Below are 57,671 nucleotides of genomic sequence, written 5' to 3' on the forward strand. Positions count from 1 at the left end.
CCTCTGCCCCTCTGCCCCCCTGCCCCCATCCCACCTTTTGCATATTGACCGATTTAAGGCAAAATCGAAAATGCTAAATCTAAAACCTAAAATCTAAAATCTAAAATTCGAGTTGAGGAGTGTCTCAAAGTGTTGGAATTATTTAGTTCTGGGTTAATGTCAGTGTGGTTAGACATGGCAGGGATTCACCGTTCTGGGTTGAATTCTACACAAGATAGCCAAGAAATGGTTTGGCCTGGGAATGCGGGATTCGTGCTCGCAGCTGCACCGGAACCGCAGACGGCAAGTATTGTTGAGGAATATTTACAGGAGTTAGGCAAACAAAATCCGATCGCCCAACAAGGAATTTGGATGCAGTCGGGCCCAGTAGTCTTAGCAAATAATCAAGGTTCTATTCCCTTGCCAGCCGCCTCTTTAACCAAGATTGCTACCTCTTTGGCTGCCCTATCTACTTGGGATCATTCCCACCAGTTTGAGACGCTGGTAAGCGCCACTGGGCCAATAAAAAATGGAGTATTAGAGGGAGATTTAATTATTACGGGAAATGGCGATCCGTTATTTATTTGGCAAGAGGGCATTGCACTGGCTAATTCTTTAAATCGATTGGGAGTGAAAAAAGTAGCGGGAAAATTGGTGATTCGGGGAAGATTTGCGATGAATGGCAACCGGGATGCTTTGCGATCGGGTCAAATGCTCATGCAGACTTTTAATTCCCGCACTTGGTCTAGACCAATGATTTTTAGATATTCTCGCATGGCTCCAGGTACTCCCAAACCCCAATTACAAATTGTTGGTGGGGTAAAATTGGAAAATCCACTAATGGGCCCGCAACAAACTAAAGCAAATTTATTATTACGTCACCGTTCTTTAACTCTGACGCAACTTTTGAAACAAATGAATATTTTCAGCAGTAATGACATGGCAGAAATTATTGCTGACTCTTTAGGCGGGGCGCAAGTAGTACGGAAACTAGCGGCGAATGCTGCGGGTGTGCCTTTAGGAGAAATTCAATTAATTAATGGTTCTGGTTTAGGTGTGGACAATCGGATTTCGGCACGGGCAACTTGTGGAATGTTAATGGCACTACAACGGAAATTGCAACCTTTAGGCTTGACTATTGGCGATTTTTTCCCGGTTTCGGGTCGCGATCGCAATGGTACAATGTCTCGTCGCCAACTTCCCCAAGCAACAGTGATTAAAACCGGAACTCTGCGAAATGTTAGTGCTTTGGCGGGAGTGATGCCCACTCGCGATCGGGGTTTGGTGTGGTTTGCCATCATCAACCGCGGTAATGATGTTATGGGTTTACGTACTAAACAAGACCACTTACTCCAAAGTTTAATTCAGCAATGGGGTTCCCCAACTTCTCCGCCTCTGGTAGTCCTTCCCACTCCCGCTAGCATCGACTACGTAAAACGGATTGGGGCAAGCGATCGCAACCAAGTTTTCCGCCGCGGTTGAGATTAATTTCCCCTCTGCCCCTCTGCCCCTCTGTCCCCCGGCTTTGACTGTGGAACAATTTGAGTAATCACAGGGGAGTTATCACCATTTCCGGTAATGACAATTTTTTGCTCTTTCAATTTTCCGAAAGCTTTGGGGCCATTTAAAGTTAATGGTGGGTCAGTTTGCTGATAGAAAACATTGCCAATGGCTTCAAATTGTTGAGTTTCTAAATACCAAGTCATTTTATCAGTTCGCAGGTTGGAAGGTGGTTTTTCCCCTCTACCTTGAACTCCTCCTACTAAGTAAGCAATTTGTGGTTTTAAGTCCACGCTGCCTTGACTAGCGATTAAGGTAATTTGTTGTTCTCTTTGGTAAATAGTTACTGGTTGATTTGAGGAGACTAATTTAGTATTTAAATTCCAGACAATAGCGTTACTAACTATTTGCATTGGGGGTTCGGAAAAGGTGATTTGTCCATTTTTTCCCAGTTTGGCAATTTTATTTTTTAAGTCTACTTCTCCTTGATTTCCTGTGGCGCGTTCGGTAATTTTTTCTTTATTGTATCGCTCGATTTGCACAAAGCGATCGCTAAACATTTTCTGTTCTTCTACTTGCCAAAATAACTTTTCGGTTTTCATGATTAATGGAGGATCGATCGCTTTTGCCACCACTTGACCGATAAATTCGATTCTTTTCGCCCGACTAAAAGCCCTGGCTTCTTGCGCTGATGCTTGCGCTTGTTTATGAGTTCCGGTCAAATTATTCCGAACAATTAAAAGGTCTTCATCTGGTCGCCATTCCATTTCATTACCGCGCAATACTACGCCATTTTGGGTATCTGTAGCGACAATTTGACCTTTAAGAAAAATTTGTTTACCATCTTGTTTAATTTCTCCGGTTTGACCGCTAACTCGATATACTATTTTGCCATCTTGAAACAAATCTCCGATCGGACTTTGAATTTTCGCATCTTTTTTATCATTACTATAAACCGCTTGTTTGGCTTTAATTTTCCACAAAGGACGACCTGAATCGTCAACTTTATCGAGAGTAACATCATTAAATGTGAGGTTACTATCTGATTCTTTAGCTAATGCTCTTTCTTGGGCAAGTCTACTATCTTCAGCTAACTTTTTCGCTGTTCTCCCTTCAGAATCACAAGCTACAATGCCGAAGAATAAACAAATCAAGAATACTTTTAGAAATATGGATTTATCCAGATTAATTCTCATCAAATTCACCGTTTTGTTTATAGATCCCCGACTTCTTGAAGAAGTCGGGGATCTGTTAAGGGGGATCTGAAATTTAAATTGTTGTTGTTATTGAGTTTTTAATCGTCGTCTTTTTCGTCATCTAATAAACCAATCCCCGACAAAGGGCGATAAATATAACCTCCTTGACGTGGGGTTTTTTGGATATCTTCTTTGATGTTTTCTAGGTCGATATAGCGATCGGCAACATTAATTAAACTATCGCTAGTCATGGAACGCAAACTCACAACTTCTACGCGGACACCGCGATAACTAACTGCATCAACCGCATAAGCTAAATCGCCATCGCCACTAACTAAAACTGCTGTATCATAAGAGCCAACTAAAGCCATCATATCCACGGCAATTTCCACATCTAAATTGGCTTTTTTAGAACCATCTGGTAATTGTACTAAGTCTTTGGCAATGACGCGATAACCGTTGCGGCGCATCCACAACAAAAAACCTTGTTGTTTTTCATTGGTGCGATCGACACCAGTATAAAAGAACGATCGCAACAACCGAGAACCAGCCGTTAGCCTACACAATAACTTGGTATAGTCTATTTCAATTCCCAATTGCAAAGCCGCATAAAACAGATTTGAACCATCAATAAAGATGGCGACTCGACCGCGATTTTCCAGAACTTGTTCTGGTGTGAACAGCGAGTCTTTTTCCAGATTGTTTAACATGATTATTATGCCTCATTTTTTATCAAATCAATCAATGTACTCCTAATCTCTCCACATTTATATAGCCGGAGATGGCTAAGGGATTTTATTAAGAACTAGTTTCCGAAAATTCCAATTTTTGAAACACCGGATGAGGTTCGCCTAACTTTTGTTTCCCAGGTAAAGTTCCCCAACTAGCAGATGTGGAAAAGTTTGCTGTATTAGATAATTGAGTTTTGTCATCAAAGTTTGTCCTAAAGCCTAATTGTTGATAAATGTTATTGCTGATACCTGGGATAATTGGCGACAATAAATAAGCAGCCAATCGCACAGATTCTAGAACAGAATACAACACTTCTTCAACTGCTGGCTGATTTCCTTGTTTATACAATGTCCAAGGTGCCTGTTCGTCGATATACTTGTTACCAGTGCGAATCAAGTTAAGAACGGCTTCACAAGCATTACTAAAAGCTAAATTTTCGTAAGCTTGAGCAACTTGTGTACCCAATGGCAAACCAATTGTTTTTAATGGGTTTTCTGGAGAAATATCTGCGCCAGTTAAGTTAGGAACTTCGCCACCGCAGTATTTATAAGCCATTTTCAAAGTACGATTGAGCAAGTTACCCAAATCGTTGGCTAGGTCAGCGTTGAGAATGGGAATAAAACGGTTTTTTTCGTTAAAGTCGCCGTCTTTACCGAATTCGATTTCTTTCATAAAATAGTAACGAACTGCGTCGGCTCCATAGCGATCGACTAAATCGATCGGATCGATCGTATTACCGAGAGTTTTACTAATTTTCTGCCCGTCTTTGGTCAAGAAACCATGTCCAAACACTTTTTCTGGTAAAGAAATCTTTGCTGACATTAACATTGCAGGCCAGTAAACCGCATGAAATCTCAGAATGTCTTTACCAATCAAATGTAAATTGATGGGCCACCATTTAGCTAAAGCATTTTCTAAAGTTGGTTCGTCCTCTGGTTCCAGAAGGGCAGTAACATAACCTAATAGGGCATCAAACCAGACATAAATGGTATGTTTGGGATCTGTGGGAATGGGAAAACCCCAATCTAAGTTCACTCGCGAAATAGAAAAGTCTTGCAAACCTTGACCAACAAAGTTGAGGACTTCATTGCGGCGAGTTTCTGGTTGAATAAAATCTGGTCGTTCTTGGTAGAGTTTTTCCAGTTGAGTTTGGTATTTGGAAAGACGGAAGAAATAGTTTTCTTCGTCGCGCCATTCAACTTCTTTGTTTGGGTGGAGAGGACAACGCTTTCCTTCGAGGAGTTCGCGTTCTTCTTTAAACTCTTCACAACCTACACAATATAAACCTTTTTGTTGACTCAGGTAGATGTCACCAGCATCCCAAACGCGGTGAAAAAACTCTTTAACGATCGCATGATGACGATTGGCTGTAGTTCGACTAAAGCGATCGTACTGAATATTCAGCTTTTGCCAAAGTTTCTCAAACCCAGCAACTATTTCATCACAGTGTACCTGGGGTGGTAGTCCTCTAGCTTCCGCAGCACGTTGAATTTTCTGTCCGTGTTCGTCGTTTCCGGTAATTAGCAACACCGAATTGCCTCGCATTCTTTGGTATCTAGCTACTACGTCAGCTGCGATCGTCGTATAAGCACTACCTATGTGAGGTATATCGTTTACGTAATATAGCGGTGTTGTCAGAGCAAAGGTTTTTTTATTATCGATATAATTCATGGAAAGAAATGGCAACAAACCCTCATAAACTGTTTTTAATCATACCTTGAGGGTTTGAAATAAAGGTTTTATGGGTATTTTTTACATTTATTATAATCTAATCCAATCTTGTAACAATAGTATAAAAATTTACTAAAATGGCCTAAATAAGATAGCTCAGCAGTGCCTAAAGCCTCTCTATCTGAGGATAATTGTCAACTTAGCCTCAAGAAAGTTAACAATTATTAAAGAGTAGGGTTACACTTAGACAAAAATATTAGTCAAACTATCGAAAATTTATTTATTGAACAACTCTCTACCATTTGGTTGTAGTTATTTCGGACAACTCATGTATTCAGAACCATTGTTAGTTTCGCAACTATTGCTAGCAGTTAGCAAAACCAAGCTATTTCTCCATCACCAGGAGCGAATTCCTCCATCAGGACCGATGTTAGTGGTGAGTAATCATCGCAGTTTTATGGATGCGCCATTGCTGATGTCAGCGGTAGGTCGTCCAATCCGGTTTGCTTGTCATCATTATATGGGGCAAGTTCCGGGAATGCGGGAGTTGGTAACTAAATTAGGTTGTTTCCCTTTGGAGGAAACGGGAAAACCGCAAAAGAAATTTTTCCAACAGGCAATTCGCTTGTTTGAGACACAGCAAGTGGTGGGTTTATTCCCGGAAGGCGCACAACCGATGGTAGAGTTTACCAAACCGGAAACGATGGGCCAATTTCACAAGGGTTTTGCTCACTTGGCGTTACGAACTCCCGTGGAACGATTGTGTATTTTACCAGTTGCGATCGCTTCTGTGGAAGAATCTGTTAGTTCAGCCGTACCATTAAAACTGTTAAGCTGGTTCGATCCTTCGGAACCATTGTTTAATAGTTCTGGTTGGCATCCTTTCGTAGTTTACCAACGAGTCAATGTTTTAATCGGTCGTCCTTATTGGATTACCTCTGTTCAGAGAGAAGAATTGCGAGGTAAACGGATGAAAACCGTGGTTGCTGAATTAATAGATTATTGTCAAACTGAAATTAGCGAGTTATTGCGGAAAGGCTGTAATTAAGTTGTCAGTTTTACGCTTGGTTTTAGGTAAACTTAGTTGAGAATAGCTGTTGAATATCGATTGAAAAATGCCACAGATTAAAAGTCGTCCCTGTTTCTTAACTCCCACACAGATTAAGCCAGATTTTCCTTTATTCATATTTTTACCGGGAATGGATGGTACAGGTCAGTTATTGCGTTGTCAAACTGCTGGTTTAGAACAAGGTTTTGATATTCGTTGCTTAGCTATTCCGCCAGATGATTTAACGAATTGGGATGAACTTACAGAACAGGTAATTAATTTAATTGAAGCTGAACTGAGAAAAAATTCCCATCGTTCTGTTTATTTGTGTGGGGAATCTTTTGGTGGTTGTTTGGCGATGAAAGTCGCTGTAAAAGCGCCTTGGTTGTTTGAAAAAATAATTTTAGTTAATCCCGCTTCTTCGATGAGTCGTCGTCCTTGGATGTATGCGGCAATCCCTTTAACACAATGGGTTCCCGGTTATTTTTATAACTTAGGTTCTTTGATTGGTTTACCTGTTTTAGCTGCTATGGGTAGGATAGCACCTAGCGATCGACAAGCCTTAGTCCAAGCAGTCCAAATTGTCCCGCAAAAAACCTCAATTTGGCGACTTTCTCTCCTCCGAGATTTCCAAATTCATCCTAATCAATTAGGTCGCATTACTCAACCAGTATTGTTAATTGGTAGTGTTGCCGATCGACTTTTACCATCAGTTTCCGAAATAGAATATTTGTTAGAACATTTCCCCAATGCCAGAATGACAGTTTTACCCGAAAGCGGTCATGCTTGCTTGTTAGAAACTGACGTGAATCTGTATGAAATTTTAAGAGAAAATGACTTTTTACCAGAGAGCAAAAAGCAAAGTAAAATGGTTTCCTCCGCAGCAAAGTAGCTGTACTGAAGAAACTTGAAAAGTTGTGAGTTAGCCAAAACCTCAAAGTTTTGTGAAAAAACTTTAACGACTACTTCCAAAATCCAGCTAAATTTGCTAAGATAATAAATCTGAACGGGCGACTAGCTCAATGGTAGAGCAGTAGACTCTTAATCTATTGGTTGCGGGTTCGAGTCCCTCGTCGCCCATTTTTTCGATTTTAGATTTTCAATCCTCCCTCAAGATAGGTTTGGGGGCTGTATTGATTTTTGAGGTAGGGACAGGGGAAAGGGGTGGCGATCGTTTTATTGCTGAGTTCGTTAAAAAATCCTAAAAAGTTATGTAACAATGCAGTAAACCGAACTCTGCTAGTACGGGAAACTCTCAACCAACTTTTGTAAGCAGGCGCTACATTTAATAAGTCCCCTAATAAATTCAAGACAATCAATATACCCTTATGAGAGCAAATGGCTCTAATTAAATATATTTTTGCTATGTTTATTTAGCAAATTAATTTTCTCCGTCCTTGGATAAATTATGGCGTTATAAGTATAAACAAATCGTTAGTTTCCATGAAAACAGTTGAATTCAAGTTAAATTTGAATAAATCTTAGCAATCAACAATAGATGATTGGTTGAAAACTTTAACTTGGGTATGGAACAACGGATTAGCATTACTAGAATGGCGTGAATATTGGTTACGCTGTCAGGAAATAAATTACTATCCTATTGAATTAAAAAATACTCAGAGAATTCTATTACCTCAGTCTACTTTAGATGAATGGGGTTTTTTTAGTCCTGAATCTTGCCCAGTTTTTAAATTAGATTGGAAATTTAATCAAATAGAATGTTTTCATGTTACCAAAAAAGGAAAGAAAGAATTAAAAAAATCAGATGTTTTTGGGCTATGTAGTCCATGTACATTAGTAAAAAAAATAAGTTTAAATGATTATCCAGAAATCAAAGAAGAAGCAAAGTATTTGACTGTTGAGCAATTTGATAGTAGTGCTATTTATTCTGGATTAAAAAAATTAACGTTAGGTCAATTTATTGAAAAGCGAGAAAGTAAAAAAGGTATTAGCTTCTATCTCCATACTCCCGGTATCCCAGAAAATAAACCACATTGGAAAGGGGAACCACCAATTAGAGGTTTTTCTGATAAAGATTTGATTGATTATTTTGGGAAGAAAAAACTTGCTAATTATTCAACGATACCAGATGGAGTTAAAGTCGGTATTGCTGACTTAGACAGTAAATTTATTGCAGGTCAATGCCAAAATTTGGCTAATGCCTGGAAGCAGTACAAGGACAGAAAGCGAGGTGAACCCCGGTTCAAAAAATATACTCGTTCCGAAATGATGGCGGCTATTATACATAACAATGCTGCTATCCGAGAAAGAATACCTGATGAAGAAAAAGCCAAAGAAAAAGAGTCTAAACAGTTAAGAGAGGAAGCAAAAGCAGCCGGGGTAAAAAAAGAAGAATTACCCCCAGTATATATACCTCCTAAAATGCCTGTAATAGGGTCAACTCTGAAGGTAGATTCTACTCGTAATAGAATCCGTCTACCTTTTATTGGGTGGGTGAAGATTAAGGGTAAATCTACTCAGTTGCTTAATAGGTGGGGTGATGCTTTTGGTGTTAGCTATCGAATATGTAAGGAAGCCTCTGGGTATTATATAAAGCTAACTGGGGAGATTAACTCTAAGCCTAAACAAATTAGCTTGAATCGTCAAGATAGCGATCTTAAGGCGATCGGTATTGATGTAGGTGTTGCTTGTCTTTATGCTGATGATGCAGGTAGGTTAGCTGAAGCAAGAAAATATAAAATTAAAATTGAGAGAAAAATTGCACGTCTCCAGCGACAAGTTGCCAAGAAAAAATCAGGTTCTAAAAATTGGGAAAAATTGCAATTAAGAATCTCTAGGTTGCATGAAAAAGATCGTAGACGTTCTATAGCTGCTGACCACAAAATTACAACTAAGTTGTTAAGAGAGTATGATGGCATTGCTGTTGAAAATTTGAAGCTGGCAAATATGACCGCAGCTGCTAAAACAAAGTTAGATGGTAAAGAATACGCAAAAAATGGGAGAAAACGTAAGTCTGGTCTCAACAAAGCTATACTAAGAAATAGCCCAGGCAGGCGTAATCAGTTTTTGGAAACTAAAGTTAAAGCTATTAATGAGTATTTTGGTTATACTGTTAGAGAGTTTGTAAAAGTTGACCCAAAGAACACTTCAAAAGAATGTAATGAATGCGGTCATATCGACACCGAGAACCGTAAAACACAAAAAAATTTTAAGTGTGTCAAATGTGGACACATCGACCACGCTGATGTTAACGCTGCAAAAAACATCTTTGATCGTGGCTTATTAGACTTCGAGAGAAGCTACCGTACTTGGAGACGGGAAGTTAAGCCTGTATCAGTTGGAGACGGGCCAACTGGAGAGAACGAAACCTTGAGGAGTAGTTCTGTGAGACAGGAAGCTGCCACCACAGCAGTTTCGGTTGTTGAATCAGCAGAATTGACTGCTGAATATTATGCAGCCCAACCAACCCCGAAAGGGGGAAAACCACCTCGACAAAAGAAGAAAAAATGCGCGAATCGGAGGGTGTCAAAATCTAGTAGCGATCAAAAACAACCTCAAACTCTTACTCCGAATAGCTTTGAAGGTAACAGGCAGTCAAAAGCGATTCTCGTAATTGATGGAAACCCTGTAATACCTGGATTAGAGGCGTTTTTTGATGATCCTGCACCTAAGAAAAAATCTAATTCCCGAAAAAAGGAAAATAGATTCACGAATCCGATGCCTGAAACGTAGTTCCAGCCTATCCTCTGGGATAAAACCGACGAAATCAACTTTTGAGGGTGTGGATGGTTGCAAGTCATTAGGGATTTAATCGCCACCTTCCGATCGAAAGACGAAATCAACTTTTGAGGGTGTGGATGGTTGCAAGCCTCATCCCTTGAGGAGGGGATGAGACTAATCCAAGACGAAATCAACTTTTGAGGGTGTGGATGGTTGCAAGCCAGTTGGGAATCCTCCAGTTTGCCGAAACAGCGTCCTCGACGAAATCAACTTTTGAGGGTGTGGATGGTTGCAAGTAGATGATGTGCTGGCGATTCAAGTGGGGAACCTGGACGAAATCAACTTTTGAGGGTGTGGATGGTTGCAAGTCCCTAAGAACAATGCCGGAACTGCCCAAGGTTCCCGACGAAATCAACTTTTGAGGGTGTGGATGGTTGCAAGGCGAATACCGCAAACCAACAAGTTGTGATTACTGGACGAAATCAACTTTTGAGGGTGTGGATGGTTGCAAGGTGTACCTGCTACCGCGCCTATTGGTACACCATCAAGGACGAAATCAACTTTTGAGGGTGTGGATGGTTGCAAGCAGGGTTCGAGTCCCTGGTCAGCTATGAAAACAAACTAATAAAGGCTAAACCTGTACAATTTTACTTGTTCTTAAACTTTCTCGAACTTCCCAATCAATATTTTATTATGCTTCAATATATTCACAAATAGACACAGGTTCGGGAATTGGAAAGCCATCTTCTTGTAAACCTTCTAGATGAAATGCGATCGCCTCTTTAATTAAACTCCTCACCTCTGTTAAACTTTCAGCTACAGCTACACATCCAGGTAGATCGGGAACATAAGCACCGTAGCTAGTTTCACCTTTTTCAATTACAACCGCATAACGCATTAATCTTACTAACTAATATTACCAGCCGCCAACACTTGTTCAACCGTTAACACTAACTCTGGAAAAGTCCGAGAAACAATATTTTGATTAGCTGTAAAAACTGTTTCTTCATATAAGCCTTATTCCCATAATAAAACTGTAACTTTTGATTTCATTGGATCGACAATCCAATATTCGGGAATCTCTAATGCTGCATATTCAGAACGCTTAAAACGATAATCTCGACTTACAGATTCAGGACTAACAACTTCAACAGCTAACAATGGTGGTATTTCAGTAACAGCCGATCGATCCAAAAATTCCTGCACTTGTTCAACAGGTACAATATAAAGATCGGATAATCTCGACTTTCGCCATCCCGTTCTAATTCCCGCTTCTCTAAAACATACCCAAGGTAAACCTAGACGGCTGATTTCTGCCTTAAAATTGTCCTGAAGAAAATCAGCAATTAATAAATCCCTAAAAGTTCGAGGATTCATGAGTTCTAACCTTCCATCAACCAATTCATAGCGGTTATCTGTGCGATCGTCATAAGCTAAATATTCGTCAAAGGTAAACAGTTTTTCTGCAACTTTGCTTTTCATGATCTGCCACTAAAGCTTTAGTTTATTATACCTAGAAATTTTCACAGATAGGAGTTAGAAAATGGGAAGACTATTTTTGGGGAAAGCTTTTAGGTAAAATGCGATCGCGTAACCTATGCGTTAGCACGTATCAGATCTTTAATTAAACCTTTCACCTCTTAAAAATTACCCAACTTAGCCTTAATTATGGAATCGAGATTCTGCCATTCTTCAGAATTAGATTGTGATAAAGTTAAATATTTTTGCTGACCTAATCTTAGTTGATTCTCCAAGTCATCAAACAAGTTAGGCTGATTTTTACAAAGTGAGGAATGAAAACTAAAGGCTAATTCTACAGCAATCCAAAGAGTAAAGATTAAATCTATATTCTTGCCTTCTCTTAAACTACCTAAAAAATTTATGATTTTAGTAGCAATTTTGGCATACTCTTGTTCAGCCTTGGAATGAATCCCGCCAATTTCGGCAACTAGATCGTAATGTAAATCAGAATATTGTTCTTTACCGTAAGTCAAGAATCTCTTAAAAAGTGCATCGCCATCGATCTTTTCTTTGTTGTTGGGAATGTTGCAAATAGAGGTTATGGTATCTACTAAAACAAAGTATAGCGTGTAAATTTTGGCTGTATTGTCCATAGCGAATAATTTGAGTTGATGGTTAATACTAAGCTGTTACGCATTTAAAAGTCATATTGTAGGGTGCGTCAGATTTAGATATTTTCCTTTCTACATAAGCTTTACCGTCTGACGCACCCTACTCGTTAATAAGTGATTTAAATGCGTAACAGCTTAACTATATGGGAAAAGGGAGAAGAGCGATCGCACCACACCCCACAAATTTACTCCTTGTAAGCATAGTAATAATAGTTAATGCCTTTAGTTTATTGGTAAGTTAGACTAAGTATGATAAGTTGCTTTCATAAAAGGAATTATGACAGAGTTATTGAGGCGTGTAATTGCAGAAATTGAAAAATTACCAGAAGCGGAACAAGATGCGACGTATCGCAACTCGCCTGTTAGCGGAATTAAAAGATGAACAAGCATGGCAAGTTCGCTTTGAGTCTACAACTGATGAACAATGCGATCGTTTAGCTGTAAAGGTACGTCAGGAAATTACAGAAGAAGCGTTTGAAACAATGGTCGATCGATTAACTGATGAATTTGCCAAAAGTGTTGGGGAAAATGTGCCTTTGTTGTCAGACTACGCTATTAACTGTGAAGGTATTTATGAGGAGCATTCATAAGTGTGATATATCTGCTCGATACTAATGTAATACTGCGTTTTGCCGATCGCTCTCACCCACTTCTTGTAAACATACTGAGCATTTATAAGTTGTGATATATCTACTCGATTTGGAGTCGGAAGAACAGGAAGCGATCGCAAATGAAAGCATAATAGAAGAATGAATCGCACTTCACCCCACAAACGCCACCCACAACTAGCACTCAGTTCTTGTAGGCATAGCAGCTGATTCATCAGTATCAACTTCTGATAAGCTAAATTTGTCATATATTATATTTAGGAGCTACAACTTGCCGACACAAAGCCAGTGCTATATGGCAATATTTGTTTGTCAGTTACTTTCTAATTTGTATCAACCAATTCAAGTTTTTCGTTATGACCAAAAGTTAAAAACAATCTACATTCAAGCTGGGGTAAGGGATGAAATTGCGATCATAATAGATGAAATGAAGATGGAATTTGGGAGTTTGTTCAATGACACAAAACTTAAAAGAAATGACAATTACTGAACTAAAGCAGTATATCTCTGAAAATAGAAATGATGAGGACGTTTTCCACGCAGCATTGCAAGAGTTAATGAGTCGTCGCGATCCTAATGCTATACGGTATCCTAATCCTCTCACTCTTGCCGATCCTATAGCCGAAATGGAAGCTATTTTTAAGGAAAAGCTTGAGCAAATTGAACGAGCAAAAAAAACTGAGTAAGTATTACCAATAGTTAATCCGCAAGTTAAACTTATATCATAAGTTGCTCAAGAAAGGGAACTATGACTGAATTATTGAGGCGTGTAATTGCAGAAATTGAAAAATTGCCGGAAGCGGAACAAGATGCGATCGCTACTCGCCTGTTAGCAGAATTAACAGATGAACAAGCATGGCAAGTTCGCTTTGAGTCTACAACAGATAAACAATGGGATAGTTTAGCAGCAAAGGTACGTCAGGAAATTACAGAAGCAGAGTTTGAAACAATGGTCGATCGATTAACTGATGAATTTGCCAAAAGTCTTGGCGAAAATGCGTCTTTGTTGTCAGACTATGCTGTTAGCCGTGAAGGTATTTATGAGGAGTATCCCTAAGTGTGATATATCTGCTCGATACTAATGTAATACTGCGTTTTGCCGATCGCTCTCACCCACTTCATCAAACAATTAGAAATGCTATCCGAAAACTCCGACAAGATGGTTATAAATTACAAGTAACATTTCAGAACTGTGTTGAATTTTGGAATGTTGCTACCCGTCCAGCAGATAAAAATGGATTCGGAATGACTGGTGCTGATGCCGATCGATTATTACGTCTACTTTGCTTATTTCAGATTAGCTGAAATTAAGCTACTACTTGGCAGAAATATTGTACTTTTCCCAAGCAAAGTTAAAACTCCTAGTGGAGATATTTTAGGAGTAACATTCAATGTACCAATCACTTTCTACAACTGGAGTCCTCAAGGTGGGACAGTTTATCGAATGCGCCTTATTATAGGAAGACAGCAGCAAAATGAATACTACGATATGACATGGACTACCTTTGTAAAAATTGGTAGTGGAGGGAATTTTGAGGACGAAGAATTAGCACAACCTATCCCAATGGGGGGACGCTCATCTGTAAACAAAATTATTCGATTTGACTGGAATCCAGAATTTACAGGAGAAAAATTGGATATCCGAGTTGAAAAGTATGAATTAATGATCTTTGCTTGGACAAAAAATACAGAGAAGCCTGATTTGAAGTATGTTACTTCTTTCCTATTAAGAGATGAGCAGTATGCAAAATATCAAAATAACATATCATCTGGTAACTTTGGACCGATATGGCTGTCTCTAGATGATGCTGAAAGACCAAACACTGTCATAACAAAAAATCGTGTTGACAGCTTCTATTTAGACAAAAGGTGAACTTAATTTTTAGAAAACCTTGATCAGGAGATGTGAGTTATGTCTGAAAACTACCAAATCTATGGCGCTCAAAATTTAGGAAATATAGCGGGGAATATAATCATTCGCTCCAACAATGTCAGTTATACACAAGAACTGACTGAGGCGGCTGCCGAAATTAAACAGTTACTTAAACATTTAGACTCGCTATATCCAATTAGTACAACTAGTGAAAAAATGAATTTAGCTGTCGAAGTTATACGTCAAATCGAGGCTACTCCTTCATTACATCGAAGGATATTTAGCTTAATAAAATCTGGTGGAACTGAGGCTCTAAAACAAGAGCTTAACCATCCAGCTGCTAGTATTTTGATTAATGCTTTGGAAGATTGGCAAAAAAGTGAAGTAACTGATTCCTAACACTGATTGTATCTGTATTTCCATTTGTGTTCATCTGTGGTTTTTTTATTAAACCGCAAAGAACGCAAAGAACGCAAAGGAAAGAGAGCAAAAAAACAGGGTGAGCATTGCCCACCCCTACGGAGTTGATAGACTAGCAAGGGAAACTTAGATTATTCTGCCCCTTCGATTGGTGCGAAACCTTGACGTTGGATATTTTCCGTCACCACGCGGGGTTCAAGGAATTGTAGCAGATAATCGGGCCCTCCGGCTTTAGATCCGACACCAGAAAGTTTAAATCCGCCGAAAGGTTGACGAGAGACGATCGCACCTGTAATTCCTCGGTTAATATAAAGATTACCCACCTCAAACTCTGCGGTTGCTTGTTCGATGTGCGAAGGTGTGCGCGAGTACAAACCGCCAGTTAAGGCGAAGTTCGTACCATTGGCAATTTGCAAAGCTTCTGGGAAATCTTTGGCGCGAATGCAGGCGAGCACAGGGCCGAAAATTTCCTCTTGGGCAATTGTAGCAGTTGGGGAGACTTCGCTGAAGATTACCGGGCCGATGAAATATCCCCCTTCCGAAGATGGCATTTCTAAAGCTAGTTTCGCTTCCTCTTTGCCTTTGGCGATGTATTCCCGAATGCGATCGCGTGCCTTAGAATCAACTACAGGGCCGACTTTTGTACTAGGATCTTCAGCATTACCGACGTTTAAACTGCGGGTAACTTCCACCAAGCGATTCACAAAGGTATCGTACACTGAATCGACGGCAATTACACGCGAACAAGCGGAACATTTTTGCCCACTGTAACCGAAAGCGGAATGCACAACCCCGGCAACGGCTTGATCTAAATCCGCACTTTCATCGATAATAATCGCATTCTTGCCACCCATTTCGGCAATCACCCGTTTGAGATGTTTCTGACCGGGTTGTAAAATGGCAGCATTGGCGTAAATGCGACATCCGACTTCTTGAGAACCTGTGAAAGCTATCATGTTCACATCGGGATGCTTCACCATGTACTCGCCAACTATTGAACCTCTTCCGGGTACGAATTGGAAAACACCGGGAGGCATTCCCGCATCGACGAGGATTTCTGCTAGTTTAGCAGCAATTACGGAAGAAACTTCCGCAGGTTTCAAAAGCGTGCAATTTCCCGCAACTAACGCCGCTACAGTCATTCCCGTTGCAATTGCAAAGGGGAAATTCCAAGGAGAAATTACCAATGCAATACCCAAAGGTTGATAAATGTAACGGTTAGTTTCGCCAGCGAGGTCGTAGTTGTATCCTTTATCTAAGCGTTCGATTTCGTTGGCATTGTAGCGACAAAAATCGATCGCTTCTGAAACTTCTCCATCTGCTTCTGGTAAAGGTTTGCCAACTTCTAATACAATCCAAGCACAAAGTTCAGCGCGACGTTGTTCCATTAAATCCCCTGCTTTTCGCAGAATGTCGGCGCGTTCTTTGGCAGATTTTTTGCGCCATTGGGGAAATGCTGCTTTTGCAGCTTTGAGTGCTTGTTCTGCTTGTTCAACAGATAGTAAACCGATTTTACCAACAATTTCTTTGGGATTGGAAGGGTTAACTGAATCAAAACTTTCGGAGGTATTTTCGTACTTACCATTAACTAAAGGTAAGTAAGTTTTACCCAATTGTCCTCTCACAATGCGGAATGCTTCTTGTGCTTTCTCCCGCTTATTTTTGTCAGCGTAATCTGTATCTGCCACATTGGGAAATGCGCGTTTTGCCGCCAAATCTGATACAGTATTCTTAGGAGAAGGCGCAGCTAAGAGTTCTTCAATTGGACGGTCTTCTAAGTTTTGTCTGAGGAAGGAACTGTTAGCAGTATTTTCCAACAAACGGCGAATCAAATACGCCATTCCCGGAAGTAATTCCCCATAAGGACAATATACTCTAACGCGATAACCTTTATCCGCCAAAGCTTTAGCTAATTTATCTCCCATTCCGTACAAAACTTGCATTTCAAAGCAACGCTTGGGAACATTGAGAGTTTCCGCGATAGCAATTGCGCGTGCTTGAGTTCTGACGTTATGACTACCAATTGCTGTATATATATATTGATAGTTTTCCAACAGCAGTTGAGTAAGTTTTTCATAATTAGCATCAGTCGCCGCTTTATCATTATAAACAGGTTGTTGCCAATCTCTTTGAGCAGCTTTGATGGTTTCTTGATCCCAATATGCGCCTTTTACTAAACGAACTGTTACCGGATATCCTCTTAGTTTCGCCCATTCAATTAAATCTTTCAAGTCTTTTTCACTATCGCGCAAGTAACCTTGAATGGTAACACCAATATCGGTACGCGAACGAAACTCTTCTTCTAACAAAACTCGTTTTAAAATGGCGAGTGTTAAATCTTTGTAAGCATACTGTTCCATATCAAAATGAACAGCCGCTCCCAACTCTTGAGCGCGACGTAGTAAAATACGAATGCGATCGCTAACTTTCTCCTCACTTCCCTTGTCATCCAAAGGATCAAACTGAGAGTAAAATGCAGTTAACTTCACCGAAACTTGTACTTTGGGAATTGGTTGTCCGTCAGCTTCATCAATTTGAGGAATAGTTTTCCAACTCTGAGAAGCTTCCGTCAACTGCTGCATCAATTCCAAATACTTTTTCAGATACAGCTGTGCTTCCGACTCAGCAATTACCGCCTCACCAAGAAGGTCGATGGTAAAAGCCATTTTATCCTTTCTGAGACGTTCGATCGTCTTAATTACCTGCTGAACATTTTCCCCAGCAATATACTTATGCGCCAACGCCTCCACAGCAGTCGATACGGTTGTCGCCGCCACCTGTCCCGGCATAGAATCAGCAGAAGCAAAATTTAACATTCCCTTCAATGCGCTGGGAAGTTCCACCGACTCATCGCTGAGGTATTCTTGTAAATGACGAGCAACCTCAGACTTGCTACGCAACGCCGGAAGACAGTCAATGAAGCGAAACAGCTGCACGCGCAAACCGGGGTTACTCATCGCCCATGCCAGCATTTTATCATCCCAGCGCATTTGGTCGCGCATTTGAGCCAAAAACGATCGATTTTCCTTAGTTGCTGCTAAAAGTTGTTTAGCAATCTCTTGGGTTTTAGGTTCGTAAGTGTTATTATTTTGTGCAACCACAATTGTGGACTCCTATTATCGGCAAAAATAGGGATAAAAATCCCGTATCCTCTATTCTTACGTTTTGGGGTGACATTTGCGATCGCCACAATCCAACCATCAACAAATCTAGTCAACGCTTGACCTACTAAAATTAATTAAGCATTCATCTGCCTTCATCTGCTTACCCTTCGGAAACAAATCTGGTTTATAGGCAAAACCGGGGATTTGGTAACTACACTTCTATGCAACTTTAATAGTCAATCCCATTTGATCGATCAAAGCAGGTAAATTAGATGCTTCCAGCGTATTCAAATCGATTTTTTTTGAGGCGTTATCAATATCCATGCCCACGATATTACCATCGGCATCTAAGTCTACCACCACTCCATCGGCAATTTCCATTGAATCTGTGCTAGAGCTAGCCTTCAGGTCGATGTAGAGTGAGTCTGTTTCTGGATAGTAAAGCAGTTTCATCGCTGGTATACTCCTTTATAAAAATCCCATCCTTATTAAGAGGATGGGGAATTCTTTATAGCCTTTAAGCCATATCCTCTATCTTAAAGCCACGATCTCGTAAGGCATTATGAATAGTTTCACCATCTTTCTCTGTCACCACTCTAATGTATTTACCCTCCCTTTCTGGATCGTTTCCCCAGAAGCGAATACGACCATCAGGCTGCACCTCCCTTTTTACGGGATTAGCTATAATACTCGCACATAGCTCAATAGTAAGATATGGGCGCTTCTGCAACACTTGTCTGACGAAGTAATCAGTGGTTTTCAATTCATTACCTCTTTTTTATTTTGGAGTGCATTATGTCTACTAGTTGTGGACACTCTGCGTATAAGAATGAAAAAAATAGGTGTTGCAGAATAAAGTATACAAATAAAATTATACACACTTTAATGCTGAAGCGCAACAAGGTACGCTTCTTGAAGTTAACAGTTTGTAGTCGTTCTGACTTTTTCGCAATCTTTTATTTCAAAAATCTAATAAATTTATTAGCTGTGACTAATTCAATCTCAAAAATCAGTTTCCCCTGTTCCTCAAACGGATCTGAAATCATATTAACCCACAATAACCATCTTCATTCAGGCGAAAAGTGGTTAATCGTACTTTCCCATTATACGGATAATTAGCTTTTACTTTTTGCATTAAACCATCAAACTTTTCATCAAGCAAATAGTTCCCCGTTTCTGCATCAATAGCGATAAACCAATTGTAATGAGTTAGCATTAATTGTGGGCGAATTTGCTCGAAAATTTGGCGACAATGCTTGCCTAATTCTTCCCTTTGCGCGATGCGTTTGGCGCGAATTTCTGGACTACTCTGGTGTTCGGGAAAAATGCGACCTCTGCGAACTTGACGTTTCTGGGTTGATTCTGTCATTGGAGGAAAAGGGAGCGTAGATTTGAGATATTCTGATTGTATGACTTTTCAATGGTGTTTTGTAGTTTTTTGGGAAATGCGATCGCTCTTCATCGCTCAATGTGATAGTTTTAAATTGCACCTCTAGATCGAATCGTCTGTTGTGGCTAAAGATCGTTTTCATCAAGTTGTTAAGACGGCTCTTAATAAGGATGGGTGGAATGTTACTCATGATCCACTTAAGATTAAAGTAGGCGGTGTAGAGATGGAAATTGACTTGGGGGCAGAAAGATTACTAGCAGCAGAGCGAGGAGATGAGAAAATTGCGGTAGAAGTCAAAAGTTTTTTGGCTAGTGCATCGGCAATTTCAGAGTTTCATACAGCACTGGGGCAATTTATTAATTATCGCGCTGCATTACGTCGTGAAGAACCCGATCGCACTCTCTATCTAGCCATCCCCGATCTAATCTATAATGGCTTCTTTCAACTTGATTTTCCAGCATCAATGCTGCAAGAAAATTCCGTAAAATTGATTATTTACGATATTGAATTGGAGCAAATTTTACAATGGAAGGACTAACGGATAAATTAACCAACTATCAGCAAATTGTCCAGCAATTATTGATAGATTATGCAGAAGTTAAGCCAGCTTATGGTGATATTGAAGTTGAAACTATCTTTGATACACTGCGAAATCACTATCAAATTGTGCATTTGGGTTGGCAACATAAACGCTGGGTGCATCATTGTATAATACATCTTGATATTCGGAATGATAAAATCTGGATTTTTTACAATTCAACAGAGCATGATATTGCAGCAGATTTAGTTAATTTAGGCGTACCAAAACAAGATATTGTGTTAGGTTTTTATCCTCCTTTCATGCGGGAAATGAGTGATTATGCAGTGGGCTAAAAGCAGAAGGATTACAGAACAGAGGCTAAATTAAAGTTTAGATCGACCTTTTCATCATCTCTGAAATAACAGATGAATTTTCAATCGTATTTTGTAGTTTTTGGGAAATGCGATCGCTAAAAATCCCCTCAATGTATGAGATGTTAATATATAACTTTATCTGAGTTTTGGAGAATTATCAGGAGCGATCGCCCTAAATCGGCACTTGTACCAATTGAGCTACATCATCACCTAATCGAGTAAAATCATGAGGATTTAAAGTTAATAATACATCAACTTCTGCTTTAAGCGCAGCCTGAGCAATTAAACCATCAAAAATACCTCCTCCTGGTAAATTTAAACTCACCATTTTCGCCACCGTTACTTCATAATCTTCAACAGTTAAAGCAACTTTCTCAAATCTATTCAAATTTTCCCTAATTAATTGTTGTGCTAACTCAGGATTAATTCGAGGAGTGCGAGGAAAGCGAGTAAGTACAAAATAAAGTTCAGCTACACTATGAGTTGAAATAAATCCTTTTATTTCTTCTATTCTGACTCGCTGTAACCAAGCAAAACATTTAGAGTGATGGGGATGTTCTTCCAGCATCGTTGCTACCAGCACAGATGTATCAAACAAAACTCTCATCACGGCATAAATTTCCTAATTCTTTCTTCTCGCATTTCTGGGACAAGACTTTCCCATTTAACTTCTTCTCCCGCCTCTCTTGATGCAGCTTTCACTACTAAAACTCCTTCTACATAATGTACGATCGAATCATCAATAGGTGAAGATTCCGAAGGAGAATTTTTCTCAGGTAATATAGTTTCCTTTTGTTTGCTGTTTCGCCATACCAAAAAATCAACAAAATCCAGAACTTCCTGAAGTTCACCTTTTGGTAGTAGTTCTAAATTTTCGGCAATCTTTTGTTTCAAATTAGATTCTGTCATCGGAGGAAAAGGGAAGCGTAGATTTGAGATATTCTAATTGTATGACTTTTCAATGGGGTTTTGTAGTTTTTTGGGAAATGCGATCGCTAAAATTCCCTGAAGTTATGACTGCGACATTATTGTAGACCTATCCCGCTAGGAGAAAATTATATACCAAAAATAACTTGCATTTGCGGTGATGCCTTGTGGCTAGTTTAACATTTCAATGCTGGGATATTATGTTGATTTGAAAGTGCGATCGCATCTCCTCCAAAAATACCTCTACATCTGCGTTCATCTGCGTTCATCTGCATTCATCTGCGTACTAAAAAAAGAACTAAAGGAAAAACAGATAACCTACATATACCATCTGTGTTCATCTGCGTTAAAAAAAGCTAAATCTCCCTTATACTAAAAAAATCCCATCTATCCACAGCGAAAAATGAGTCTGTGCATTAATCCAAATTGCCCAAAACCAGATCATCCGCAGAACATTAACAACCGCTATTGTCAAAGTTGCGGTTCCGAATTACTTTTAGAAGGACGCTATCGAGTGACGCAACTCCTCAGCGATAAAAGTGGTTTTGGTAAAATTTATATTGCAGAAGAACAAGGAAACCCCAAAATACTAAAAGTCCTCAAAGAGCATCTAAACAACAACGCTAAAGCAGTCGAACTATTTCAAAAAGAAGCAAAAGTATTAGCACAATTAAAACATCCTGGTATTCCCCAAGTGGATAGTTATTTTCAATATCAAACCAAAAACGGATTGATGTTGCATTGTATTGTGATGGAAAAAATCGAGGGATTAAACTTAGAAGAGTGGTTAAAACAACAGGGAAATCATCCTATTTCCGAACAGCAAGCAATATCCTGGTTAAAGCACATAACAGAAATCCTACATTTAGTTCATGAAAAGAAGTATTTTCATCGGGATATTAAGCCTGCCAATATTATGTTAAAACATGATGGGCAGTTAGTGTTAATTGATTTTGGTACTGCGAGGGAAGCAACTTATACTTATCTTGCCAAACTTGGGGCAGGAAATCAAATTACAGCGGTAGTTTCTGCGGGGTATACGCCACCAGAACAAATGAATTTTCAAGCTGTACCGCAATCAGATTTTTTTGCTTTGGGACGGACATTTGTGCATTTACTAACAGGACAATATCCTTTAAAATTTTATGATGCTCATAATGATGTGTTTCGCTGGCGAGATGCGGCAAGTATTTCTCCAATTTTAGCTGATTTTATTGATAATTTGATGGCGCAAAAGCCAGGAGATAGACCGGAGAATACACAGGTAATTTTGCAGCGAATAAAGGAACTGACGCAAAAGTTAGGGAAGCGAAAAAGCAATTTACCTGTTGTGGGAGTAGCAGCGAGTTTGTTATTAGTTTTGGGTGTGGGAATTGGTTTTTTTGTTTCTAAATTAGGTGATAATTCTGTTAGTCCGGTGGTGAGTAGTTCGCCTTTTATTTCTAATTCCAAAAGTGGGGACTATCCTCAACTTGAGAATTTCCTGAAATCAGAAAATTGGCAAGCAGCAGATGCAGAAACTCGTAATGTTATGCTGAAGGTTGCTAATCGGGAAAAAGAGGGTTGGTTGGATGTACAATCTATAGATAAGTTTCCTTGCGAAGAACTTGACAAAATTAATCAGTTATGGGCGAAATATAGCCAAAGAAAGTTTGGTTTTACTGTGCAAGAATCGATTTGGAAAAGTGTTGGTGGTAGTTCAAAACCGACTAATGAAGTTTATAATCGGTTTGGCGATCGCGTTGGCTGGCGAGTGAATCAGAGTTGGCTAAAATACAATGACTACAACTTTACTAAAAATGCACCATCAGGACATTTACCTGTAATGTTTAATGATAACAAATTACCGAGTAATAGATTATCTGTGTTAGCGCCAAAAGTTGCCAAGTGTGGTATTCGTTAATGGGAAAACTTACTAACACAATAAAAGGAGGAATTATGCAAAAATTATTTTTCAGATTAGCAGCTACTATATTGTTAGTTTTAGGAACAGGAGTTGGATCTTCTGTTTCTAAATTAGGTGTGAATTTTGTTAGTGCAAAGGATGTTATTTCGCAGAATTCTAGCAGTAGAGTAAGTAATTTAGAAACTCTTTCTTTAGCTAACACTCTTACAGATTATGATTGGGTTTTATCGGTTGCTATTAGTCCAGATGGGCAGTATTTGGTGGGTAGTAATGCAGACAAAACTATTAGTATTTGGAATATAAATACAGGACAGTTGCTTAGGACTTTGAGAGGTCATACTGCTAGAGTTACTTCTATTGCTATTAGCCCCGATGGTAAAACTATTGTTAGTGGTAGTTATGATAATACGATTAAAATATGGAATTTAGCAACAGGTCAACTAATTCGGAGTTTCCGAAAAAATGTCGGTGATGTTTATGCGGTTGCTATTAGTCCAAATGGGAATAATATTGTTAGCAGTACTTCGGAAGGACTGGTAGAATTGTGGAATTTTAAAGGTGAGTTAATTTTTGCTATGGCGGGGCATACAGCGTGGGTAACTTCTGTTGCTATTAGTCCAGATGGAAAAACAATTGTTAGTGGTAGTGGTGACAAGACGATCAAAATTTGGAATCTCAACACAGGTAAGTTAGTTAAAAGTTTAACTGATTCAAATTCGGTTCTTGATGTTGCTATAAGTCCGAATGGGCAAACAATTGTTAGCGGGAATTATGATAAAGTAATCAAAGTTTGGAATCTCAATACAGGTGATTTAATTCGCACTCTCAATGGTCATGATGACTCAGTATATACAGTTGCTTTTAGCCCGGATGGAAAAAGAATTGTGAGTGGAAGTAATGATGGTGTTATTAAAGTTTGGAATTTCGATACAGGGGAGTTACTTAACACTCTGAATGGGCATTCAAACAGAGTTGAATCTGTAGCTATCAGTTCAGATGGAAATACTTTAGCTAGTGGTAGTTGGGACAAAACAATTAAAATTTGGCAAGTGTCGCGTTAATAGAATTAAGTATAACGGGATCTTGCGATCGCGTAGCGTGCCGTAGGCAATCGCCACCCGAACAAATCTGAATAAACATCTGTGTTTATCTGTGTCCATCTGTGGTTAAAAAACTCATAAAAGCATTCACCGCATCATATTGATCTGCCATGCGAGAATAGAACTCTAGCGATCGCAAATCCAACTCCGGTAAAACTTCACTATTACTCACTAATTCATATCCCGTTTCCCGCAAACAATAAACTGAAATTACCGCATCTTGCCAAAACCAAACTTCCCGCACTCCCACTCGCCGATAAATTTCTAAAACTTCAATTCCGTCACTAGTTACTATCACTTCAATTGCCAAATCTGGAACTGATTTGCGCGTACTTAAACAATAAGATTCATCAGGTTCTTTCCTTGCGCTTAACTCCTTTTTCCCGATCGTTGTACTCCCCCGTCCGTAGAAACGAATGTTTTTCATCCGCATATAAATTTCTAAAAGCTGACCTAAAGTATTTCTAGGTTCTTCGTGTTCATCAGATAAGGGAGACATAATTTCTAAACACCCATCTAAATAAGTTAAACGTGCGCCTGTTCCAGCCAAATCTGCATCCAGTTTTTCCAAAGTTTCCCATGTTACATTTGAAAGCAAAGCTGCATTTGTAACCAATCTTAATTGAGAAGTTGCGACAAACATACAAGTCACCTTTTGCGATCGCATTTCCAGTTTAACTCGTTCTGAAAATCTCAAATCTAATGACTCGACAACCACACGACCAATTTGCTAAACAATATTTAGAAGAACTCCTATCAACTATAGGTAATGTGGAAATTAGCCGGGAAATTGCCGGAGAAGTTCGACTAGTTGATATTTCCTTTGTACCTAATCCTACAGGCGATCGCGATATATTAGGATTGCTCGGTAAAATGGTAGCAACTCCCTGCTTGCTAGAACCATTTCGTAATCAACCCAGCAAAACAGAGATTCGCAATTGTATCCTCAAACTATTTTCCCTCCATAGCGAGTTACAGCGCCGCGCTAGGCGGGAAGATGAGGAACTTTCCGAAAATGAATTACCGATTTTGTGGATTTTAGCAACTTCTACTTCCACTGCTTTAGTTGATAGCTTTGGTGCTAAACTAGAGACAAATAATTGGCCTGTTGGTGTTTACTTTTTAGCCGAATCCCTGAAAACAGCGATCGTAGCAATAAATCAACTACCAGTTAATCCTGAAACACTTTGGCTGAGAATTCTGGGAAAAGGCACAACTTAACAGCAAGCTATTAATGAGATTACCGAACTTTCTCCCGAAAACCAATTACGCAGAAACATTTTAGAACTAATTTCTACCTGGCGAATCAATGTGGAAATGAAAGAAAATTTAACTGAAGATGAGAGGGAATTAATTATGAATTTAACACCAGCTTATTTAGAATGGCGGGAAAACACTTTGCGCGAAGGTATGCGCGAAGGAATACAGGAAGGAAGTTTACAGGAACGTCGCCTTGTTGTGGGAAATTTGCTGAGACTGCGATTTGATGCTGTGGATGAGGAACTGGCGAAAGTAATTGAACCTTTGCTAAAGTTACCTCCAGAAGAGTATTCGCGCTTGATACTTCAATTGTCGCGTGAAGAATTGTTGGCTAGGTTTGGTATTAGTAGTAATTGATATTAATCAACCTAGTTTTTAGCTTATGAGTGAAAAGAACTAAAGTCCTGACAACTAACTGAGTAAAAGAGTTTGTTGTGAGGATTTTAGTATTTAAGATCAGCCGTTTCAAGGAAAAGTTAAATTCTAATTCAGTTGACTTTCGCTACTCATCCATTTACGAGAACGGAGGAAAAAATAAAGGTAAATTATGTTAATAGAAATTAGTAAAGTTTTGCCGATCGCAGAATGTAAAATCTGAAAGACGGGAATTATTGCTAACAAGACTAAGAATAATTCCATTAAGGAAACGATCGCCCCATAATGCTGTCTATCCCAATAAGAAATCGGACTAATAAATCGATAGTTACTCAAAGGGAAAAAGTGACGATGTGCATCATCATTGTGAACTGGTAAATCTCCCAAAGAATGTAGCACCAAACTAATAAAGAAAATCTCTAAATTTTCCCATTTGAAATAATCACAAATCAACCATCCTGCTAAAGCTAAGGGAATGGAATGACAGATAGCGACGATACTTTGCCACAATGGTTTGTAGTAGGTTTCTGACCAAATTTGTTTTTCTGATTGACGCGCAATTAATTTTGCCCATCCGTAGAAGAAGAAAATAGGAATGTCGGGTAAAATTGCCCCTATAAAAATGGGAAAATTTGCTTGGGGTAGGGACTGTTTACCCAACAGGAAAAGATTAATTATCGCGTGACTGGGTGTGTTCACTGTTGAACTGCGGGTGATAATTCATGAGGTTTAATATTAATAAATGGTAGCGCACTATTGCCACCTAACACAGTGGGGAAATGTCCGTCCCATTTGTCGATCGCTCTTTTTTGCAAAATCTCCGCTGTTAAGTTTTCTCGGAGTAATCTTTGGGCTTCTGCTTGTCCTTTAGCGCGGTTAACTTCTGCTTGCGCTTCTTGGGTAGCTTTTAAAGCTAAAAACTCGGCTCTTTTGGCTTCTTGTTCGGCAATTTGTTTTGCTTCCACTGCTTCGCTAAACCTTTGAGAAAAGCGAATATTTACCAGCGAAATATCATCTACGGCAATGTTATACTGAGCTAATCTCGATGTCAACTGTGAGTCAATTCCCGCTTTTACTTCTCCACGTTTAGTGATAATTTGTTCCGCAGTGTAAAGCGCCATTACTGCTTTTAAGATCTCTTCAACTGCTGGATTAATAATTCGTTGCACCACTTCATTTTCATCACCAATCTGCTGAAAAACTAGGTTAGATTTATCTGGGACAATATGCCAGTTAAGCGCCACATCAGTAAATACATCTTGTAAATCTTTTGAGGAAGCTTGACCGGGGATTTGATGTTTTTGTACCCGGACACTGAGAGATTTTACAGTATTGACAATCGGAATAATTGGGTGTATTCCTTCAGTTAATACCTCTTCTTGAACTTGCCCAAATTTCATGACAACGCCGCGTTCTCCAGCATTGATAATGACAAAAGGTTTGAAGAAAATTGCTCCAACTAAAAGTAATATCGCTATACCTGCCAAGATGTAAGAAGTATTGGAAGATTTCATTGACTATTTACCTGACTTTTTCGCTGTTACTAATATAGCGAAGAAATGCTGGTTTAAATATGATTGTAAAAGATGTGCCACAGTTAGAGTTTACAGTCAGATTACCAGCAAGCTGTTCAGTTAAGTTGGAGACTAATTGTAAACCTAATGATTCTGCTTCTTCGAGTTGAAAGTTTGCTGGTAAACCAATCCCATTATCGCTGATTTTTAAGAATAATTTCTCTGGCTCAACCAACTTAAATTCTATATCAATTTCTCCTGATTTGTTATTAGGAAAAGCATATTTTAATGAATTAGAAAGTAGTTCGTTAATAATTAAACCACAGGGAATTGCTGTATCAACATCTAAAAATATCTTATCTACAGAAATGTTTAATTTGATATGGTTGGCTTTTAAAGCATAAGAGTTAACTAGGTTATCAGCCAATTGGTAAATATATTCGGATACAGGAATTCTCGCTAAATCAGAAGATTGATATAGTTTTTCATGTATTAATGCCATAGCTTTGACACGATTTTGGCTATCACCAAATAATGCTAATGTTGGGGGGTCGTTGATATATCCAGATTGTAATTTTAATAAGCTAGAAATTACTTGCAAATTATTTTTAACTCGGTGATGGATTTCTTTGAGTAATACTTCTTTCTCTTTTAATGATGATTTGAGTTTATCTTCGGTTTCTTTGAGGTCGCTAATATCCGCCCAATAACCCAATATTTCTAAAGGATTTCCTTGACTATCTCGAATTAATTTTGTTTGGTCATATACCCAGATATATTTGCCATTTTTATGAAGAAAACGATATTCGTGATTGTGATAATTATGCTCAAATAAATGGACTAAATCAGCAAATACACGAGGCGTATCTTCTGGGTGAATGTGATTAGCCCAAAAACTTGAATCGTTGACAAATTCTTCAGGTTCATAACCAAATAAAGAGCGAACATTTTCACTCATAAATGTCGCGCCATAATCGCCAGAAGCTTTACAGCTGTAAATGACAACGGGGTTAGAGGAAAGTAAAAAATTGAGCCTTTCTTGAGATAGTTGCAATGCTGTTTCTGCTTGTTTGCGATCGCTAATATTCTTCACCATACTAACAGCAAATAGCGGTTTCCCCTGCACATCTCGCACTAAAGAAACTGTTAAATTTGCCCAAACTATCTGCCGATCTTTGCGATAGTAACGTTTCTCCATTTGATAATGATCTAGATCCCCAGTAATCATCTTTTGATAAAGTTCTTGATTCTGATCGACATCATCGGGATACGTAAACTCGCTAAAGGTCATTTCGCGAAGTTCTTCATTGCTATAACCCAGGATTTTTTGCAAAGCGGGATTGCTAACTACAGGTTTTCCTTCCATATCAACTAAAGCAATTCCAATAGCGGCTCTTTCAAAAATTGCCCGAAATCTAGCTTCGCTTTCCCGTAATGCAGCTTCAACTTTTTGCCGTTCAGTTATTTCTACTTGCAACTTTTCATTCATCTGTTTTAAAGTTACTGTCCGTTCATCTACTCTTTTTTCTAATTCTTCATAAGCTTTTTGTAGAGAGTCTTCAATTTCTTTGCGTTCGGTAATGTCATTTTGAATGCCGATAAAATGAGTAAGCTTTCCCTGAGCATCATGCACAGGTGAAATTGTTAATTCATTCCAAAAATGTTGACCATCTTTACGATAATTTTTCAAAACTACGCAACATTCTCGCCCTTCTTTGATAGCTTGGCGAATTTGAGCGATCGCATTTAGATCTGTATCTTTTCCTTGCAAAAGTCGGCAGTTTTTTCCGATTACTTCTGAGGCTGTATAACCTGTCGTTTTTTCAAAAGCAGGATTACAGTAAATTACTGGTAAATTTGACTGACTGGCATCAACAATCACTATTCCATTTATTGCTGCTGCCATCGCCCTTTGGTAAATTCGCAAAATTTCTTCAGAACAACTTGATGTTTTCTGCGTGATGTCTGAACTATTTATCAACAAACTGTTATATATTGTGTTTGTTTCTACATCAGAAGTCATTTGATTTATCTGAGTATCTATATGGTATAAAATTTAATCCGATCTTAAGGTTTTTTTTAACATCTGCCTATCGGTATAAACACTGGTAACGTTGCAAATCTTTACTTTCTGCATACTTACGTAAATATTCTTTGTGCAACTTAACCTATTACCTAGAGTAAGAAAAACTAAAAATATTGTTTAACTTTAATAAAAAATATTTAGCCACCAGATAAAATACTTTAATTCCCTAAATAAAAACACAAATTTTAATATAAGCTTCGCAAAATATTCCCCAAGTAATTACTTTAATGGGGTGAACTGATAACCATTTTCGGGTTTTTCGGGAGTTTTGGGAGTAACTATGACTAGTTGTACTGGAGCTTCCCGATCGCCTGTAGCCCGAAAACTCACATCTCCGGTAGCTCCAGAAATTATGAAATTAGGTGCAGAAAGCGATCGCTGTACGCCTTTGCGGGTAGGATTTTTCCCAATAGCCGCAACTAAAGCTTTGGTAGCATCATAAGCAAGAGCCGTGCGCCAATTGACATTTCCGCCCCAAATTTTCAGCCCATTATTCTGAAAAAATTCTCCCTGTTTTCCGGTAATATTGCCCGGAATTGCTAACACCATTCCTGCGGCATATTCCCCCCCAATTTCTAAAGTTTTCTCACTATAAAACCCATCTCCAGCTAATAAACTTAAGCGGCGACGGTTGATATGTATTACTTGCAAAGCGCGATCGGCTACGTCACTGCTAGGAACTGTTAAAATTACCTCTGCGCCTTTTTCAATTGCTCGATCGACGCTAACTTTAGCATTAAAATCAGGTCTAGCCAAATCAATTTCGCTTAAAACTTTACCTTTTCCGGCATAGAACAAAGCATTTTTAAATTCATCTTTCAAAGACTTACTGTAAACACTAGCAGAATTATAAAATACTACTACTTTTTCTTTTTTTAACTGAGTTAACATATAATTACTCAAAGCTCTAGCTGTGAAGCGATCGCTCGGCATAGTCCGAAAAATATAACCACTAAATCCCGACAATTGCACCGCCGAACTAATTGGAGAAATTGTTACTAATTCTCCGGCTTCATAAACTGACGCAGCTGCTAAAGTTGTATCACTAATTCCATGCCCTACCACACCTAAAATATCAGCGTTTTTTACCAATTCTTGCGCCACAGATTGAGCAACTTTTGCTTGATTATCATCATGAGCAATACCCACTTTTAAGGGAATTCCATTAATACCACCCGCAGCATTAATTTCTGACTGTGCTTGGGCGACACCGCGCAACATTTCCAAAGAACTCTGTGGGCTAGTAACTAACGGCACAACGACAGCAATACTGTAAGATCTAGCATTACCAATCTGAGCATTATGCAAGTAAATCAAAGTTTCGGGATCGCTACGATTTACTTTTATGGCATTTTTCAAAGCGGAAATTGCTTGCTCATAAGCTCCTGATTTAATTAAGTCTATTCCTTCTTGTTTATAAGGGTTAATCTGCCAAGGAGTTAAACTTTGAGTACCAAAACTAATGCGATCGGCAGCAGATTCCGATTGATTGCTTGTCTTCAATAAAAAGTTAGCGTTAAAGTTGGTAGATAAGGGAATTAAATTTTTTCCCACCCAAAAAACCAGAAGAATAACTGCTGCTAATCCAGTAGTAACAACTAACAATCGCCGCACTTTTCCTAAACGATTGCTCTCTTCCGGTGGTAATTCTGTCGGAGGAACTGGACTGGAAATTTCCCCCAAAGCTTCTAATACTTGCGAGGCTGACTGATAGCGATCGCTCGAATGATAACGCACCATCTTATCTAAAACCCCTGCCAAACTGGGGCTGACTTGAGCATGATTTTGCCAGACAATTTCATGAGTTTGAGGGCTATTTGGCAGCTGCAAAGGTTGTAATCCTGTTAAAGCTTTAATCCCAATCATTCCCACAGCGTAAATATCACTATTAAACCTGGGTTTTCCTGCCAATTGTTCGCAAGGCATATAACCTTGAGTACCAATTCCCACGGTTAATTCCATCTGATCTTTTGGCTCGCCTGCCATTTGAGTTTCGATCGATTTAACTGCACCAAAATCAATTAAAACTAACCTTCCGTCAGAATTCCGGCGAATTAAATTACTCGGCTTAATATCACGATGAATTACTCCTTGATTGTGGACAAAACTAAGAATTCCTAAAACATCTTCCAACAAACTAAACACATAAGCTTCTGATTGTTTTTTCCCTGCTCTTAGTTCATCGTTCAGAGAAAGACCTTCAATAAATTCTTGAACTAAATAAAACTCTTTTTCTTCTTCAAAGTAAGCTAATAGACGGGGAATTTGGTCATGTCGCCCCAACTTTTCCAGGGTTTCTGCTTCTGTGTAAAAAAGCCGTCGAGCTACAGTTAGAAAGCTTGTATTCTGATTGGTAGGACGAAAGCGTTTGACCACACACCTGGGATAACCTGGACGTTGCCGATCTTCCGCGATGTAGGTTTCGCCGAACCCTCCTGCACCCAAAACTTGTATTACTTGATATCTTGCCCCTAACAATTTTCCCAACATAGCTTGTAGTTTAATTTGCGGAATATATTAAGCTTTATTCTAAGTATGATTAATTGTCCATTTGAATTTAAATTTAGAAAGTATCCCTCTTTGGTTTTGCTCAAGTTTCCATCGGTACACTAAAAAATAAAAGGTAGCTAAAGATGAAGATAAATCAACGTCATGATTGGCCTTTGACTGCGGAAGAAGCAATCGTGATTCAGCAGCAATTAGCCTCAGAGGTGATTACTTCCGATCAATTGACTACTGTACAGTACGTTGCGGGAGTTGATGTAGGATTTACGGAATCTGGAAGCATTACACGAGCCGCTGTAGCAGTTTTAAGCTTTCCTGACTTGCAGTTGCAAGAGTATGCGATCGCTTACCGTCCCACTACTTTTCCCTACGTTCCCGGATTTCTCTCCTTTAGAGAAGTTCCGGCTGTACTAGAAGCAATGGAAAAACTTACTATTACACCAAATTTAATCTTATGCGATGGTCAGGGTATCGCACATCCCCGTCGATTTGGTATTGCTTGTCACTTGGGCTTACTCACGAATATTCCGGCGATCGGAGTCGCAAAATCTTTGTTAGTTGGCAAACACGCAGAACTACCAGAAGAACGGGAAACTTGGCAACCTTTAATATATCGTGGCGAGACAATAGGCGCGGTTTTGCGGACACGCACAGGAGTAAAACCTGTGTATGTTTCTAGCGGACATCGAGTTAGTTTACCTACAGCCATTGATTATGTTTTGCGTTGTACTACTAAATATCGTTTACCAGAAACTACTCGTTGGGCTGATAAATTAGCGTCCAATCGTGGCTCAATATTGCCCTCAAACTCAAGCTAATTTTTCCTGGCAAATTCGCTGAATTTAGCCTTAACTTGGTAAATCAATCACTGAAACGACGGCAGTTATTACTACCAACTGCCAATCAGTAATAAAATATTGCATCAGTACCACAATCGGAGAAACTATAGAGACAATAATTAAAGGACTTAGTTGATTAGATGTGGATTACCTTTACCCTAGATTCTTGCTATGCAGAAACAGGACATTAGCTCATTTATAAATTACCATCCCTTAACTACTACATCGGACACTACCGTAAATAGGGCGATCGCCTTAATGAACCAAAATTCTACTAGTTATTTAGTAGTATTGGCTAACTCTGAGCCCGAAAGTCCTGTAATTGGCTTATTTACAGAACGAGAAATTATCCAATTAATCGCTAACGGCGCTCAATTGGATCGATTATCATTGGATTCAGTAATTAAGAAAGATTTAGCTACTATTAATGAAAGCGCCGCTGACAATGTATTTTTGGTGAACTCTTTACTGAGTAGCCATCAAGTTAATTATTTACCTGTAGTTGGGTCAACAGGTAATCTTATTGGGATGATTACTCGCCAAAGTATTCAAAATCACTTGCTAGAATCTGGGAATATCACAGAAGTTAATCAAAATTTAGTTAATTCACAAGCAACAGCATTAAAAAGTTTAAATCAACAATTACAAGAGGAAATTATTAATCGTCAACTAGCAGAAGAAAAAATTAAGACTGCCGAAGAAAAGATGCGGAAAGTCTTTGAGTCAATGACAGATTTATTAATGATTATTACAGTACAAGGAAATAACATTAAAGATATAGAAATGCTTCCCAGCAACTTCCGCTATTTACCTAATAGCAATGACTTAATGACTAGTATATTAGATATATTCTTTACCGATCATGATTACCGGATAAGTTGGATAGAAAAAATCCAAGAATCTTTAAGAAAAAACCAAAAAATTAACTTTGATTACCGTTTGATTGTGACGGAAAACGAATATTGGTTTACTGCAACTATTTCTCCAATTTCAGAAAATTCTGTATTGTGGGTAGTGAGAGATATTACGGCTCGTAAACAAGCGGAACAAGCTTATGAAAAAAGCGAAGCACGGTTTCAAACATTGGTTGCTAATATACCAGGAGTAGTTTATGAATTCGTCGAAGATTCCCAAAACAATATCAATTTTGAATATCTCAGTCCAGCAGTGGAAGAGATTCAGGAAGTACCGTTGGAACAGGTTTTAAAAAATCCCCAACTTATATTTGATGCCTTTCATCCTGACGATCGCCAAAGTTACGCCGAAGCGGTCGCCCTTAGTAGACGAAATTTATCACCTTTTTCCCATGAATGGCGGATCTTTACACCTTCAGGAAAACTGAAATGGGTGCAAGCAAAATCACGACCAGAAGGACGAAATAATGGTGATGTTGTTTGGTACGGAGTGTTATTTGATGTGAGCGATCGCAAATTTGCCGAACAAGCATTACGCAAGAGCCAAGCTAGTTTAGCAACTGCTCAAAGAGTCGCTCATATTGGTAGTTGGCACTTTGATATCGTTAAAGGAAAAGTTACTTGGTCAGAAGAATTATTCCACATTTTTGGGTTAGATCCTAATAAACCTGAACCCACATTTGCCGAACATCAAAAATTAATTCATCCAGAAGACTGTGAGGCGTGGTATCAAACAGTTAGTGATAGCTTGCAAACCGGAAAAACTTACACGCAAATATTTCGGATTATCCGGTCTGATGGTGAGATACGTTACATTGAAGGCAGAGGAGAAACTATTCTTAATGAGGCAAATCAAGTCATTGAATTATATGGCACAGCAATGGATATTACCGAACGCAAGCAAGTAGAATTAGCTTTGCGAGAAAGTGAAGAAAAATTCCGTGCTATTTTCAATCAAGCTATTCAATTTGTCGGTTTATTGCAACCCGATGGAAAAATTTTAGAAGTTAATCAAACCGCATTAGATTTTGCGGGAGTTACTAGAGAAGAAGTACTCGATCGACTATTTTGGGAAACTAAATGGTGGACAATTTCTCCCGAAACTCAATCAGAATTGAAATTAGCGATCGCCGCTGCTGCTGCGGGTGCTTTCATGCGTTATGAAGTAGATGTGATCGGTAAAGATAATCAAATTGTTACCATTGATTTTTCCCTGCGACCAATTTGTAATCAACAAGGACAAGTAACTTTATTAATTCCTGAAGGTAGAGACATTAGCGATCGCAAAATCTTAGAACAACAACTCGCCTTTAGAGAAGCTTTGCTCAATGTCTTTTTCTCCTCAGCACCAGTAGGATTAAGTATTGTAGACGAAGAATTGCGCTATGTAAAAATCAATCAACAATTAGCAGAATTAAATGGCTTACCTGCATCAGAACATATTGGCAAAACCTTCCAGCAAATCTTACCGGAAATCGCCTCTAGTTTAGTGCCTTTATATCAGCAAATTTTAGCCACAAATGAACCAGCACTTAACTTAGAAATTCGGGGAGAAGTTCCTAGCCAACCTGGAGTTTTACGTGATTGGATTGTGTCTTTATTTCCCATTCCCGGAGAAGATGGACATTCTCGCAGCGTCGGATCGGTTGTGGTAGAAGTTACAGAACGTAAACGAGTAGAGAAAGCATTACTGGAAAGCGCCAAACGGGAACAAGCACTAACCCAAGTAATTCAAAAAATTCGCCAAACATTAGAGTTACCGGAAATTTTTAGCGCCACAACTACGGAATTACGACAACTTTTAGATTGCGATCGCGTTACCATTTATCGCTTCCATGAAGATTGGAATGGAGAATTCGTCGCTGAATCAGTAGCCGATGGTTGGATTTCTTTATTAGATTCTCAACTAACAGCTTGTATCTTAAATAAAAAAGAATGTGTCATCAAACAATTAGATCAAACTGATATAGAAAATCACCCAATCAACTACTTAGCAGTAGCAGATATCTATCAAAGCGAACTTCCTAAATATCATATTGAAATTTTAGAACAATTCCAATCTAAAGGTTTCTTAACCGTCCCCATTTTCTCTGGTAATGAATTCTGGGGCTTACTAACAGTTTATCAAAATTCTCAACCCAGACAATGGCAAGAATCAGAAATTAATGTCGTCCTCCAAATTGGCACTCAACTAGCAGTCGCTTTACAACAAGCCGAACTACTTTGTCAAACCCAACGGCAATCTTTAGAATTAATGAAAGCAAAAGAAACCGCCGATGCTGCTAACTATGCTAAAAGTCAGTTTCTCGCCAAAATGAGTCATGAATTGCGTACTCCCTTAAATGCAATTTTAGGATTTAGTCAAATCATGGTGCGGAGTAAGTCTATTTCCTCAGAGCAAAGAGAATACTTAGAAATTATCAATCGTAGCGGCGAACATTTACTCAACTTAATTAATGATATTTTATCAATGGCTAAGATTGAATCGGGGCAAATCGTCTTAAATGAAAGCTGTTTTAATTTACATCAAATGCTGGAATTGTTGAAAGATATGTTCCGATTAAAAGCGGAAAGTAAAGGCTTGGAACTAAACTTTATCATAGCTTCTGATGTTCCCCAAAATATCCAATCAGATGAAAGCAAATTACGTCAAGTTTTACTTAATTTATTAGGTAACGCCATTAAATTTACTGAAAACGGCTATGTAACTTTAACAGTATTTTTAGCATCCTTAGAATTAGAGAAAACAGACGAATTATCAATAAATTTTACAGTTCAAGATACTGGCCCCGGAATAGCTCAAAATGAAATTAGTAACTTATTTCAACCTTTTGCTCAAACTCAAACAGGTCGCCAAACAGGACAGGGAACAGGCTTAGGTTTAGCCATCAGTCAACAATTTGTCAAACTAATGGGGGGAGAAATAACTGTCGAAAGCCAATTAGGTATTGGCTCTATTTTTACTTTTAATATTTTTGCCAAATTAGCATCAAAAACCACCGAAAATATTAGCTTAAATACCAGACAAGTTATCTGTTTAGAACCAAATCAACCAACTTATCGGCTCTTAGTTGTGGAAGATATTAAAGAGAATCGTCAACTATTAGTGAAATTATTAGTACCTTTAGGATTTGAAGTGCGAGAAGCAGAAAATGGTCAAGAAGCTGTAACAATTTGGCAAAGTTGGCAACCCCATCTAATCTGGATGGATATGCGAATGCCTGTCATGGATGGCTATGAAGCTACTCGACAAATTAAAGCTCATCCTCAAGGAAAAAACACAGTGATTATTGCTCTGACTGCTAGTGTTTTTGAAGAACAGCAACCAGCTATTTTAAAGGCGGGATGTAATGACTTTATGCCTAAACCTTTTCGCTCAGAAGTTTTATTAGAAAAAATTGCTAAGTACTTGGGTGTACGCTATATTTATGCAGATAATTCTCAATCAAATACTAAACATTCCCAAACCCCGACGTTAACCTCAGAAAACTTAAATGTGATGCCTCAAGAGTGGAACGCCAAATTACATCAAGCCGCCGCCGCAGTTGACGATCAACTAACTATGGAATTAATTCAACAAATCCCGGAAACTCATATTGATTTGGCAAATACTTTAATAGATTTAGTCAATAATTTTCGCTTGGACATCATTTTTAAAGTAACTGAGAGATGGCGCAAGAAATAATATTTGCTCCTGAAAGCTAATCTCCCGTTAACCTAATTGGAATAACGGGAGTAGCAGCGAAGCATCTCAGTAATACCAAATCCGGTTTAAATACTCCCGCTATTCTTTAGTTCGCGTAGGCGGACTTTGTTTGTGTAGTAGCGATTTCCATCACCCAATCATAAAGGGGTAGCTGACCCAGATTTGGTATAAGAATTTATTGCTTAAACCCTAGATTTTCTAGGAATGTAAGATGCACCCGGAAAAATTTCAAAATTCTATTTTCTCTGCCTTTAATCCTCCTCCTTTCCAATCAGAAATAATTTCATTGACTCGTTTTGGATCTGGTTCGGCAAAAATAGCAAGGCGATCTAAACGGTTAATGGTTGAGAGAATTTCTGGATAGGGCAAGAAACAAACAATTACTGTTTCTCCTAACTCCGTGTAAAGCAAAAGGATTGATTCCAGAGTGTCTTCAAACAGTCGAATATCTTTAGATTGCGGTAAGTTTTTTGTGACAATAATTCGGTTCTCGGCTGGAATAATTGAATACCAATCTTGATCGGAAGGAAAACCTAATAATAATCCCGCCCGATCGGGAACTTTCTGCATAAATTCTGCGGAATTAGGATCGCCACAATACAGTAGATGTCTTCTCCCTAATTGCCACCAAATCCCTGTCGCTTCCCGTTTGACAGCAGTTGAAGATGGTTGAGAAATAGGATTGTTAACCGCAGTCGATCTGACAGATGTTGATTTTACAGGAGTCGATTTTACAGAATTTGATGTGGTTACGGAAATCGGAATTACTCGTTTAACTTCCGGCAATTCAATTTCTTTTTTGGCTTTCGCAGGAGTTGCTTCCTTGGCTGGGCGAGTGGCGACAATTTCTACTTTCGGACGTGATTCATTGGCGGGTAAAATAACCGGAACAGGTTTTAATGGAACTGATTCGGTTTTAGTTTTATTGTCTGGCGAACTATGTTTTTGCCTAATTTCTTTGGCGATCGTATAGGTGATCGGTTCCCCTGCTTCCGCACGAGCGATCGCTTCCGAACGGGCACTTGCTGGCGTTGAAGGTGCTGCTAGGACATATAAAGCAGATGCAGCGAACTTATCAATTTGATAACTTTTTTGAAAGGAGTTCGCTACTTGCATGAATCTTGCCGCTGTGGGATAGCTCCATTCAAATTCAGCAGCTATCCAATCTAAGAATCTCCCGTGGGCGAGTTTCTCTTTAACTAAAATTAACTTTTGTCCGATTTCAATGATATCTTGTGCAGTGCGCTTCATGAGCGCCCGAATTTCCGCAGTTTGTTGCTGAATGAATAAACTGGTTTCTGCATCAAGCATGGTGTAATCAAACACTTTTTGCAGTGAAGAATGCGCTGAGGCTGGCATTGGCTACTCTAAAATAACGTTAATTGGCTGATGTAAGTATCAAATTCTCTTGTAGCACATCAAACACAGTATTTTCCTCTGTCTAGGGTTGGATATTCTCTAGAAGACTTGAATCAAGAGATTTGTACTTTGGTAAATATATCACGCTAGAGGCGATCGTAAAAGTATCTATAACTAAACAATATAAGAGCCGAGAATAGAACAATCTTAACTCACTACTCCCGACTCCCGAACTCCTGAAAAACTTTAGGAAACTTTACCCAGTTTTGCCGATCCTACGGCAGAAACTTCCAACTCAGGAACATTACTTGACCAACGAGTAGGCAAATGTAAATGCCAGAGTTGTTCATTCATAATTGACCTAGCCAATAAACAACGATAAAGATCGCTCAACTGTCCTGCTACATAAGCCCAACTAAAGTTTTGTCGCACTCGTAGTGAAGCTTGCTTTCGCATTTTTCTTGCCCAAACATCATCAGTTAAAATCCGATCGATCGCCACACTAAAAGCATCAATATCATGAGGCGGAACTAACAAACCTGTTTCTTCAGGAATCACAGTAAATTTCAAGCCGCCAACATTGGAAGCCACTACAGGCGTACCGCAAGCCATAGCTTCAATTGCCACTAAGCCAAATGGTTCGTAGTAACTTGGCACTACACAAACATCAGCTGCGGCATAATAAAAGGGTAGAATATCATGATCTAAGCGACCTGTAAATAGGATATTTTCTGTCAATTCTAATTCTTGAGCTAACAGTTTAATTTTCTCCTCTTCCCGATCGCTTTCAGAATGAGGATCTTCTCCCCCAGTAATTACCAAGCGAAAATTTCCTTGACTCTTTGCCTGACAATTCCCGCAAGCTTGCAGCAGTGTTTCTACACCTTTACGTCGATCGAATCGCCCTACATACAAAACTATATTTTCGCTTTGGTCAAATCCTAACTTTAATCTAGCTTCAGTCTTCGATAATAACCGGAAGTTACTAATATCTGTGCCACTAGAAATTACTTGAATTTCTCCAATTTCAGAAACCAATTTTCGCAAAGCTTCTTGTTCTTGGGGACTAGTAGCAACTACACAGTTTGCTTGCTCTAAAACTTGTTTTTCTATTGCTAATCTAGTTTCTGCAATTGGTGGTTGATAACCAGCTGCTTGATACTTGACTATACCTAGAGAATGATGAGTATGTATCAATTGAATATTGCGTAATTCTTGTAATTGCAAACCAACCCAACCAGAAAGCCAGTAATTTGTATGCACTAAAGGATAATTTGTGCCTTCTTTGCTTTGAAATTTGAGAAAAGCCTCTAAAAATTCTGGCAGATATTCCAACAAATCGTTTTTAGGAATAAATTTTTCTGGCCCTGCTGACAAGCGAATCGTGCGACAATCAGGTGAATGTTGAACGATTGTCGGTTCGTTATGATTAGCTTTGCGGGTAAACATATCTACTTGCCAACCTAATTTAGCTAACACTTCTCCCACATTTCGCACATAAACATTTTGTCCCCCAACATCTTGTTTTACCACTTCTGCTGCGGGATCGGCATGAAGGGAAATTAATGCGATCGGCTGTCTATTACGATGAGACATATCCGGTTCTCCTGTTATTCTCTTAAAAGAACGATTCGTGATGTTAACTGGTTATCTTAATCTAGTCAGAAATTAAAAAATCCACCTAAATTTTAGGTGGTTATGTAATCTTCAGTTTTAAGCAAATTGCATTCTTCTTACCGGGCGAGAATGACCATTGTGGGCAAACCGTTCTGCCAAAATCTTTTCATAAACTGCTTCATAACCTGAAGTCATTTCTTGGACGCTAAACTTGTCAATTACGTGCTGACGGCAAGTATAGCGATCGAGTTGAGTAGCTGGTTCAATTGCTGCAACACATTCCTCAAGACTATCACAGAGAAAACCTGTCTTACCATCAGCAATAACCTCAGTAGTTGAACCTAAATTCATCGCGATCACGGGCGTTCCTGATACCATTGATTCAACCATTACTAACCCAAAAGGTTCTCGCCAAGTAATGGGGAACAGTGTCACCGCTGCATTGCCCATCAATTTATTTTTTTGGACGTGGTTAGCTTCACCAAGAAATTGAATTTGTTCCCCATCAATATGAGGTTTGATTTTTTGCTCGAAGTATAAGCGATCGACTACATCTACCTTACCTGCAATCTTTAATTGCCAACCAGAACGTTTGGCAATCTCGATCGCTAAATGCGTACCTTTTTCAGGAGAAACTCGCCCTAAAAATGCTAAATAAGGTGGATCTTGTGGCTTTTCATAAAACTTAAACGCGCTCACATCAATGCCATTATAAACTGTCCCCACACAGTTCAAATTTAACCGCGCTTCCCTTTGAGCATCCGAAATACTTACGAAAGGTTGTTGGCGAGAGTAGGCATACAATTTCTCATTATCAGGAGTGAAAATCCCATGTAATGTGTGAATTGTCGGCGTTTTTACTAAGTTAGCAAAAGGTAAAGCTACACAACCAATATGAGAGTGAATTACATCAAATTCCGCAGCTTTTTCATACACTCGACTTAGATGTAACATCTCATAGATGTTATATTCTTTCACTGAATTATCTAAGCGCAAAGCACGAGGATGAACCCACTCCAATTTGGCTAAACTAATTGAATCTCCAGAAGCAAACAAAGTTACTTCATGACCACGTTTGACTAGTTCATTACAAAGCAGTCCTACTACTAATTCAACTCCTCCATAAGCGGGAGGTGGAACTCTTTCCCATAAAGGTGCTATTTGAGCAATTCTCATGTTTTCTCCTGGCACTTAACAGTAAATTTAGCCATTTAGCTCAAGCTGATTTGCCAATCTTTTAGTTAGCAGAATACTTATTCACAGAGAATCTTGAGACTGCTATAAATTAAATTGCCTTTAGCTTGTCTAACTGTTATGCAAATGTTATCCTTGTCTGAGATCGTTGTTACTCCACCTCAAGACGGAAAGTAAGACAAGTACTTTTTAATTTGTTGACTCTCTCAGAAGATAGATTGACTAGAGCTTAATCAGATAAAAGTAACAACTGCTACGCCTTAATCAGCGATTTCGATCGGTTAAGTACTTATCAGAATTGTTGTGAAGCAACCTCATATAATAACTGAAAAATTAGCGAATTTATGGGAGAAAAATTGGTAAATACAACTGTTTTTCCACCCATTGCAGGTGGAAAACTTATCTGAAGAATTAGGAAATATGAAGTTTTAGCAATTGACAACTTCCAGTCGATCTAGTTGCTCAATAGTTACATCTGCGATCGCTAAATGACTGGCTTGAGAATTTTCCCAACAAATCCCAATACAACCAGCAGCGCCAGCTTGACGCGCCATTTCCATATCGCTGACAGCATCACCAACCATCAAAGTCGCACTAGGTTCTACTCCTAACTTTTCACAAGCTTGCCAAAATAAAGCCGGATCTGGTTTACTAGGTCCTCGATCCACTCCCATAGCTAACTGAATATAATTAGTTAGCTGATATCTTTGAACAAAAGCTTCCACTTTTGCCGTAGTATCGGCTGAAAGAATGCCTAACTTTAAACCAGCAGCGGATAGTAATTGTAAAACTTCCAAACACCCCACAAATAAAGGTGAAGGTGCAGCATTTTGAAAGTGTCGATCTGCTTCACTAAAAGCACGACGAGCGATCGCCAAAGACTCCATCCACCCCCTACCAGTTTCCGCAATATAAGCCGCCGCCGCAATTTCATTTTCCCGGCGACTTCCCACCGCCATTAAACCAGTCGGATCGATTTGATTACTATCAACACCAAACGCCATTAACAACGGATCGCCAACTCCGGGAATTTCCGCATCTATTAAGCGCGATCGTTTTTGAGCTAAATTTCGCAAAAACTCTGCCGAATTTTCCAAAGTCCCATCTTTATCAAAAATTATCCCCTGAATCTCAGGAAAAATTACTTCTTTACAGCGAATATTTACCACAATATTTCTCTCCCAAATCGATATTACCAACAAAAAAAGAGGGTTTTTCCCTCTTAGTTTTTGGTAACTTCTTTTAAAAATCAATTATTCCTCTTCAGCAGAAGGTAATACTTCATCTGCTTCTTCTGCAACCGCTTCTGATTCAGTTGTTGCTACAGCACCAACCCCAGCCGGAACTGCTTCCTCTTCTGCACTTACCGCTTCGGTTTCTGCTTCCACAACTTCAGCCACCTCTGCTGGAGCCGCTGCTTCCGCAGTCACAGTTTCCGCAGTCACAGTTTCCGCTTCCGCTTCCACATCCACATCCACATCCACATCCACATCTTCAGCCACCTCAGCCGGAGCCGCTTCTTCCACAGCTACCGCTGCTTCCGCTGCTGCGGGAACTTCACCTAGTAACTTGGCTCGTTGCTGTTCCCGATACTTCGCCGCCATTTCTTCCGCCATATCGTAAACGCGATCGCGGTTCCGAATCATATCCCCAGCTTCTGGTTCCAACTGCTTAGTAGAAAGCGAAATTCTTCCCCTTTCCGCATCCAAGTCAATGATCATCACCTTAATTTCATCATTGACATTGAAAACGCTGTGAGGTGTATCGATATGTTCGTGGGAAATTTCCGAAATGTGTAGTAACCCGCTTACACCACCAATATCGATAAACGCACCATAAGGTTTAATACCACGTACCGAACCAATTACCACTTCACCAACTTCTAAGCGGTTCATCTTCCGCTCAACTAATGCGCGTCTATGGGAGAGAACTAAACGATTTCTGTCTTCATCTACTTCTAAAAATTTTAGTGGTAATTCTTCCCCTACTAAATCTTCTTTAGGCTTCCGAGTACTGATATGAGATCCCGGAATAAAACCACGTAACCCTTCAATTCTGACTAATGCTCCACCACGGTTGGTAGCAAAAACCTGCGATCGCACGGTAGCATCTTCTGCTTGCAACTGGCGCACCCGTTCCCAAGCACGCATATATTCAATGCGGCGAATCGAAAGAGTTAATTGTCCATCTTCATTTTCATCAGTAAGAATGAAGAACTCGCGAGTTTCGTTGGATTGTAACACCTCTTCAGGAGCGTCTACTCGGTTAATCGACATTTCCTGAATTGGAATATAAGCCGCCGTTTTAGCACCAATGTCAATCAGAGCGCCCCTCGGCTCTATACTAAATACAGTACCAGCTACAATATCACCAGGATTGAAGTGATAATCGTATTTGTCGAGTAGAGCAGCAAAATCGTCGAGAGTAAAACCAATATCGGCAGTTGTTGTTTTCTGATTGACCATGCGAATCGAACCTTGTCCTTGTTAGTTTTTGTAAAATTTCGCCTCCTGTCGATGTATACGCACGTTTTTAATGTGCCGTTTACACCTTCATTCCTCCAAATCTCATATATTAGCATTGTTTTAGCTAAGGTGATTCAGAGTCCAGACATATTATTTTAACTTAACTAGAGCAAGTCAAACTAGTTTTTCCGATTTTCTTGGTTTTGCAGGTGAGTATTTAGCCAATCAACGATCGAGTTGGCTAGTGTTAAAGGACTAAAAGCTTTGATTTAGCAGGACTTCAACGAATCTCAGAATGGGCGAAAGTTGCTGTTTTTTGGGTTTCCTCCATCTTTAAGCCAGAATTTTCGGCAACTAAATTATTGTTGGTGGGGATTTCTTCTCTGGATGCTGGATGATGCTCGTTACGGAGTTGATTTAAGGTATGAATGAAGTCCGCAATGCCGCGAAATTGGCGATAAACTGAAGCAAAGCGCACGTAAGCTACTTCACTTAAATAGCGGAGTTTTTGTAACACTAATTCACCAATTTCATTACTGGTAACTTCGCGCACTTCTCGCTGTTGTAATTCAGATTCTACCTCATCTGTAAGTGCTTCGATACACTCTTGGGAAATACCTGTTTTTTCGCAAGCCCGGACAATTCCTCTTAAGAGTTTAGAGCGATCGAAACCTTCTCGCCTTCCATCTCGCTTAATCACTGTCACCGGAACAAATTCAATTTGTTCATAAGTGGTAAAGCGACGCTTACAGCGGAGACATTCTCGACGACGGCGAATACTTTGTCCGCCTTCTGCTGAACGTGATTCCAGCACGCGATTATCTGGGTTATTACAGAAAGGACAACGCATTTGGGAAAATCCTTTTATACTAAACAGTGGTAAATGCTGACGCATTCTACTGGGAAAAAATGCCAATTAAGTACCGATAGATCGATCGCCCCTTAATCGAGATTTTGACACAAAACTCAGCTTTCTAGTAAAAAAAAGCAAATTCAGCTGTTACCACTGTTCTGGTTTTGATTAGATCGCCAGTCAGGTAACAGCTGTGGAAAATTTTAACCCGGAGCCTTTAGAGGACGTAAAAGTTATTACTTTTCGATGCGGGGAGGTTCGCGAAAAGCGATCGCAAAGAACAGCACACCCAAAGTAATCGTAAAGATCAGAACGTAAGCAATGCTTTCCATATTAAAAAATCCTGACTATCCTAATTAACAGTTTACCAATCGTCAAAGAGGTAAGGTCTAACGCCCTAACAAAATTGATGAATTAGTTAGTCGTTAGACCTTAGCGAAAAAGTCTGGAAACAAGAGACTAGATAGGTTGATCGCGGCGGGTAGATTTGTCACCCACTTTCTGATAGAAACCCCATTCCACTTGTTCTTCAGACAGATCGGGATCGACACCCGCGAATACATCACGGTAGATGGTACGAGAACCGTGCCAAATGTGCCCGAAGAAGAACAACAGCGCAAATACAGCGTGTCCGAAAGTGAACCAACCGCGAGTGCTGGTACGGAACACACCATCAGAACCTAAAGTTTCGCGATCGAACTCAAAAGGTTCGCCCAATTGAGCTTTCCGCGCATATTGCTTCACATCAGCAGCATCGGTAAAAGTCTTGCCATCGAGTGCGCCACCCAAAAAGCTGACAGTTACGCCCATTTGCTCGAAGCTATATCTAGATTCAGCACGACGGAAAGGAATATCAGCACGAACAATGCCATCCTTATCAGTCAGCACCACAGGGAAGTTTTCAAAGAAGTTAGGCAAGCGGCGAACAGTTAATTCGCGACCTTCTGCATCCTTAAATACTGGATGACCTAACCATCCTTGAGCAATCCCATCTCCCTTATTCATTGGGCCAACGCGGAACAAACCACCTTTAGCTGGGCTGTTACCTACGTAATCATAGAAAGCCAATTTTTCGGGAATTTGTTCGTAAGCCTGAGCCAGAGTTGCACCATCAGCTACACTAGCTTGGACTCGACGTTGGATTTCTTGTTGGAAGTAACCCTTATCCCACTGATAACGGGTGGGGCCGAATAGTTCGATCGGTGTAGTAGCATTGCCGTACCACATCGTACCAGCGACCACAAAGGCAGCAAAGAAAACCGCTGCAATACTGCTAGAAAGTACGGTTTCAATGTTCCCCATCCGTAAAGCTTTGTAGAGTCTTTCCGGTGGTCTAACTGTCAAGTGGAACAAACCAGCAATAATCCCCACAACCCCCGCGGCAATGTGGTGCGCCACCACACCACCAGGGTTGAACGGGTTAAAACCCGCTGGTCCCCATTCAGGTGCTACAGGTTGAACGTGCCCAGTTATGCCATAAGGATCGGAAACCCACATTCCAGGGCCAAATAGACCTGTCAAGTGGAAAGCACCGAAACCAAAGCAAAGTAAACCAGACAAGAACAAGTGAATCCCAAACATTTTGGGCAAATCTAATGCAGGTTCGCCAGTACGGGGATCTCTGAATAGTTCCAAATCCCAATAAACCCAGTGCCACACGGCAGCTAGGAACAGCAAACCAGCTAAAACGATGTGAGCGGCGGCAACACCTTCAAAGCTCCAGACACCTGGATTAACATTTACTTTGTCAGGGATGATGCTCCAACCGCCCCAAGAGTCCGTTACTCCTAAGCGTGCCATGAAGGGCATGACGAACATACCCTGCCGCCACATAGGATTAAGAACGGGGTCGCTGGGGTCGTAAATAGCTAGTTCGTACAGGGCCATCGAACCAGCCCAACCTGCCACTAAGGCAGTGTGCATAAGGTGTACAGATATTAATCTGCCTGGATCATTCAGGACGACTGTATGTACTCGGTACCAGGGTAGTCCCATTGACTACGCTCCTCCTCGATGAGTGATGTCGGATCTAACGAACTTTTGTGCAGTTTGTTAAGGTTTAGGTTGCTGCGGCTGTCCAGGATATCTTCCTAAAGTTGCCTTTAATTAAGATACCTTGGCAGTTTAACAATGCGTTTAACAAAATGAGAGTATTTAAAGAAGTGTAACTTTTGATTGCACCTATTGCAAGCAGATCTAGGCGCTGTATTGTTGACAGCACTTAGACTCACAACCAGCTGCACTCCTCAAGTTACAGTCTTAAGTTTAAGTTACAATACGACCGATTGAATATTTTTTACTTGACAAACTGTTTCGGCGGCACTCAGCCTTTCCAGAACTTGGTCGGCGCTAATCAGTCGTTTGAGTACTACTTGTCCGATCGTATTCGCGGCTCGTTCGATTTGTTTTGTGGCTACAGGTTTGACTTCTACAGTTAAAATCACATCTTCCACCTGATACAGCCACAATTGTTCGTTTTGCTCCACAAAATAAAGGTTTAAGCGTTGAATGTGGGGTCTGCGTCGCCAAGCTGTATCGTTCCACAGTCCGTCTGACGACCACACCCGCCCATAAGTCCAACCTTCGGAAAGAAAAAAATATTTCACTGATATTCTTTGTATGAGTTAACTTTAAGTTCATCGAAGCCCGATCGCAGGAGTGATTCCTACAGAAGGCGATTAGATTATATGTTAATACGGTTCAGTTAAGGGTAGTGCCAGCATCTTGCTCGCTAGGGATATATAAGCCAGCAAGATGCTCGCACCACAATAATCAGAGAATCGTCTATTCACACTCTCGCCGTTAATCCTGATGGATGTAACGGGAGATGAATTGCTCTATCAAGATAAGTTTCTGTAGGACTAAACTGTTAAATAATCTCTTGATAATACTCGCTTAAATTAGTAAATTAAATCAAAGAATTGTAACCACAAAATCAAGAATTGTATTTTTCTAATAAAAATAGACAATTTACGAAAATTAAAGTTATAGAGTCATGTATGGAGCGAAAAACTAAATAGAGGATTGGAGTAAGAATGTCAAGGGGATGTTGGGAAGTATTTGTTGTCTATATTTCCGTTTTCCAGATAAACCCCCGATCTGTGAAGCTTTTATTTTTACCATTTTACACCCGAATAAAGTAATCATAACTAAAAAAACAATCAATCGGTTGTTTTTCAATCCATTGTGTAGGAGAAAAACAGAATGTTGAACCAAAAAATGTGCAAATTTATCTTGTTAATATGCACAGTAATCATTTTTTCCGGCATGATGGGAGGTGTGTTCACTCCCATACCTGCATCGAGTTCTATACCGCTGAGTAACGAACAAAAATTGGGAAAATCGATCTTTTTTGATAACACCCTTTCCCTCAACGAAAATCAATCCTGTGCAACTTGTCATGTCCCCCAGATAGGCTGGACGGGAGATGATGAATTAATCAATGTCAAAGGATCGGTTTACGAAGGTTCAGTCAAAACTTTATTTGGCAACCGTAAGCCACCCACTGTCGCTTATGCCACTTTTAGCCCGATTCTCCATTTTATAATTGACGAGGAACAGCCATTATTTGTAGGTGGCAACTTTTATGATGGGCGGGCAACAGGCGAAAAACTAGGAAATCCGGCTGCCGATCAAGCTCAAGGGCCTTTTATGCAGAATGTGGAACAAGGACTTGTGGATAGTGCTTATATTGTGCATCGAGTTTGTGAAAACAAATATCCCGTTTCTTTAACAGATATTTGGGGGAAGGAGATTTGCAATATTTCCTGGTCTAAGATGGACTCAAAAGCTGGGGATAAAGAAGTGGTTTTATCTTCAGAAGAGAGAAGTAAAGTTGAGAAAGCTTACGATGCGATCGCTCAATCCATAGCAGCTTACGAAGCATCCCCCGAAGTCAGCGCCTTTACTTCTAAATATGATTACTACTTAGCAGGTAAAGTACAACTTACACCCCAAGAAGCCAAAGGATTAGAACTGTTTAATGATAAAGGCAAATGTGCCGAATGTCATATCTCTAAACCAGGTTTACATGGAGAACGCCCCCTGTTTACCGACTTCACCTACGACAATTTGGGAACACCACCCAACCCGGAAAATCCCTGGTATACTATGCCTACTAAAATCAATCCTGATGGCAAAAATTGGGTTGATAAAGGACTAGGTGAATTTCTCGCCACAAATCGTTGGTATAAGTTTTATGCTAATGCCAACATGGGTAAACAAAAAGTACCAACCCTCCGTAATGTAGATATGCGCCCCTCAAGTGAATTTAAGAAAGCTTACACCCACAATGGCTATTTCAAATCGTTAAAATCCGTCGTTCATTTTTACAATACCAGGGACACTATACCAACTTGTCCAAGTAGAATGACTGAGGCAGAATCGCTAGCAAAAAATTGTTGGCCTGCTCCAGAAGTGAAGGAAAATGTGAATAAAGACGAACTAGGAGATCTGCGTTTAACTGACGCTGAAGAAGATGCGATTGTTGCTTTTATGAAAACCCTCACTGATGGTTATAACGTTTCTAATTAGGATGATAAGGTGCGATCGCTCTTTCTCAAATAAGGCAGTTATTTGTATTATCTGGCTGGAGCGATCGTAGTTGTAATTGTATGCCAGCGAACGATAAAATAGCCAACAGATATTTCATATTTAACACCTACAAATTCTGATAAACTTCATCATCATTACGCTTACCAACCCTAAATACTTCAACCTCGTTATTTTCAATAGTGTAAAGAATTCGATACTCACCTTGATCGACACGGTAAACTGTTTCATAACCCTGTAATTTCTTACAGTCTTGCGGTTGAGGGTTACTTTGAAGAGAAAATATTTTTTTCACAACTTGCTTGAACTGCTTAAGTTGTAAATCATACAACTCTTTTTCGGCAGCTTTGGTGAGTCGTAAGGCGTAACGCTCAGTCATTGATAATATTCTCGATAGTTAAGTCAGTACCGTGCAGTTTATTGTAACCTTCTATGACTTCCTCAATAGTAACAAATTCACCATCATTTTCAGCCATACGCTGACGCACTATTTCAGCATCCCTTGCGTCTTCTAAAGCTTCTAATCGCTTTAAATCCTCGTAGCTAATAATCGCTGCTACTGCTTTACCTTCTTGTTCGATTACAACTCTGTCGCCGCGATCGCCTACACTAGTTATAATCTCTGTTAATCGATTTTGAGCTTGGGTTGCATCTACTTTTATCATACTTACACCTCGTTAGATAATCAATTTTAACAGATGGGATTATCGAGTGCGATCGCTCTTTTGCCATTTTGCTGAAATTAAATATATAATTAGACCAAATTGGATATTTTACTGGAAATAATCAGCGAAGTTGAGGCAAGGTAATCTAAAAATGCGCTATAAAGTAAAGTTAGAAAAATCGGAAGAAGGCTATGCGATTTGGTGTCCGGCTTTACCCGGTTGTTGGTCGCAGGGAGACACAGAAGAAGAGGCTTTAGAGAACATCAAAGATGCAATCCAAGCTTATTTGGAAACGGTTGAAGAATTAACTAAAAATGCAGAATATCGTTATGTGGAAGTGTGATAATTATTATGCCGAAACTTCCAGGGATTAATCATTTACGAGCAGTTAACGCATTTGAAAAATCTGGTTTCGCAATTGTGCGACAAGGAAAACATATTACCATGACTAATGGTGAAAGAATTATCACTATTCCTAGAGCTAATCCAATCAATGCTTATACTATGGCTGGAATTGTTAGAGATAGTGGATTGACAATTGAAGAGTTTCAGGAATTTTTGTAGTTTCTGCAATTGAGGATTGCATCTAATTTTGTCATATTTACACCTCTTGTAATTATGATTTGGGACAATATTTTTATCTTGTGATTAAATAGTAACTGCTTCAGAGCGCACAAAAGGTATATCTCCATGAGTAGGTGCGCGGAGCATACTTCCTGGCAAAGTTACCACAGCAATTGTAGAACCTAACATATCAAAAAATTCTACACTATAACCTGTTTCTAGTCCGGGAACATCGTGACGTTCAACTACTGTACCCACATCTCCTAAACGAAGGTGTTCTTCCACTACATCGCTCAGAAGTACAACATCTGTATATAATTGAAAATCCATTTTTCTTCCTTTTTGTTCTAGTTTAGTAAATACTCGGTAAGCAGAGTTTTCTAAGGAACGGTTAACCGTATTTGACAGGATTAGAAATTATAATCTAAGATTAGATAGTATACAAAGACAAGGTGCCCCGAACTGTACGGGGAGATATGGCATGGTTGAAATACCGTGCGCCTGTCAGTGACGAGGTACCCCGAACTGTACGGGGAGGTATGGCATGGTTGAAATACCGTGCGCCTGTCAGATAACTCGATGTTTTTTCTTTTCCATCGACTGTGAACCCACGACTATTTTTGTCGTGGGTTCCTTATAAGATAGTTTCTTTTATTTCTGGGATTTCGACTAACTGTATTTTCGGCTGAAGAATCTTGAATGCTTCTAATAATTGTGCTTTGTGAGCATCTCCGTCTATATGTTGTAATTTAAGACTGAGCAGGTAGGCAAAATAATCTGCTATCTGTAGACCAATGCAAAACTGCGAAACACCAAACCAAGGTTGTTCTATAAAGCCTGATTCATAATCTTTAGACCTTACCCAATCTCGGTAAGCTTTAACCAAGCGACCATCTTGAACACTGGTGCTGTGTGTAGAACGGGAGTCCATGAGTAAAATTCCCCTGGTGTAAGAATGCTTTAAAAAAGCATCTAACTCTTCTAGTAACCGATTAAAAGTTAAACGATATAGCAATACATCATTTTTCAATTCTTCTCTATTCATATAATATAATTGTTTGTTAACAACAACAGCAAATATCTGAAGCGGTAGTTGAGCTAGAGTGTTTGATAATTCTAAAAAAATCCGAACGCGAGATTCCCATTTATGACCCTTGAATAGTCCCTCCCCTCGACAAAGATCGCGAGTCTTTAGTTCCCATTCTTCTGGATTCTTTTTCAGAAAAATTTGTTGTTTGCAAACGGAAAATTCTTTATATATTTGTAAAGAATGCTGCTCGTCAACAGCAATAGCAGCTAACACAAAAAAATTTGTCTGATTATCATTTGAACAAGTACCACTTTCATCAACATAAAAAAGAAACATATTGCTTATGGAAAACTTTTGAAACGTAAGTAAACAAAGGAAAATACCATAATACAATGTTAATAATTATACAAAAAACTATAATTGTCAATACGGCATTTTCTCAGTTAACACAGGCTGCTAAACTAACCGCTACAATAAACCAATGAGTCCTTAATTGCTCAAACCCTGACTTCGATCGCACGTTTAACCCCTTATGTCTGTACAATTCCAAAAAGAATTTGATATTGTTGTTGTTGGTGCAGGACACTCCGGTTGTGAAGCTGCACTTGCTACCGCACGACTCGGTTGTAGTACCTTACTTTTAACCCTTAATCTTGATAAAATCGCTTGGCAACCTTGTAACCCCGCAGTGGGTGGCCCAGCGAAGTCTCAATTAACACATGAAATTGATGCACTTGGGGGCGAAATCGGCAAAATGACCGATCGCACTTACCTACAAAAACGAGTGCTAAACTCTTCTAGAGGGCCAGCAGTTTGGGCTTTACGCGCTCAAACAGATAAGCGAGAATATGCAGCGGTAATGAAGCGAATTGTCGAAAACCAAGAAAATTTGACAGTCCGCGAAGGCATGGTAACAGATTTAGTTTTGGGGAAAAACGAAGAAATAATTGGGGTTGAAACTTACTTCGGTGTAGCGTTTGGATGTAAAGCAGTAATTCTCACCACTGGCACTTTTTTGGGTGGGAAAATTTGGGTGGGAAATAAGTCAATGTCCGCCGGACGTGCAGGAGAATTTGCCGCAGTTGGATTGACAGAAACTTTGAATCGGTTAGGTTTTGAAACGGGAAGGTTAAAGACAGGAACTCCGGCAAGAGTTGATAAGCGATCGGTCGATTATACTAAAATGGAACCACAACCAGGAGATGCCGAAGTTCGCTGGTTTAGTTTTGACCCGGAAGTTTGGGTAGAAAGAGAACAAGTACCTTGTTATATGACAAGGACAACCGCAGAAACTCATCGTTTGATTCGAGAAAATTTGCATTTGTCTCCGGTTTATGGCGGTTGGGTTGATGCTAAAGGGCCGAGATATTGCCCTAGTATTGAAGATAAGATTGTGCGATTTGCGGATAAAGAAAGTCATCAGATTTTTATCGAACCGGAAGGTCGAGATATTCCTGAATTGTATATTCAAGGATTTTCGACTGGGTTGCCAGAAGATCTACAATTATTAATGTTGCGGACTCTTCCCGGTTTGGAAAACTGCGAAATGTTGCGTCCTGCTTATGCGGTGGAATATGATTATTTACCCGCGACTCAGTGTTACCCAACTTTGATGACGAAGAAGATTGCAGGGTTGTTTTGTGCGGGACAAATTAACGGAACAACGGGTTATGAAGAAGCAGCGGCGCAGGGTTTTGTGGCGGGTGTGAATGCGGCGAGATTTGTCAGAAATCAAGAGATGATTGTTTTCCCCCGCGAACAAAGTTACATCGGGACTTTAGTGGATGATTTGTGTACCAAAGATTTGCGGGAACCTTATCGGATGTTGACAAGTCGATCGGAATATCGGTTAATATTGCGATCGGACAACGCCGACCAAAGAATGACACCATTAGGAAGAGAAATTGGGTTAATCGATGACCGTCGTTGGGAATTATTTAACCGGAAACAGGCGAATATTACAGCGGAAAAAGAACGATTGTACAGTCAGCGGATTAAAGAACATGATGAAGTGGGAAAAGCGATCGCAAACAACACCCAACAAGCAATCAAAGGTTCCATCACCTTAGCAGACTTATTGCGTCGTCCCGGATTTCATTATCTTGATTTAAACAAATACGAATTAGCAAACCCCGACTTAACCCAAGCAGAAAGAGAAGGTGTAGAAATTGACCTAAAATATTCAGGTTACTTACAACGACAACAACATCAAATTGACCAAATCGCCAAACACGAACATCGCAAACTTCCCCCAGATTTAGATTACTCTGCAATTACCACCCTTTCCAAAGAATCTCGCGAACAACTGACCAAAGTCAAACCTTTAACTATTGGACAAGCAGCGAGAATCGGCGGAGTTAACCCAGCAGACGTTAACGCTTTATTGGTGTATTTAGAACTTCGTTCCCGTCAGTTAAGTACCAGGTAGATTGTTGTGCTTCAGCACCCTTATCAAGATTGATAGTAAGAGTGCTAAAGCACAACAACATACTAATTATGATAAATTCTCCGGCAATAATGTCATCAGTTGCGTATAATGACTGGGGTTTTAGTCAACATTTTCTATGGAGACATACTTAGTTCAATTTGTTTATTACGCAGCTTTTGAACATCCTAATACTGAAAGCGCACCTACTGAAGATAAAGAGTGGATGAAAACTTATCGCATCATTCCCAGAGTGGGAGATTGTGTATTTAAAGACGGAGAATGGTTTCAAGTAGAAAGAGTTTTTCTCTATCAACCATCAGGAAAAGGAATAGATGCACAAGTGCAATGTTCTTTTTATGGCACTGATAAAGTATGAAAGTAATAGTTTTTACCAAGTTTATCGGAATAGAAGCAGAAACTAAGAACTTTCCCACCACTGACCGCTGACCGACTACCAACAGAGAAAAAACTGCTGTAAGCTATAGCTGATTAGCAAGCGTATAATTGTTAGGGTTCTAGCAATATTTTTTATAGAAACTTTAGCTTCGCACCTAGCGTCATCCGCACCTTTAACAGAAGTGTCGGCAGAAGTCCCCAACTAAAATCTCTGATGCGAGTTGGGGATGAATGACGACCAACTAACTTAGAAGCAAAGCAACGATATTGCTAGATTTGTCGAAAGATGCCACAATCTTATTGTAATCAACGATAGCCAATAAGGAGGTGAGATGAGTGCAGCGCAAAGTAGTCAAAATCCGTATTTACCCAACAGTTGAACAGCAACATAAACTAGCTCAAGCCTTTGGATGCGCTAGATGGTGGTGGAATTACGCTTTGAACAAAAGCGTCGAAACCTATCGCGAAACGGGTAAAGGATTGGGACAATCAGCGTTAAACGCACTATTGCCAGCACTCAAGAAAAGCGAAGAAACTAAATGGCTAGGTGATTGCTACAGTCAAGTATTGCAAGCGGCTACATTAAATCTAACTACCGCATATAAAAACTTTTTTGAGGGAAGGGCAGGGTTTCCTAAATTCAAATCTAAGAAAGGGAAGCAGTCAGTTCAGTATCCCCAGAATGTAGCAAGTTTAGAGAATGCCATCAAAATTCCTGGGGGAATTGGAGAAATCAAAGCTTCAATTCATCGTCCGATAGATGGCAAAATAAAAACTGTGACCCTCAGCAAAACCCCTTCAGGTAAATATTTCGCCTCTGTCTTATTTGAAATAGAAGGTGAAACACCCAAAACAACAGAAGGGAAAATTTACGGAATAGATTTAGGAGTTAAACATTTCGCTGTAGTTAGCGACGGCGCAAAGATTTCTAAGTACGACAATCCCAAACATCTAGCCAAACATGAAAAGAACTTAAAACGCAAGCAACGAAAACTTTACCGGAAAAAAGATGGAAGTAAAACTAGGGAAAGGTATCGTAAATTAGTAGCTAAGGTTCATGAGCGAGTAGCCAATGCGAGGCAGGATTTCCTACATAAACTTAGTTATAAGTTAAGCAGCGATAGCCAAGCTGTGATAGTAGAGAATCTTCATGTAAAAGGCATGGTTCAGAACCATAATTTAGCTAAAGCTATATCTGATTGTGGATGGGGAACTTTTGTTAATTTTTTAGCTTATAAACTAGAGCGCAAAGGTGCGAAGCTTGTTGAAATTGATAGATGGTTCCCTAGTTCCAAACTCTGCTCTAATTGTTATCACCAAGTCTCGGAAATGCCGCTTGATGTTAGGGAATGGATTTGCCCTAATTGTGGCACTAAGCATGATAGAGACGGGAACGCTGCGACAAACATTAGAGAAGAAGGAATCAGAATCATAAAGGCAGATGGAACAGCTGCCTCTGCTAGTGGAGGGGAGGTAAGACCGAAGACCGGACGCAAATCCGTTCTCAGGCACTCCCTTGTGAAACTAGAAGCCCCAACTATACCGTTAGGTTAGTTGGGGTAGTTCACACGCTATCGTTAAAATCAGCAAGGAGTGAATCAGCAATATATGCCACAGGAAGCCAGTACCAACCAGATTGCGGTTAAATCTTTAGAGGGAAAATCAGACCAACCTTGGTCAATGGATGCGAACGCCAATCGTTTGATGGACGATATTTTCGCAGACGTGGAAAGAATACTCGAAAGTGGTAGTGAAACGCCAACAGTACCAGCTGAGCCCGCGGAATATGTTTCTTTCCAAAAAGTTGCTGTTCCCTCAGTGACCATTCCCGCAGAAATTACCTCTCGTTCTACAGTAAAAGAACCAAGTACTAAACCAGAAAAAATCGAAAAGCGTCAGCAATCTGGGAAATCCCTGGAAAAATGGTTGTTGATTGCGGCTTGTGCTTCTTTAGGAATTACTTTGTTATTGTGGGTTTTAGGTCAAGGTAAATTGAATTGGTTATTGGGGAATAATTTCGCCTCGAACCCGAAAGCGACCCAAGCGACACAGAAAGAGTTAGCTTTTGTCGATTATATGCAGCGATCGCTAGAAAGTATCGATCAAAAAGCGGAAAATCGCCAGCAAGTTCCCGTAGTTCCTCCAGCACCTCCACCGACTCAACCACCTTTACCTGTGTTGTCTCCGGGTAATTTACCGCAAAATTCGAGCCGTCCTAATGTTTTAGAACGAGTTTACATCCCAGTTTATCCCCAACCACGGATTATCTACACCAATCCTGTTCCTAATGCTGCATCTCCAGCAGCAAAACCTTCTCCCCAAGCTGCTTCTCCAACTCCAAAAGCAACTTCTACAGCAAAAGCTTCTCCAACTCCAGCAGCAAGTCCGAAACCTGAAGCTAGACAAACCTCTCGTCCTGCGAGAACAGCGCCAGATGTTCCTAAAGTTAGTGCTGCTTTACCAAATCAAACAGCTTCACCTACTGCAAAACCAGCTGCTTCTCCCACCCAAGCTGCATCTGAATCTCCCAAAGTTGCAGCAGTTTCTCCTTCACCAACAGCACAACCTACTTTGAGAAGTCGGTCTCCACAAGCTACTGCTCCTACTTCTACTAATCAGTATAGTTTGCGCGGAGTTTTAGTTTTGGGAAACAGATCGGCGGCTATTTTTGAAGTTGGCGGTGTTTCTCGGCGGATTTATGTCGGAGAAAGCATTGGTTCCAGTGGTTGGACTTTGGTAGAAATTAACAACGAAAATTCCGAAGCTGTCATTCGCAGAAATGGCGAAGTTCGCTCTATTTTCGTCGGACAACAGTTTTAGGTGTTTTGAGTTTGTAGGGGCAGGTTTAGTAGATAATCTATAAGTCAAATAAAGAATCTTGAAGACAAAACCTGCCCTTACAGAGTTCTAAATTCTAAACTCAAAACTCAGAATTCATAAATTATTCAAAGGAGTTTAAGCAGTGGGTTTATTTGAAGATTTAAGCCGTTTTTTAGAAAGTCGTTTAGAAGAATATCTTCGCAATAATCCGCATTTGGAGTTACAAGCTTTAGAAGAACAATTGCGAGAACAAGAAGAAGATACAAGGCGGTTAATTGCTGACTTAAAATTGCAGGAAAAAAAGGTTGAGGAGCAAATTTTTAATACTGCTCAAGAAGTGCAACGTTGGCATATTCGGATTGAGAAGGC

The 57,671-nt window shown here is 39.6% G+C and carries 55 protein-coding genes, 1 tRNA gene, 2 pseudogenes and 1 CRISPR repeat array (1 of these 59 running past the window's edge); of the genes and pseudogenes, 27 read left to right on the forward strand and 31 right to left on the reverse strand.

Annotation, left to right across the window (positions count from 1 at the left end; genetic code table 11):
- The first annotated feature begins 129 nt into the window (after nt 1-129).
- On the forward strand, nt 130-1,461 hold the full coding sequence (locus ACE1B6_RS28165) for a D-alanyl-D-alanine carboxypeptidase (RefSeq protein ID WP_413260620.1): 1,332 nt from the start codon (nt 130-132) through the stop codon (nt 1,459-1,461).
- Nucleotides 1,462-1,463: 2 nt separating this feature from the next.
- Here ACE1B6_RS28165 and lptC read toward each other — a convergent pair whose 3' ends face one another.
- The 3 genes from lptC to metG all read right to left on the reverse strand — a co-directional run bounded on the left by lptC (nt 1,464) and on the right by metG (nt 5,078).
- Nucleotides 1,464-2,675 (reverse strand): LPS export ABC transporter periplasmic protein LptC, encoded by a 1,212-nt coding sequence (lptC, locus tag ACE1B6_RS28170; RefSeq protein ID WP_413260621.1) that lies wholly within the window; start codon nt 2,673-2,675, stop codon nt 1,464-1,466.
- Between the two features lie 98 nt (nt 2,676-2,773).
- Nucleotides 2,774-3,385 carry a LabA-like NYN domain-containing protein gene (locus ACE1B6_RS28175; protein ID WP_413260622.1) on the reverse strand — a complete coding sequence of 204 codons (612 nt, stop codon included), beginning with the start codon at nt 3,383-3,385 and terminating at the stop codon, nt 2,774-2,776.
- Nucleotides 3,386-3,473: 88 nt separating this feature from the next.
- Nucleotides 3,474-5,078: a methionine--tRNA ligase gene (gene metG, locus ACE1B6_RS28180; protein ID WP_413260623.1), complete on the reverse strand. Its 1,605-nt coding sequence runs from the start codon at nt 5,076-5,078 to the stop codon at nt 3,474-3,476.
- A gap of 328 nt (nt 5,079-5,406) precedes the next feature.
- On the opposite strand from metG, the gene ACE1B6_RS28185 reads away from it, so the two are divergent.
- The 4 genes from ACE1B6_RS28185 to ACE1B6_RS28200 all read left to right on the forward strand — a co-directional run bounded on the left by ACE1B6_RS28185 (nt 5,407) and on the right by ACE1B6_RS28200 (nt 9,819).
- Nucleotides 5,407-6,126, forward strand: a complete 720-nt coding sequence (locus ACE1B6_RS28185) for a lysophospholipid acyltransferase family protein (protein WP_413260624.1) — start codon at nt 5,407-5,409, stop codon at nt 6,124-6,126.
- Nucleotides 6,127-6,193: 67 nt separating this feature from the next.
- Nucleotides 6,194-7,018 (forward strand): alpha/beta fold hydrolase, encoded by an 825-nt coding sequence (locus tag ACE1B6_RS28190; RefSeq protein WP_413260625.1) that lies wholly within the window; start codon nt 6,194-6,196, stop codon nt 7,016-7,018.
- Between the two features lie 116 nt (nt 7,019-7,134).
- Nucleotides 7,135-7,206, forward strand: a tRNA-Lys gene (locus ACE1B6_RS28195).
- A 426-nt stretch (nt 7,207-7,632) separates the two neighbouring features.
- Nucleotides 7,633-9,819, forward strand: coding sequence for an RNA-guided endonuclease TnpB family protein (locus tag ACE1B6_RS28200; RefSeq protein ID WP_413260626.1), 2,187 nt, complete (start codon nt 7,633-7,635; stop codon nt 9,817-9,819).
- Between the two features lie 27 nt (nt 9,820-9,846).
- Nucleotides 9,847-10,393: direct repeats of the CRISPR family, unit length 37 nt; unit sequence GACGAAATCAACTTTTGAGGGTGTGGATGGTTGCAAG.
- Between the two features lie 105 nt (nt 10,394-10,498).
- Here ACE1B6_RS28200 and ACE1B6_RS28205 read toward each other — a convergent pair.
- The 3 genes and pseudogenes from ACE1B6_RS28205 to ACE1B6_RS28215 all read right to left on the reverse strand — a co-directional run bounded on the left by ACE1B6_RS28205 (nt 10,499) and on the right by ACE1B6_RS28215 (nt 11,921).
- Nucleotides 10,499-10,705: a type II toxin-antitoxin system HicB family antitoxin gene (locus ACE1B6_RS28205; RefSeq protein ID WP_413260627.1), complete on the reverse strand. Its 207-nt coding sequence runs from the start codon at nt 10,703-10,705 to the stop codon at nt 10,499-10,501.
- Between the two features lie 8 nt (nt 10,706-10,713).
- Nucleotides 10,714-11,289: pseudogene (locus tag ACE1B6_RS28210) on the reverse strand (Uma2 family endonuclease).
- 158 nt (nt 11,290-11,447) lie between these two features.
- Nucleotides 11,448-11,921, reverse strand: a complete 474-nt coding sequence (locus ACE1B6_RS28215) for a hypothetical protein (RefSeq protein ID WP_413260629.1) — start codon at nt 11,919-11,921, stop codon at nt 11,448-11,450.
- A 356-nt stretch (nt 11,922-12,277) separates the two neighbouring features.
- Here ACE1B6_RS28215 and ACE1B6_RS28220 point away from each other — a divergent pair, with 356 nt between their 5' ends.
- Nucleotides 12,278-12,529, forward strand: a complete 252-nt coding sequence (locus ACE1B6_RS28220) for a hypothetical protein (RefSeq protein WP_413260630.1) — start codon at nt 12,278-12,280, stop codon at nt 12,527-12,529.
- Here the strand turns inward: ACE1B6_RS28220 and ACE1B6_RS28225 are convergent.
- Nucleotides 12,511-12,762 carry a hypothetical protein gene (locus ACE1B6_RS28225; RefSeq protein WP_413260631.1) on the reverse strand — a complete coding sequence of 84 codons (252 nt, stop codon included), beginning with the start codon at nt 12,760-12,762 and terminating at the stop codon, nt 12,511-12,513. The two genes, ACE1B6_RS28220 and ACE1B6_RS28225, sit on opposite strands and share 19 nt — an antisense overlap.
- An 80-nt stretch (nt 12,763-12,842) precedes the next feature.
- Here ACE1B6_RS28225 and ACE1B6_RS28230 point away from each other — a divergent pair, with 80 nt between their 5' ends.
- From ACE1B6_RS28230 to ACE1B6_RS28255, 6 genes are all read left to right on the forward strand, one after another.
- On the forward strand, nt 12,843-13,037 hold the full coding sequence (locus tag ACE1B6_RS28230; protein WP_413260632.1) for a DUF6888 family protein: 195 nt from the start codon (nt 12,843-12,845) through the stop codon (nt 13,035-13,037).
- A complete protein-coding gene (locus ACE1B6_RS28235) occupies nt 13,003-13,233 on the forward strand; it encodes a DUF6887 family protein (RefSeq protein ID WP_413260633.1) in 231 nt (76 codons plus the stop codon). Before ACE1B6_RS28230 ends, ACE1B6_RS28235 begins: the two co-directional genes overlap by 35 nt.
- A 62-nt stretch (nt 13,234-13,295) precedes the next feature.
- Nucleotides 13,296-13,604 (forward strand): hypothetical protein, encoded by a 309-nt coding sequence (locus ACE1B6_RS28240; RefSeq protein ID WP_413260634.1) that lies wholly within the window; start codon nt 13,296-13,298, stop codon nt 13,602-13,604.
- A 2-nt stretch (nt 13,605-13,606) separates the two neighbouring features.
- Complete coding sequence (locus ACE1B6_RS28245; protein ID WP_413260635.1) at nt 13,607-13,852, forward strand: type II toxin-antitoxin system VapC family toxin; 246 nt, start codon at nt 13,607-13,609, stop codon at nt 13,850-13,852.
- The gene (locus ACE1B6_RS28250) at nt 13,806-14,420 is read left to right on the forward strand and encodes a hypothetical protein (protein ID WP_413260636.1); all 615 of its coding nucleotides are present in this window, start codon (nt 13,806-13,808) and stop codon (nt 14,418-14,420) included. The genes ACE1B6_RS28245 and ACE1B6_RS28250 overlap by 47 nt, the downstream gene beginning before the upstream one ends.
- 39 nt (nt 14,421-14,459) lie before the next feature.
- Nucleotides 14,460-14,819 carry a hypothetical protein gene (locus ACE1B6_RS28255; RefSeq protein WP_413260637.1) on the forward strand — a complete coding sequence of 120 codons (360 nt, stop codon included), beginning with the start codon at nt 14,460-14,462 and terminating at the stop codon, nt 14,817-14,819.
- Between the two features lie 152 nt (nt 14,820-14,971).
- Here the strand turns inward: ACE1B6_RS28255 and pruA are convergent, their stop codons facing one another.
- From pruA to ACE1B6_RS28275, 4 genes are all read right to left on the reverse strand, one after another.
- The gene (pruA, locus tag ACE1B6_RS28260) at nt 14,972-17,944 is read right to left on the reverse strand and encodes an L-glutamate gamma-semialdehyde dehydrogenase (protein WP_459563122.1); all 2,973 of its coding nucleotides are present in this window, start codon (nt 17,942-17,944) and stop codon (nt 14,972-14,974) included.
- 219 nt (nt 17,945-18,163) lie between these two features.
- Nucleotides 18,164-18,397 carry a DUF2283 domain-containing protein gene (locus ACE1B6_RS28265; RefSeq protein ID WP_413260639.1) on the reverse strand — a complete coding sequence of 78 codons (234 nt, stop codon included), beginning with the start codon at nt 18,395-18,397 and terminating at the stop codon, nt 18,164-18,166.
- A gap of 64 nt (nt 18,398-18,461) precedes the next feature.
- Entirely contained in the window at nt 18,462-18,707 is a 246-nt protein-coding gene (locus ACE1B6_RS28270; RefSeq protein ID WP_459563118.1) for a hypothetical protein, read from the reverse strand.
- 279 nt (nt 18,708-18,986) lie between these two features.
- Nucleotides 18,987-19,313 (reverse strand): hypothetical protein, encoded by a 327-nt coding sequence (locus tag ACE1B6_RS28275; protein ID WP_413260641.1) that lies wholly within the window; start codon nt 19,311-19,313, stop codon nt 18,987-18,989.
- A gap of 142 nt (nt 19,314-19,455) precedes the next feature.
- Here ACE1B6_RS28275 and ACE1B6_RS28280 point away from each other — a divergent pair, with 142 nt between their 5' ends.
- A complete protein-coding gene (locus ACE1B6_RS28280; protein WP_413260642.1) occupies nt 19,456-19,872 on the forward strand; it encodes an element excision factor XisH family protein in 417 nt (138 codons plus the stop codon).
- A complete protein-coding gene (locus tag ACE1B6_RS28285) occupies nt 19,860-20,207 on the forward strand; it encodes a XisI protein (protein WP_413260643.1) in 348 nt (115 codons plus the stop codon). Before ACE1B6_RS28280 ends, ACE1B6_RS28285 begins: the two co-directional genes overlap by 13 nt.
- Nucleotides 20,208-20,400: 193 nt before the next feature.
- Here ACE1B6_RS28285 and ACE1B6_RS28290 read toward each other — a convergent pair whose 3' ends face one another.
- Together ACE1B6_RS28290 and ACE1B6_RS28295 are read right to left on the reverse strand one after the other, a co-directional pair.
- Nucleotides 20,401-20,835 (reverse strand): type II toxin-antitoxin system VapC family toxin, encoded by a 435-nt coding sequence (locus ACE1B6_RS28290; protein WP_413260644.1) that lies wholly within the window; start codon nt 20,833-20,835, stop codon nt 20,401-20,403.
- Nucleotides 20,835-21,137, reverse strand: a complete 303-nt coding sequence (locus ACE1B6_RS28295) for a hypothetical protein (RefSeq protein WP_413260645.1) — start codon at nt 21,135-21,137, stop codon at nt 20,835-20,837. Before ACE1B6_RS28295 ends, ACE1B6_RS28290 begins: the two co-directional genes overlap by 1 nt.
- A 421-nt stretch (nt 21,138-21,558) precedes the next feature.
- Between ACE1B6_RS28295 and ACE1B6_RS28300 the strand changes: the two genes are divergently transcribed.
- Nucleotides 21,559-23,058 (forward strand): GUN4 domain-containing protein, encoded by a 1,500-nt coding sequence (locus ACE1B6_RS28300; protein WP_413260646.1) that lies wholly within the window; start codon nt 21,559-21,561, stop codon nt 23,056-23,058.
- Between the two features lie 35 nt (nt 23,059-23,093).
- Nucleotides 23,094-24,122, forward strand: a complete 1,029-nt coding sequence (locus ACE1B6_RS28305) for a WD40 repeat domain-containing protein (protein ID WP_413260647.1) — start codon at nt 23,094-23,096, stop codon at nt 24,120-24,122.
- Nucleotides 24,123-24,207: 85 nt separating this feature from the next.
- On the opposite strand, the gene ACE1B6_RS28310 is transcribed toward ACE1B6_RS28305, so the two are convergent.
- Nucleotides 24,208-24,804, reverse strand: a complete 597-nt coding sequence (locus tag ACE1B6_RS28310; RefSeq protein ID WP_459563123.1) for a Uma2 family endonuclease — start codon at nt 24,802-24,804, stop codon at nt 24,208-24,210.
- Between the two features lie 59 nt (nt 24,805-24,863).
- Between ACE1B6_RS28310 and ACE1B6_RS30190 the strand changes: the two are divergent.
- Nucleotides 24,864-25,778 (forward strand): annotated as a pseudogene (locus ACE1B6_RS30190) (RpnC/YadD family protein).
- 126 nt (nt 25,779-25,904) lie between these two features.
- Here the strand turns inward: ACE1B6_RS30190 and ACE1B6_RS28325 are convergent.
- The 4 genes from ACE1B6_RS28325 to ACE1B6_RS28340 all read right to left on the reverse strand — a co-directional run bounded on the left by ACE1B6_RS28325 (nt 25,905) and on the right by ACE1B6_RS28340 (nt 31,886).
- Entirely contained in the window at nt 25,905-26,495 is a 591-nt protein-coding gene (locus tag ACE1B6_RS28325) for a hypothetical protein (protein WP_413260651.1), read from the reverse strand.
- Nucleotides 26,492-27,310 carry a prohibitin family protein gene (locus ACE1B6_RS28330; RefSeq protein WP_413260652.1) on the reverse strand — a complete coding sequence of 273 codons (819 nt, stop codon included), beginning with the start codon at nt 27,308-27,310 and terminating at the stop codon, nt 26,492-26,494. The genes ACE1B6_RS28325 and ACE1B6_RS28330 overlap by 4 nt, the downstream gene beginning before the upstream one ends.
- 7 nt (nt 27,311-27,317) lie before the next feature.
- Nucleotides 27,318-29,333 (reverse strand): PAS domain S-box protein, encoded by a 2,016-nt coding sequence (locus ACE1B6_RS28335; protein ID WP_413260653.1) that lies wholly within the window; start codon nt 29,331-29,333, stop codon nt 27,318-27,320.
- Between the two features lie 282 nt (nt 29,334-29,615).
- A complete protein-coding gene (locus tag ACE1B6_RS28340) occupies nt 29,616-31,886 on the reverse strand; it encodes a bifunctional serine/threonine-protein kinase/ABC transporter substrate-binding protein (protein ID WP_413260654.1) in 2,271 nt (756 codons plus the stop codon).
- A gap of 143 nt (nt 31,887-32,029) precedes the next feature.
- Here ACE1B6_RS28340 and nfi point away from each other — a divergent pair, with 143 nt between their 5' ends.
- Nucleotides 32,030-32,719, forward strand: a complete 690-nt coding sequence (gene nfi, locus ACE1B6_RS28345; RefSeq protein ID WP_413260655.1) for a deoxyribonuclease V — start codon at nt 32,030-32,032, stop codon at nt 32,717-32,719.
- A gap of 192 nt (nt 32,720-32,911) precedes the next feature.
- Nucleotides 32,912-37,339 (forward strand): PAS domain S-box protein, encoded by a 4,428-nt coding sequence (locus ACE1B6_RS28350; RefSeq protein WP_413260656.1) that lies wholly within the window; start codon nt 32,912-32,914, stop codon nt 37,337-37,339.
- Between the two features lie 249 nt (nt 37,340-37,588).
- Here ACE1B6_RS28350 and ACE1B6_RS28355 read toward each other — a convergent pair whose 3' ends face one another.
- The 9 genes from ACE1B6_RS28355 to ACE1B6_RS28395 all read right to left on the reverse strand — a co-directional run bounded on the left by ACE1B6_RS28355 (nt 37,589) and on the right by ACE1B6_RS28395 (nt 47,454).
- Complete coding sequence (locus ACE1B6_RS28355) at nt 37,589-38,719, reverse strand: DUF3102 domain-containing protein (protein ID WP_413260657.1); 1,131 nt, start codon at nt 38,717-38,719, stop codon at nt 37,589-37,591.
- A gap of 246 nt (nt 38,720-38,965) precedes the next feature.
- On the reverse strand, nt 38,966-40,315 hold the full coding sequence (locus tag ACE1B6_RS28360; protein WP_413260658.1) for a glycosyltransferase family 4 protein: 1,350 nt from the start codon (nt 40,313-40,315) through the stop codon (nt 38,966-38,968).
- A gap of 117 nt (nt 40,316-40,432) precedes the next feature.
- Nucleotides 40,433-41,512: a glycosyltransferase family 4 protein gene (locus tag ACE1B6_RS28365; protein WP_413260659.1), complete on the reverse strand. Its 1,080-nt coding sequence runs from the start codon at nt 41,510-41,512 to the stop codon at nt 40,433-40,435.
- Nucleotides 41,513-41,958: 446 nt separating this feature from the next.
- Entirely contained in the window at nt 41,959-42,699 is a 741-nt protein-coding gene (locus tag ACE1B6_RS28370; RefSeq protein WP_413260660.1) for an HAD family hydrolase, read from the reverse strand.
- A gap of 84 nt (nt 42,700-42,783) precedes the next feature.
- Entirely contained in the window at nt 42,784-43,995 is a 1,212-nt protein-coding gene (locus tag ACE1B6_RS28375) for a 30S ribosomal protein S1 (protein ID WP_413260661.1), read from the reverse strand.
- Nucleotides 43,996-44,275: 280 nt separating this feature from the next.
- Complete coding sequence (gene nrdR, locus ACE1B6_RS28380; RefSeq protein ID WP_413260662.1) at nt 44,276-44,845, reverse strand: transcriptional regulator NrdR; 570 nt, start codon at nt 44,843-44,845, stop codon at nt 44,276-44,278.
- Nucleotides 44,846-45,084: 239 nt separating this feature from the next.
- Complete coding sequence (locus ACE1B6_RS28385; RefSeq protein WP_413260663.1) at nt 45,085-45,180, reverse strand: photosystem II reaction center protein T; 96 nt, start codon at nt 45,178-45,180, stop codon at nt 45,085-45,087.
- Nucleotides 45,181-45,307: 127 nt separating this feature from the next.
- Nucleotides 45,308-46,843, reverse strand: a complete 1,536-nt coding sequence (gene psbB / locus ACE1B6_RS28390) for a photosystem II chlorophyll-binding protein CP47 (RefSeq protein ID WP_413260664.1) — start codon at nt 46,841-46,843, stop codon at nt 45,308-45,310.
- Nucleotides 46,844-47,118: 275 nt separating this feature from the next.
- Nucleotides 47,119-47,454, reverse strand: a complete 336-nt coding sequence (locus tag ACE1B6_RS28395; protein ID WP_413260665.1) for a hypothetical protein — start codon at nt 47,452-47,454, stop codon at nt 47,119-47,121.
- A gap of 598 nt (nt 47,455-48,052) precedes the next feature.
- On the opposite strand from ACE1B6_RS28395, the gene ACE1B6_RS28400 reads away from it, so the two are divergent.
- Nucleotides 48,053-49,381: a cytochrome-c peroxidase gene (locus ACE1B6_RS28400; RefSeq protein WP_413260666.1), complete on the forward strand. Its 1,329-nt coding sequence runs from the start codon at nt 48,053-48,055 to the stop codon at nt 49,379-49,381.
- Nucleotides 49,382-49,508: 127 nt separating this feature from the next.
- Here the strand turns inward: ACE1B6_RS28400 and ACE1B6_RS28405 are convergent, their stop codons facing one another.
- Nucleotides 49,509-49,778, reverse strand: a complete 270-nt coding sequence (locus ACE1B6_RS28405) for a type II toxin-antitoxin system RelE family toxin (protein WP_413260667.1) — start codon at nt 49,776-49,778, stop codon at nt 49,509-49,511.
- Nucleotides 49,771-50,064 (reverse strand): type II toxin-antitoxin system Phd/YefM family antitoxin, encoded by a 294-nt coding sequence (locus tag ACE1B6_RS28410; RefSeq protein ID WP_413260668.1) that lies wholly within the window; start codon nt 50,062-50,064, stop codon nt 49,771-49,773. Before ACE1B6_RS28410 ends, ACE1B6_RS28405 begins: the two co-directional genes overlap by 8 nt.
- Before the next feature lie 151 nt (nt 50,065-50,215).
- Between ACE1B6_RS28410 and ACE1B6_RS28415 the strand changes: the two genes are divergently transcribed.
- Nucleotides 50,216-50,407 carry a type II toxin-antitoxin system HicB family antitoxin gene (locus ACE1B6_RS28415; RefSeq protein ID WP_413260669.1) on the forward strand — a complete coding sequence of 64 codons (192 nt, stop codon included), beginning with the start codon at nt 50,216-50,218 and terminating at the stop codon, nt 50,405-50,407.
- An 8-nt stretch (nt 50,408-50,415) separates the two neighbouring features.
- On the forward strand, nt 50,416-50,628 hold the full coding sequence (locus ACE1B6_RS28420; RefSeq protein WP_413260670.1) for a type II toxin-antitoxin system HicA family toxin: 213 nt from the start codon (nt 50,416-50,418) through the stop codon (nt 50,626-50,628).
- 84 nt (nt 50,629-50,712) lie between these two features.
- On the opposite strand, the gene ACE1B6_RS28425 is transcribed toward ACE1B6_RS28420, so the two are convergent.
- Together ACE1B6_RS28425 and ACE1B6_RS28430 are read right to left on the reverse strand one after the other, a co-directional pair.
- Nucleotides 50,713-50,958, reverse strand: coding sequence for a DUF4926 domain-containing protein (locus ACE1B6_RS28425; RefSeq protein ID WP_413260671.1), 246 nt, complete (start codon nt 50,956-50,958; stop codon nt 50,713-50,715).
- Nucleotides 50,959-51,262: 304 nt separating this feature from the next.
- On the reverse strand, nt 51,263-51,994 hold the full coding sequence (locus ACE1B6_RS28430) for a DUF3800 domain-containing protein (RefSeq protein WP_413260672.1): 732 nt from the start codon (nt 51,992-51,994) through the stop codon (nt 51,263-51,265).
- A 196-nt stretch (nt 51,995-52,190) separates the two neighbouring features.
- Between ACE1B6_RS28430 and mnmG the strand changes: the two genes are divergently transcribed.
- The 5 genes from mnmG to ACE1B6_RS28455 form a co-directional block, all read left to right on the forward strand.
- The gene (gene mnmG, locus ACE1B6_RS28435) at nt 52,191-54,086 is read left to right on the forward strand and encodes a tRNA uridine-5-carboxymethylaminomethyl(34) synthesis enzyme MnmG (protein WP_413260673.1); all 1,896 of its coding nucleotides are present in this window, start codon (nt 52,191-52,193) and stop codon (nt 54,084-54,086) included.
- Between the two features lie 136 nt (nt 54,087-54,222).
- Complete coding sequence (locus ACE1B6_RS28440; protein ID WP_413260674.1) at nt 54,223-54,462, forward strand: hypothetical protein; 240 nt, start codon at nt 54,223-54,225, stop codon at nt 54,460-54,462.
- A 356-nt stretch (nt 54,463-54,818) separates the two neighbouring features.
- Nucleotides 54,819-56,036, forward strand: coding sequence for an RNA-guided endonuclease InsQ/TnpB family protein (locus ACE1B6_RS28445; protein WP_413260675.1), 1,218 nt, complete (start codon nt 54,819-54,821; stop codon nt 56,034-56,036).
- A 54-nt stretch (nt 56,037-56,090) separates the two neighbouring features.
- Entirely contained in the window at nt 56,091-57,302 is a 1,212-nt protein-coding gene (locus ACE1B6_RS28450; RefSeq protein ID WP_413260676.1) for a hypothetical protein, read from the forward strand.
- A gap of 142 nt (nt 57,303-57,444) precedes the next feature.
- A protein-coding gene (locus ACE1B6_RS28455) for a TIGR04376 family protein (RefSeq protein WP_413260677.1) crosses the window boundary here: on the forward strand, nt 57,445-57,671 show its start. 346 nt of this gene lie beyond the right edge of the window; only the first 227 of its 573 coding nucleotides appear in the window; it begins with the start codon at nt 57,445-57,447; its stop codon lies beyond the right edge, outside the window.

Source organism: Floridaenema fluviatile BLCC-F154 (assembly GCF_041929135.1).
Lineage (GTDB): Bacteria > Cyanobacteriota > Cyanobacteriia > Cyanobacteriales > Aerosakkonemataceae > Floridanema > Floridanema fluviatile.

Excerpts from the sequence above, each read along its gene's own strand:
- lptC (WP_413260621.1), bottom strand. The coding sequence starts at position 2,675 with ATGAGAATTAATCTGGATAAATCCATATTTCTAAAAGTATTCTTGATT.
- ACE1B6_RS28175 (WP_413260622.1), bottom strand. The coding sequence starts at position 3,385 with ATGTTAAACAATCTGGAAAAAGACTCGCTGTTCACACCAGAACAAGTT.
- metG (WP_413260623.1), bottom strand. The coding sequence starts at position 5,078 with ATGAATTATATCGATAATAAAAAAACCTTTGCTCTGACAACACCGCTA.
- ACE1B6_RS28185 (WP_413260624.1), top strand. The coding sequence starts at position 5,407 with ATGTATTCAGAACCATTGTTAGTTTCGCAACTATTGCTAGCAGTTAGC.
- ACE1B6_RS28190 (WP_413260625.1), top strand. The coding sequence starts at position 6,194 with ATGCCACAGATTAAAAGTCGTCCCTGTTTCTTAACTCCCACACAGATT.
- ACE1B6_RS28205 (WP_413260627.1), bottom strand. The coding sequence starts at position 10,705 with ATGCGTTATGCGGTTGTAATTGAAAAAGGTGAAACTAGCTACGGTGCT.
- ACE1B6_RS28215 (WP_413260629.1), bottom strand. The coding sequence starts at position 11,921 with ATGGACAATACAGCCAAAATTTACACGCTATACTTTGTTTTAGTAGAT.
- ACE1B6_RS28220 (WP_413260630.1), top strand. The coding sequence starts at position 12,278 with ATGCGACGTATCGCAACTCGCCTGTTAGCGGAATTAAAAGATGAACAA.
- ACE1B6_RS28225 (WP_413260631.1), bottom strand. The coding sequence starts at position 12,762 with ATGAATCAGCTGCTATGCCTACAAGAACTGAGTGCTAGTTGTGGGTGG.
- ACE1B6_RS28230 (WP_413260632.1), top strand. The coding sequence starts at position 12,843 with ATGGCAATATTTGTTTGTCAGTTACTTTCTAATTTGTATCAACCAATT.
- ACE1B6_RS28235 (WP_413260633.1), top strand. The coding sequence starts at position 13,003 with ATGACACAAAACTTAAAAGAAATGACAATTACTGAACTAAAGCAGTAT.
- ACE1B6_RS28240 (WP_413260634.1), top strand. The coding sequence starts at position 13,296 with ATGACTGAATTATTGAGGCGTGTAATTGCAGAAATTGAAAAATTGCCG.
- ACE1B6_RS28250 (WP_413260636.1), top strand. The coding sequence starts at position 13,806 with ATGCCGATCGATTATTACGTCTACTTTGCTTATTTCAGATTAGCTGAA.
- ACE1B6_RS28255 (WP_413260637.1), top strand. The coding sequence starts at position 14,460 with ATGTCTGAAAACTACCAAATCTATGGCGCTCAAAATTTAGGAAATATA.
- ACE1B6_RS28265 (WP_413260639.1), bottom strand. The coding sequence starts at position 18,397 with ATGAAACTGCTTTACTATCCAGAAACAGACTCACTCTACATCGACCTG.
- ACE1B6_RS28275 (WP_413260641.1), bottom strand. The coding sequence starts at position 19,313 with ATGACAGAATCAACCCAGAAACGTCAAGTTCGCAGAGGTCGCATTTTT.
- ACE1B6_RS28285 (WP_413260643.1), top strand. The coding sequence starts at position 19,860 with ATGGAAGGACTAACGGATAAATTAACCAACTATCAGCAAATTGTCCAG.
- ACE1B6_RS28290 (WP_413260644.1), bottom strand. The coding sequence starts at position 20,835 with ATGAGAGTTTTGTTTGATACATCTGTGCTGGTAGCAACGATGCTGGAA.
- ACE1B6_RS28295 (WP_413260645.1), bottom strand. The coding sequence starts at position 21,137 with ATGACAGAATCTAATTTGAAACAAAAGATTGCCGAAAATTTAGAACTA.
- ACE1B6_RS28300 (WP_413260646.1), top strand. The coding sequence starts at position 21,559 with ATGAGTCTGTGCATTAATCCAAATTGCCCAAAACCAGATCATCCGCAG.
- ACE1B6_RS28305 (WP_413260647.1), top strand. The coding sequence starts at position 23,094 with ATGCAAAAATTATTTTTCAGATTAGCAGCTACTATATTGTTAGTTTTA.
- ACE1B6_RS28310 (WP_459563123.1), bottom strand. The coding sequence starts at position 24,804 with ATGTTTGTCGCAACTTCTCAATTAAGATTGGTTACAAATGCAGCTTTG.
- ACE1B6_RS28330 (WP_413260652.1), bottom strand. The coding sequence starts at position 27,310 with ATGAAATCTTCCAATACTTCTTACATCTTGGCAGGTATAGCGATATTA.
- ACE1B6_RS28335 (WP_413260653.1), bottom strand. The coding sequence starts at position 29,333 with ATGACTTCTGATGTAGAAACAAACACAATATATAACAGTTTGTTGATA.
- ACE1B6_RS28340 (WP_413260654.1), bottom strand. The coding sequence starts at position 31,886 with ATGTTGGGAAAATTGTTAGGGGCAAGATATCAAGTAATACAAGTTTTG.
- nfi (WP_413260655.1), top strand. The coding sequence starts at position 32,030 with ATGAAGATAAATCAACGTCATGATTGGCCTTTGACTGCGGAAGAAGCA.
- ACE1B6_RS28350 (WP_413260656.1), top strand. The coding sequence starts at position 32,912 with ATGCAGAAACAGGACATTAGCTCATTTATAAATTACCATCCCTTAACT.
- ACE1B6_RS28355 (WP_413260657.1), bottom strand. The coding sequence starts at position 38,719 with ATGCCAGCCTCAGCGCATTCTTCACTGCAAAAAGTGTTTGATTACACC.
- ACE1B6_RS28360 (WP_413260658.1), bottom strand. The coding sequence starts at position 40,315 with ATGTCTCATCGTAATAGACAGCCGATCGCATTAATTTCCCTTCATGCC.
- ACE1B6_RS28365 (WP_413260659.1), bottom strand. The coding sequence starts at position 41,512 with ATGAGAATTGCTCAAATAGCACCTTTATGGGAAAGAGTTCCACCTCCC.
- ACE1B6_RS28375 (WP_413260661.1), bottom strand. The coding sequence starts at position 43,995 with ATGGTCAATCAGAAAACAACAACTGCCGATATTGGTTTTACTCTCGAC.
- nrdR (WP_413260662.1), bottom strand. The coding sequence starts at position 44,845 with ATGCGTTGTCCTTTCTGTAATAACCCAGATAATCGCGTGCTGGAATCA.
- ACE1B6_RS28385 (WP_413260663.1), bottom strand. The coding sequence starts at position 45,180 with ATGGAAAGCATTGCTTACGTTCTGATCTTTACGATTACTTTGGGTGTG.
- psbB (WP_413260664.1), bottom strand. The coding sequence starts at position 46,843 with ATGGGACTACCCTGGTACCGAGTACATACAGTCGTCCTGAATGATCCA.
- ACE1B6_RS28400 (WP_413260666.1), top strand. The coding sequence starts at position 48,053 with ATGTTGAACCAAAAAATGTGCAAATTTATCTTGTTAATATGCACAGTA.
- ACE1B6_RS28405 (WP_413260667.1), bottom strand. The coding sequence starts at position 49,778 with ATGACTGAGCGTTACGCCTTACGACTCACCAAAGCTGCCGAAAAAGAG.
- ACE1B6_RS28410 (WP_413260668.1), bottom strand. The coding sequence starts at position 50,064 with ATGATAAAAGTAGATGCAACCCAAGCTCAAAATCGATTAACAGAGATT.
- ACE1B6_RS28415 (WP_413260669.1), top strand. The coding sequence starts at position 50,216 with ATGCGCTATAAAGTAAAGTTAGAAAAATCGGAAGAAGGCTATGCGATT.
- ACE1B6_RS28420 (WP_413260670.1), top strand. The coding sequence starts at position 50,416 with ATGCCGAAACTTCCAGGGATTAATCATTTACGAGCAGTTAACGCATTT.
- ACE1B6_RS28425 (WP_413260671.1), bottom strand. The coding sequence starts at position 50,958 with ATGGATTTTCAATTATATACAGATGTTGTACTTCTGAGCGATGTAGTG.
- ACE1B6_RS28430 (WP_413260672.1), bottom strand. The coding sequence starts at position 51,994 with ATGTTTCTTTTTTATGTTGATGAAAGTGGTACTTGTTCAAATGATAAT.
- mnmG (WP_413260673.1), top strand. The coding sequence starts at position 52,191 with ATGTCTGTACAATTCCAAAAAGAATTTGATATTGTTGTTGTTGGTGCA.
- ACE1B6_RS28440 (WP_413260674.1), top strand. The coding sequence starts at position 54,223 with ATGGAGACATACTTAGTTCAATTTGTTTATTACGCAGCTTTTGAACAT.
- ACE1B6_RS28450 (WP_413260676.1), top strand. The coding sequence starts at position 56,091 with ATGCCACAGGAAGCCAGTACCAACCAGATTGCGGTTAAATCTTTAGAG.